The sequence below is a fragment of the Rickettsiella massiliensis 20B genome, assembly GCF_000257395.1.
Classification (GTDB): domain Bacteria; phylum Pseudomonadota; class Gammaproteobacteria; order Diplorickettsiales; family Diplorickettsiaceae; genus Diplorickettsia; species Diplorickettsia massiliensis.
In genome coordinates, this window is record NZ_AJGC01000004.1 from 1 (window position 1) to 45,620 (window position 45,620).

The following is a 45,620-nucleotide window of genomic DNA, read 5'->3' on the forward strand; positions in this document are numbered from 1 at the left end:
CAAAGGTCATTATGCCCCTGAGAAGAAATTTAATCTCAATCTGGATATCGATGATATCCAAGAAGCAAGGGCACGTGAATTGGCTATCAAATACACTCGAGAATATTAGTTAGAAAGTAAAAAGCTATCATGAAAATATTAATTGCTGGTGCCTCTGGTTTTATTGGAAAAAATCTAGTTTCGTCATTTAATGCGCACGAACATGAGATTACAGTATTAGGACGAGATATTAATATACTAAAAAAAAATTTTCCTAGACATCGTATCCTCGATTGGCAAGGACTTAAAGTAGAATATGCAACCGATTATCAACTGGTAATTAATCTTTGTGGTGAAAAATATTAGTAGATGGACAAGCGATCAAAAAATAAAAATTTTACAAAGCCGCTTAGAAACTACTAGCAATTTGTCTAATTGGGCATTAACCTCCAGTACACCACAATCATTACGTTTTCTTAATGCGAGTGCTGTAGGTATTTATGGCTTGAACACAAGACAAAATACAGAAAACACATTAATAAAAAACCAAAAAAATTGTTTTTCACAACAAGTTGTTCGAGAATGGGAAGCTATAGTCAAGAAAAAACTAGAAAATAAAATTAACTACACTTTAATGCGATTTGGCATAGTGCTAAAAAAGAAACAAGGTATGCTTGAAAAATTAGAAATACCTTATAAATTTGGTTTAGCAAGTATTTTGGGTAATGGGGAACAACAAATTAGTTGGGTCCATATAGAAGATTTAGTACGAGCAATAAATTTTATCATTAAAAATCAAGAACTTTCAGGACCTGTTAATATTGTTGCACCCGGTGTCGTAACACAAAAACAATTAGCAAGAAATTTAGCAAAAACATTGAATCGGCCTTGTTTTCTTAAAATGCCAAATGTTTTAATTAAATTATTATTTGGTCAAATGGGTGAGGAATTATTACTCTCAGGCCAAGAGGTTATTTCTAAACGTCTAAAAGAATCAAGATTCCATTTTAAATATCCAAATTTAGAAGAAGCTATTTTCCATGAATATCAAAACTATTAGCCATAACTATTAAAATTAGATATATTTACCTTGCCAATGAGTAGGTCATCACTCATTGTAGGTGTAATTTTTGTCAGTAAATAAGTAGTAATTTGTTTATTGTGCTGACATCAAACTTAATGTGATAGTTACCCATTAAATGTCGAGTTAAATTTAATTCTAAATTGATATATTAAAATTTAAATATCCAATTTTTTATTGGAGCCTATAAACGATTTTGTTTATGGTGGATTTCATGAGAGGTCTTCATTTTCATTCCAATATCGGCTGTTTTCAGCATAGCATCGATTTTTGCCTTTTCGATATTGATTTGATTTTGGTTACTTTTTTGTTCAATCTCTAATAGAGCTTTAAGATGTTTATTTTCAATGGCTTGTTTCTCAAGCGCTAATTTAGCCATTTTTACTTCACTTTCTATTTGTAATTCTTTTTCTCTTTGTTCAATGCGTTTATCTTCCGAAAATGGTCAAAAAGCAATCCCTCCCCAATAACGAAAAAACCCCCAACCCCAACAAAAAAAAATAAGTGGAAGCCCTTTAAATATCGTTTCATTATATTCAATAATTTGCGTCTCAATGAGTCGATAGCGGACTACTTTGATAATAGAGGTTTTTCTTCTATTGGTTCTTTACAGCTAGATGAAATCTATGATCATAATCATCCATCACTTTTTGATGGACAATATAGTTTTGCAAAGCCAAATGTATTGATTAATGGATATACGGGAGGAGATAACTCTGTTAATTATTGGCCAACAACAGGTAACTTTGGTGGTTCAGAATCAAGAGTCAATAACCTATTTTTAAACATGTTTATTAAATATTAGATATTTTTAGATTAATTAATTGTTGTCCATAAATAGCTCAATTTCTTTTATAGTTTTGTTAGTTAAAGGTTTGGTAAAAATTAAATCAATACCCGCTTCATCGCATTCCTTTTTCACCTCATCGACGGAATGTGCGGTCAGTACAAAAATAGGTAAATGAGGCTTATTATTTGTTTTTTTCCACCGGCGATATTCTTTACAGACCTCCGTTCCTTTGAGTTTAGGTAGGCCAATATCGAGGAGTGCCCAACAAAAAGAATGCGTTTTTAATGTCTCTAACGCCGCTTGTCCATCCATTGTGGTCATCACTTCATAGCCCACCCCCTTTAATTTTTTTTTGATTACATGTAGCATAACCAGATTATCTTCAGAAATTAGCACGCAACCGCTTTTTATTTGAGGTTTTTTACTTGGCGCAAATATGGTCTTTACTTTATCTGTCTTTTCCGGTGCTAAAGAAAAGGTGAAAGATAAAGTAAAACAACTTCCTTTTCCTTTTTTACTCGCTACGTTTATTTCACCGCCTAGAAGAGTTAATATTTCCTTAACCAAATATAACCCCAAACCGTAGCCGCTATATTCTGCTAAATAAGAAGGATGTTCACGGTAGAAGCGGTCAAATATCTTATTGATATTTTCTCTCGCAATCCCTATCCCGGTATCCGCTATTTTGGCCTCTACGTTTGCACAACCTTTTTCTACCCTTAATAACTTAACAGTAAAACGTATTTCACCGATCTTGGTAAATTTAACCGCATTCGATAAGATATTGAGAAAGATACGTTTTAACTTAATTCTATCGCTCAAAATAAGTGGTAAATTTTGATCAATCTCTAAAGTTAGTTTTAATCCTTTCGTATAGGCAGCAGGCTCCATTAATGCATAAAGCTCTTTCATTAACCCTGATAAATCTAATGGTTCTATTTTTACAGAATCCGTCATTTGCTCGGTATCAGTCACTTTAATCACGGCATTAAGCAATTCGAGTAATTGATTGCCTGTATCGTAAATCATTTGACCGTACTCTTTTGACTCCTGTAATGACTCTAAACCTCCTGCTTGAAGTTGAGCTAACCCGATCACTCCAGCTAAAGGCGTTCTAATATCATGTGCCATGTTTTGTAGGAATTCTTGTTTCGCAAGATGGGCTTGTTTTTGTTCTGTGATATCAAATGCAGTTCCAAGAATAGCTACTATTTCACCTGTTGTTGAGAAAAGTGGTTTTCGTTTAGTTATGTAATAGTGACCGCTATAGGATTCTTCGCCTAATATTTCTTTGCTTGATTTTAAAATAGCTTGGCAACATTCCCAGCTATAGTCATCCCAATAGCTAATGTGTTTACCAATATACTCGTCAAGACTTTTTAAATTTAATGTATTTAAGATACGTTGATTTCCCCATAGAAGATAACCCTCATTATTAACGACAAAAACATTACCAGGTAATAAATTAATTAAGTCTTCAGTAATATTACTTTCTATAGGTCCTAATGAGCGCAGCACATTATAAATATTTTTCATAAAGAAAGCCGTCTACCTTGATATGATTCTTCTAATTCTAATAATTCAAAGTCTTCTGGTAAATTATCAGAAGGTATCTTAGAAAAAAACTGTGGGAAGTATAAGTTCTCAATACTTTTAGTAGGATCAATCAATTTTTTAGAAACAAGGGAAGGTAAGCTACGTTTTTTTTCAAAAGAATACCTTAACCAAGGCAAAAATTGATTAATTGATTGAGATAGTTTGTCATAGGTATAATTAACTGCTTCATTTTTACAGCCCGGATAGGTAATAAAATCAAATCCTAAATTAAGCAGTGGTCCCCATATAGCTGATTCTTCGAGTAAATAGTTTTTAGCCGCAGCAAAGCAAGCATTCGGACTGGGTGGATTTTTCCAATTTTTTCTTCGATCTGAAAGTTTTTGGGCATAGTCACCAGAAAGTCTATTGACTATCTCTTGAAAGCTTTTGTCTTGTTCATATAACTGTTCTACTTCCCTATATGATTTTTTAAAATCATCGCAGCTTAATAATTTTTTCCAGCGCCATATCTCTATATTTACCTTTGGATCAAGGCAAAAAGATAATGATTTGCTATTTTGTCTAATCCAATCAGTCCCTTTTTTATGGGCTAATCTTTTAATGTTAGTAGGTACTAAATTTGGATTTAAGCCTAAATAGTGCTCTTGTAAACTGTCAGTCAATATGATAACAAGCTTTCTTACTCCGCGCTTTTTATGAAGAAGATTAATGCGCCTAGTAAACGCCTCAAACTTCTCACCCCTTTGTGAAGGCTGATCCATGCTAATGACATTAACAATAGAAAAATCCCGTTTAGTGGGGTGTTGTTTTAGGTGTTTTTCTAGGCCATTTATTTTTGCATGTAGTTCCATAGATTTTATAATTTTTAGAGTGGATTTTTAATTCTAACATAGAAATTATGCTACTGAAATCCTGCTTAAGCGCTATTCGCACGCTAAATCCTTCAATTTGATTCATGCTAGAAGGTTCATTGGTAATTATGTTCTTTAAAAAATATAATCTTTTATTATCGTTTATTATGAATTTTTTATTAGGGTCAATCATATAAATAAAGGGATTTCTAATTTAAAGGTTGAACCTTTACCTAATTCACTTTCTAGGGCTATGGTGCCTTTCAAATCTTTTAATAGCTGTTTAACAAGATATAAACCCATACCAACCCCTGTAAATTCTGAACTTTTAAAGGTTGCCTCAACTATGTTTTTGCAGCCTAGTTTTTTTATACTTCGTTTTCGATGAAATGAACGAGCATCTAATATTTGCTCAATACTCTTTATAGATACTCCTCTGAAAATAAGTTATGAATTTATTATAGGGGTATTAATTAAATTATTCTTATTAATAGATGTCATATCGATAATTAAAATTAATAATCCTCTAAAACCTTTTTCAGAGTAAGGTATTCGTATAATTCCATTTTATTCGTCCTGTCTTAGTGATTGCAATAAGCTCCATTGGTAAAATAAAGTTTATTGCGTTTACAATTTTTTGAATAGTTTTTATAATCATATATTTATTCTTAATGTTTATTTATATAAATAAATAGATTGATTTTATGAAAAATATCTTAAAATAATAAAACTTAAGGCTAGTTCTCATTATGAATCATCTCTTTTTTTAAAAATTATTTTATTATTTAGAAATTTTATTGTAATAAATTATTAACCGTACAAGATAACTTTTCTGTAGAATATGGCTTAATTAAAACCGCATCTGCCCCTAAATTAATATATTTTGGAATATCCTTTTCACTTAATTGTGCGCTACCTAAAATTAAAGGAATTTTTTTATATTTCTCTGACTGACGAACAAATTTAATGATTTCAATCCCTGGCTTATCCGGTAAACATAAATCAGTTAAAATAAGACTATAAACATTTTCTTGAATTGTTTTAAGTGCTGTTATCGCATCATCGGCTGTCTCAACTTCATAGCCGAGATTTAAAAGTTGTTCTTGGATAATACGTTGGCAAATAAAATTATCTTCCACTAACAAAATAGTTTTTATATCTTGATCTTGTTTTTTTCCATTTTAATTCCTGTTTTTATTTGTATAACAAGGAAATAAAGTATGAATAAAAATTAAGCAGAATATAACTACTCAAAAGTGTAGTATGCCTACTTAGGTATTATTTCTATAATGCGTAAAAACTATACTAATTTAGTGTTTTTATGGTTTTTTGTAAATGGCGTAGAGAAAAGAAGAAATTTAGCTGACAGCTGATTTTGAAGGGCTACTCAAAAGAGTAGGGTATTGTATTAAATTTTTTTAGATTGGCGAATAAAGTCATAGCGTAGTCCAACTAAAATAGCTTCTATTATGTTTTTACAGCCTAGTTTTTTAATTATACTTTTACGGTAATATTTTATAGAGTTGATTGATAGTCCAAGAATCTTAGCTGACTGTTTTATACTCTTACCTTGTGCGGCGAGTGAGAGACATTTTTTTCTTGTAATGTTAGTTGACTATTAAAAAGTAAGGTATGTTTAATAAACATACCTTCAAGCAAGGATTTCATTACTTGGAATTGGAAATTGTTTGGTTTTTTATTTCCAAAAAATAGAAGATAGTCATTCGCTTTTTCTGTCAAATATTTTTCTTCTTTTTCCGATATAAAATAAGAAAAGATTTCTAAAAGATTAGGTGCCATTACTTTCTCAAAGCTTAAAAAATATAAGTATGGCTTTTAATTTTATTTAATATAACTACACAGAAGTGTAGTTAGAGCTTGGAGGCGTTATTTCTCCATAACGAATTGCAATAGAAATAGCTTGTTTAATGTTCTTACAAGACAATTTTTTTAAGATAGTGCGAATGTGAAACTTCACTCCATCTATTTCAATTTTCATTAATGTGGAAATTTCTTTGATTGTTTTACCTTGCATTGTATGATATAAAAATTCTTTTTCTCGGCTAGTTAAATGCCGATTCCAAGATAATGGCTGTTGTAACCATACATTAAATAACACGTCTTCCATGATTAAACATTGCTTTTTTGTAGGTTTTCTATTTCCTAATTTTTCCAAATAAACTTTTATAATAGCCTGTCTAAATGCTTTTTCTTCTTTCATTGGATACTGCGTATAACCTTAATAGTAGTGGAATACGCAGTATCTAAGAATCAATTAATAAAAAACTAGTACTTGTTTAAGTAGTTGACAACTCATTTATAGGTTGTTCTAGTAATCCATACGAGATCGCTTTCGTAATAGCTTGGCTCATACTTTTACAATTTAACTTTAAGAAAATATTACGTTTATGCATATTGACCATATGAGGCGTAATTTTCATAAATTTAGCGATTCTAGCTATCTTTTTCCCTTGGGTTGAAAGTAACAAGCATTGCTTTTCGCGGCGCGTTAAACGATTATTTAAATTAAGAGGACGTATGACACAGACATGTGAAATTAATGATTTCATTTCAATTAATTGGGTTTTAGTCGGTTTTTTATTACCAAAAAACTGTAGGTATAATTTGGCTAGAATTTCAAAAAAATGATTTTCTTCTTCTCTTAATTTGCATTCAAAGTCAGATCGATTTATTCTTTGAGCAACCATGATCAAATCTCCGGTTTGATTGTGGCCAGACAGTGATAGGGTGGTCGAACACTCTTTCGCTGTCCCCCTTAAGTGGGGTTTGGCAGTGAATGTTATTTCTTTGGGTTTATATTGCCTGAGTTTGTTTTTTTAATTGTTTTTATCCTCCTAGGCTGTGAAATAAGTGGTAGAGCACGCCTTCTGATGCGACCAAGGTCAAAGCCAAACCAATGGTCCATTTCAAAAGAGAGCGCTTAACTTTATAAAGATTTGCCTCTAAGCGGTCTAATCGCTGAATTAAGCGAAATTCACTGTCTTGATTGAAAGTAGGGTTATACTTCATCGTGTTATCCTCATGATTGATTCGTTTGTTCAGAGCTTTTAATGGAGTGCTCCGTTACGTTTTCTGATCTTGGTCTTGTGAGTGACGCTTTCTTCTCCTTAAACACTTTGCGCATTTCGGCCTTATCCTTTTCCGAATAGTCGCCATGCTTGATAACTTCGGTCAGTTGGTTCAGTTCGTCTTGAGTTTGAGCGGATTGAATCTTTTCACGTATTTTGACAACTGAAGGTTGCTTCGCTTCGATTACAAGTGGTTTAACCTCAGCCTTTAAATGCTGTTGCAATTCCTCAATTAAGGCATGCGACGGATTAATTGAAGTCATTTCTTTTTCGACCGGAAGATCTTCTACTTCTTCACGAATATTTAAACCCTTAAGCACATCCGCAAAGGCATCGCGTAAGGCAAATCCTCTGGCACGCATTTGTAACATTCTGGCCGGGTATTTTTTATAGGTATCTCTACTCCATAAACCCGCTCGTTTAGCATCATCAATACCAAACGATCGGATGACTTTCATCTCCAATCCCTTGCGTTTAATCGTACAGGTTGCAACTCCATTGACTTCCAAATTACCCTCTATCTTTTCTTCGATATATTCCAACTCACCAGAGGCCTGGACAAGGGCTAGGGCAGCATCACCCCAGACACAAGGGCGATCGTTGATTACAGCGATGTTTTGCAAGGCTTGCATGGGTTTTAATCCGACCTCCAAGCCCATTAAAATAGCGACTAAGACATCTTCCGGATGATTTCGATATTTAGAAGGGCAAAAATTACTCCTCGATATCGCATTAGAAAACTTCATGGTTTGTTCTAGTTCTACTGCACTCGGTAATAAACTATAAGTTTGTGTACTGGGTAACATTGTTTTTCTCCTAGTTAAAGGCATAGCGGGGTAGGGATATTTCTTGTGTTTCATAGGCAGGCCAATCATTTTCTTTTAAGCAATATTGGTATCGTGCAAGTAGGTGCTTAAATTCTTCATAGCCTTTTTCTAAAGCGGCGGCATCTAATTTGTATGTCGAAACGACATATGGAGATGATTTCTCTATTACAATGAACCAGAACGATTGGATGTCAATCTGTTTAATAACTCTCAATGCCTCTCGAATCATTGCCACTTGAATATGATAACCGTAGTCGTGCACGGCCTTAGAAAACGACCAGGCGCTTCCATCTTGGGCTGTTTTAAGATCAACTACTAAGCCGTTGTGTAAAATATCTGGGCGGCATTTACATAAAATATCTGTATCCAGATCCTTCCAATAAATCGATTGCTCTATTTCCGCATTTTGAATTAACTGTACAGCCAGAGTGTTTTTCTCAAAACTGGCTTTCATTGCGCATAATTCTTCATATTGTGCTTCAGTGAGAAGGCTTCGATTACCCATCGTTTCCTGTAACTGTTTCCATTTCTCAGCACCGGCCTTGGTTCGTTTATCTACTTTCGGTAAAACAAAAAGCTGCTCTTCAAATTTTTCAGGTTCTAAAATTGTCGTATGTAATGCATATCCCAAAATTTGAGCTGGGGTAGGGGACTCAGGGATGTAATCTGGGTTTTTATACTTATACCAGTAGTGGTACGGCGAGCGTTTAAACTCCCATAAAAGTCCGTTAGGCGAGCTGATATTTGGTAACATTGCGATATATATTCGCTTGCTGGTTGTCGTAGATAGACTAATTGATTTAGACTAAAGTTAGCCATGATTTACTCCAGTTCAGTAGATTGTGGTTAGCATTGCTAGGGTGCTTCGAACCACCTTAGCTATGCGCTTGTAAGTCAACTTAACTTACATAGCAGACTAATAGTATACTTGTTGTCTGTTATATGCAAGCTTTTTATTTTTCATATTTTTTTATGATATGTTCTATTCCTTCTTTGCAAAGCTGATTCATATTACTTTCTTCTTTTACGGCAATTAACTTTAATTTTTCCCACATTTCATAATTTACATATAAAGTTATAACTTTTTTACCTATACGATCTTTACGCTTACTTTCGTTGCTTTCCACCACGATTCGACCCAAATTATAAAAATGAATAATAAATTGATACTAGTTTAATAGTATAGCAGACTTATAGTATAAAGATATTGAATTTATTTAAATAATATGCCAATATTGGCATATAAAGGCTATTTATGAAAAAATTAGAATGGGTGAATAGTAGTAAAAAAGATTTAATGGAATTTCCAGAAGAAGTGATTCAAGAAATAGGGTATGCACTTTATCTCTCTCAGAAAGGAGAACACTATTGTAAGGCGAAACCTTTTAAAGGATGCGGATCTGGAGTGTATGAAATAGCTATAGAATACGATAAAAATGCTTATCGATCCGTCTATATAGTGAATTTAGGAGATACTATTTACGTAGTACATTGCTTCCAAAAAAATCAAAGAGTGGAATAAAAACCCCTAAAGAAGAAATAGAACTCATTAAACAACGGTTAAAACTACTAAGGTCTAAAATCAATTAGAGGTAATAATTATGAATATAAAAAGAGGATAAATTGGAACTTACAAAATCAAGCGGAAATGTATTTTCTGATATTGGCCTGCCAAATTCAGATAAATACTTGGCAAAAGCAGAACTTGCTAGACAGATTAACCATATTATTTCAAAACGTTCTTTAAAACAAATAGATGCTGCTAAAGTTTTAGGTGTAGATCAACCAAAAATTTCTTCACTAAGCTGTGGAAGATTAGACGATTTTTCCATAGAGAGGCTTATTGATTTCTTAAATAAATTAGATCGTGATGTTGAAATTATTGTTAAGAAAAAACCAACCAAAAGGAAAGATCATGGTCATTTGCTAGTAGCATTTGCCTAATAAATTTTTGGTTAATCAAGGACTAATACAAGCTTTCCCGCAAGAGAAAGAGGTTATCATGACATTTGCACAACAACTTGAACAAAAAGGTTTAAAAAAAGGCCTAGAACAAGGCCGTAGGGAAGAAGACTTTGTTATTGCTAAAAGAATGCTAGATATGGGCATCGATCATGAGATTATTAAGAAAGCGACCGGCTTATCAGACCAAGATTTACTTAGTTTAGAGGATTGATATTTTCAAAAGCCGGTGGCCGGTATAGCCTTGAAGAAGGCTTATTCGCTAGAAAAATCAAACGAATCACCAGCTATTCAATGAATAAAAGTTATTTCCCTTCTATCCACCACTGACCGTCTGCAAGCGTTCGATTATTATTTTCTCTTTTCGATTTCGTTCCCCATTCTCCAGTATAAGGATTTATATTGCCTTTCGTCGACCAATTATTATTGAAATTACCATCAGGATTACTGCGATAATGAGGCCTCACGGAAGTTCCATCTTTACGATGATAGCCGTGACAAACACATCGCATAACGCCAATGAGTCGGAAGCGAAGCGTCAAGGAAGTTCAAGCTCAGCGAGCGAGAGATAAAGAAGAGGCGGAAGCTCAGCGAGCGAGAGATAAAGAAGAGGCGAAAGCTCAGCGAGTAAGAGATAAAGAAGAGGCAGAAGCAAAACTCAAAGCGCTTGAAGCAAGATTCTCTCAATTTCTTACTCCTTCAACTCAACCCGCACTGGAATCAAGATCTGCTACGGCTTCCAATGAGGAGAGTCCAGAAAGTAGTCAAAATACTCGTTTCTTTAAACCTTAGTTATCAAGGAGGAGGGAATGCCTAGGAGGACATGTTGAGTCAATTATTGAATCAAATGGATGAATATCTTTCCAATAGACCATTTAAACGTCGTTGGTGGTCGAGAAGCTGGAAATCGTATCTGAAAATTCATCCTCCTTTAAGTGAGGAGGCGCCTTTATGGAAACGTAGTCTAGATGAACTTCATTCATTACGTTTATTTGATTTAAGTCCAGAAGAACTGGGCCGAAAAATAGAACACTATTGGAAAAAGCCGCGTTGGCGCCGTTGGTTTTCTTATTTTGGGATGAATAAGAAGATTGATGTTTGGAACTACTATCAACGTTGTTTAGCCTATCAAGCGGTACGTCCGGATCATTTGGAACAAGCAAGCGTAGTGATGCCGAGCGCGTATACGTCATTTTTTAAAGAATTAGCGTTATGTTTATATCAAGTAAATGCCAAATTTGAAACGTATATAGAAAAACGTAATCCAAGGTGGTTAGAAACGCATTATTCAGAAGAAATTAACGCTTACACACAACGGTTGAAAGAAACCTTTTTAACGAAGCTACGTCAATCTTTAAAAAAGATGAAGATAGAAGGGGAAGAGCACGGATTTATTCTAAAACAACAAGCTGAACAGGAATATCAGCAAGTCGAAGCACTGATGTTGCGTTATTATCATCAAAGATTGAATTACTTTTTTTCACAGTCCCTGCCAGGGAATCTTATCCCAGAGAGAGTCAATGAAGTGATTCAAGACGAGGAATGGGTCGATCTAGAAGATGAAGTGTTAGAGGAGAATTTAGAGCCGGGTCGAGCGTATGTCATGGTGGTTGCTCCGGGTTCTTCGCAAACTGCATCTTCTTCGTCCCCATTACCTGTCCCGAGAGAAGTACATCCAACTGAAATTCACTCATTACATGGGGCTAAAGAATGGATAAAAAATCAAAGGCAATGTTTAAATTCATTGATAGCAGAAGGTTCGCTACAAAAAGTGGATGCACTGTTACAAACTAGCTTCAATGAAATTAAAACCATCACTGATCTTTATTTGGAATACTGCGACGCAGTGCTTTCTGATATTGAAGAGAAACAAGAAGACTATGGAATATTCTTAAAATATTTAAATAACTTACAGTGTCAATTAAAGCCTTTATTACAGGGAGGGATGCTCTTATTTCATCCCGATCATATGATGAGTTTAACACCTTCGCAAGCGATGTGGGAACTGATAGGCCGTTACAGTCAATGTTACATAGATCAATATCGGTACTATTTAGGTAAATTTGAAAATTACCGTTTGCGTATTGAAGACTTATCCCTTCTTGAGCAACAAAAATTGCAAAGACAGCCATTCTCATCAGAATGGTCTGATCTAGGACAACATGTTCAGGAATTAAGTCAATCAATTGAAGAATTGAAACAATCACTTAAAGAATTTACTAAGCAATTGAGAGAAATCGAAGCTAAAAGAGCACAAGATAAGGAAGCATGGGAAGCGAAGCTCAAGGAAGATCAAGCTCAGCGAGCGAGCGATAAAGAAGAGGCGGAAGCGAAGCTCAAGGAAGTTCAAGCTCAACGAGCGAGAGATAAAGAAGAGTCGGAAGCGAAGCTCAAGGAAGTTCAAGCTCAGCGAGCGAGCGATAAAGAAGAGGCGGAAGCTCAGCGAGTAAGAGATAAAGAAGAGGCAGAAGCTCAGCGAGCAAGAGATAAAGAAGAGGCGGAAGCAAAACTCAAAGGGCTTGAAGCAAGATTCTCTCAATTTTTTACGCCTGTAACTCAACCCGCACTGGACTCAAGATCTACGACGGCTTCTAATCAGGAAAGTTCAGAAAATAGCCATAATACAGACTTCTTTAAATTTTAGTTATATTGAGGCGTAAGTTATTGATTTAATACATATCCGATAATCCCAATTATCGGAAGTTATCTTTTGTTTTTTGCGAAAATGTTACCCTTCAGAATGTAAAGTTTAGCCATGATCCTTTTTACCTTTCATATCGTTAATTAAATCTATAATTTCATCATCGTATACATTTGGTAAATCTTTTTCATCGGTATAACCGAGCCTTTTTAAGGTTTCCAACTGATGCTCCTTAGGTAGCTCTGCAATTTTGCTTGCTTCACTTATAGAAACAATATCATGATTTATAGCCGCCCTTAATTTTTTTATCCTATAAATAAATATATTTTTTAAATCTTTATACTCCTCTAACTTAAAACCTACACAGTTAGCTGCAAATTCCTCATTCTCCAAATCTGTTAATTGGTCAAACATGATTTAATATTGGCCTTAAAAGCTATTAAATTAGTTTCAATATAGTATATATATAATTCACTCCAATATTTCCAAAAACACAAAAATTGACTTTCACTGACTTTAATAATATTGTGTACGCATAAGTACTCAATTTTAGGTGATTTATGAAAGCTTCAAATGTTATAAAAGTTGGGATGCGGGAGTTTCGTTCTCATTTAAATCAATATTTATTAACCTCAAAACCTGTTGCTATTACCAGACATGGTGAAACAATGGGTTATTATATTCCTACGCGACAAAATATTGAAAAAACAGAGTTAGATGATTTAAAACAAGCAGCTATTGAACTTAAAAAAATATTAACTAGTCATGGCATAACTGAAGATGAATTGCTCAATGAATTTAAACTGTCTAGAAAGGGAAACAAAAAATAATGTTTCCTCACATACTCGTATTAGACGCAAACATATTAATTCGCGCTGTTTTAGGAAATAAATTAAAAAAAATAGTGAAAATTGCTGATGAAGAAATTTATAAAGAATACATGCCACAAGCAAAAGAAAGAATGAAAAATCGAGATATTGAAGATTAGCCAATTGCAGCTACTTCATTAGCTTTGGAATGCCCAATTTAGACGGAGGATAAAGATTTTTTTTGGCTCAGGATTTTCTATATGGATAACAGATAATATTCATTTATTTTTTGAAAATATATAAAGTGAAATAAATTTATACTAAAAGTAGTTCATGAATTTAAAAAGGTATTAAATGAAAGATAAAATTCTGGAGAAAGCAAGTTTAGTTGTTAGAAATCAAAGTATGGAGATAAATAATGAATTTAGCCAAATAGAATATGATGTTGAAATTGAAATTATTAGCTTAGCAGAAAGCTTAAATAAATCTAAAAGTTTTGTTGGAGATCTTTTAACTATACAAAAGTCTTTACGTGATGATTGGGAATAATAAAGTTAAGTTACATTTAGGTACAATTTATCCATATTGAAAAATGGAAAGGCCATAATAATGGAAGAAAAATTGGATTATCGGCTACTAGAAAAAAAAGTTTATAATTGTGTAGATGAAACTACAGAAATGATGCAAAAATTGTTAGATGGCCATAGCTATACATTTGTAGAGTCGTCTGATTTATAATAATGTTCTTTTTTTAATAACTTAGCGTGTAATTTGGCGATGAAAATCTTTGTGTCGGTGGTTCGATTCCACCCTCGGCCACCAGAAAATCAACGACTTACACTACTTTTAAATCATCCCCAAAATTCCCGTGCTGGACTTTTTACAGCGTGTTTCAAATGCTTGGGTTTACTTGAGTGTAGGGTCCTCCTGTCCCCTACAGCTCCTTGTATGTATTAACACAAATACGAACATTAACAAAAGAAAACAAAAAATTGCGTCATAGCCAATTCTCCCTAATTATTATCTTTACCGAACAAGCTGCTGTCGCTCAATCGATGAAATATTAAGACAGGAATGATTGGCGGTTAAATTATAAGCAGGCTTTGGTTGAAAAAATGACGGGGCCTTTTTTTTAGACACGTGATTTATATTGGTTGATCGCACGGTAGCCGCACGTTTAGCTTGGCACGCCAGCATTTCTTCTTCATAACCTGTTTTATTGATAGCATCATAGTGTTTTAGTGCGTCTGCAACACGTTGTTCCACTAATGCGACTGAATCCACCGAGTCTATACTAACGCTGCTAGGGGTTATATGCTCCAGTTTATTTATTCGCTCAACAAAAGAACGCCAACCTAAACAGCTAAGTATCCATTTTGTTAATAAAAAATTATCCGCTATCGTTTCATTAAAACGCCATGCTGCACTGCGATAGGCTGGCTCTGATTCATTTACTTTCGTTCCCTGTGCTTCCTTCTTTTTTGTTTCAATAAGAGCTATTTTTGAATCATGTTTTGTTAATTTAGCTTCTGCCACCACAGGAATTGATTCTAATAACGGGGCTGCAACAGCGGCAGGCGCAAGAACCGTCAACGCCGCATCGGCCCGAAGACGTTGTCTTATTAACTGGTTACGATACACATAACCCAATCCTGCCCATCCTGCTAATCCAGCAAGCAAAATACCTGCACCGGCTATCATCGGCGATACATAATCATCTTTTAGATCGGCCCATAATGTTCTATTTACCGTGTTGTCTTCTATGTGATCAGGATGAGAACGTACAGAACGAGAATTAGGATTATTTTTTATAGAAATAAGGTATCTCGCTACCGCACTTTGGTTCGCTATTATTTCAATCTCACTGTCACGGAAATGAATAAAGTTCGTCACATTAATATCCGCTTTCGCCTCATCAAGCAGATATCTCCCTACCTCATAACAATTCCTTTTTTCATACCGAGTCCCTGTAAACGGTCTACGCCCTGATTCCTCTAGAATAACAACATCTAGTGCAGTCATCTCGCTTAGAGTATCCGTTTTAAAATTAACATCAACACCTCTTTCTTCAATAAGGTATTTTACTACTGGCACATGATTAAATTTGGCAGCTATATGCAGAGCATAATGACCTGAGGATTTAGCACTATAAAAATCAACTTGTTGTTCCTCAATAAGATACTTAACCAATTCTAAATGACCAAAATGCGCTGCATCAAGCAAAGGCCGAGAAGTATCGTACGTTAGTATATTAGGTCCCATCTGTTTATCTTCAATGAGATATTTGACGATGGATAATCGGTTATGGCGTATCGCTTCATTTAGAAGGGGCGCTAATTCCTTAAGTTTTATACGAATATCACCAAGCTCATGGATACCCAACCCCTTATATTGATACTTCTCCTCAAAAAAATACTTAAATATATCTATGTCGCCCGATTTAGCAGCGTATTTAATGCTGTCAAATTTAGGGTTATTAGAATCGACTGGTAGCTTGTAATTAATCCCTTTAACTTCAACAAAGTACTTAACTTGTTGCAAGGAACCCGATTCAATTGCTAAGCCAAATAGTGCGACACCACGCTCATCCTTGATATCAAAAGCAACGCTTTTCATATCGATTAGATATTTAACGATATTTAAATAGCCTGAGCGAACAAACCAACATAAATCTGATTTACTAACTGCACTCTCAGGGTCAAAATCAATTTTTTTCTCATCGATTAGATATTTTACGACAGCTAACTTGGTTTTTTCTAAATTAGCATAAGGCATATATTCCGTTAGTGAACTAATTTTTTTGCTATTAATAAATTTATCAATTATAAATTTAAAGACATCCCAATGGTTTTTTAACACCGATTCATCTATAGCAGCTATTCCTGCGTCGTTTTTAGTTTCAAGCAGAATGCTATCTTGTTCTGCAAGAAATTTCACCGCTTCTAAATGATTCACACTCGTCGCCAAAATGGTTGCTGTATCACCCTGTTTTGTTTTTGAATTCAAGTTAGCACCCTTTTTAATAAGCAATTCCATTGTCACTACATCACCCTTTAAAGCAGCGAAATCCAGTACGGTGAACCCATTTTCATCGGCGACATTAACATCGACCCTTTTATCTTCAAGCAAAATACCCAGCGTACTTGTTCTTTGGGCAATATAAGCTACATGTAAAGCGGTAAAACCATGGTTATCTCGTGAGTTAATCTCAATTGTATTAAGACTTAATATCTCTTTAACAAGTACGTCATCCCCCCTTTCGGCTGCGATAGACAGCGGTGTCTGACCGGTGTTAGTTTTTAAATTAATATCGGCACCCAGCATTAATAAACCCTGAAAAAAGGCGTTATTGCTTAATTTCGCCGCAATACAAATGGACGTGTAACCATTAGCATCTCGTACATTAATAATATTTCTACCTGCAAATTTAATCACCATAAGCACATTTTCAATCGATGCACTCTTCGCTGCTGCATGAATTGCTTGCCTTCCTTTTTCAAACGTTGCCGTCGGATTGGCACCCTGGGTTATATAAAATTCTCCCATTTTCCGCGCTATGTCCTTATGAGGTTCTAGAGCGGCATTATAGAAATCTTTATCGACATCTCTAAAATAAGTTTTGTTAGGATCCTCAACGACTGCCACTAACTCAGGATTATCCTGATCAAATTTTCTATAAATAAGTCGTGTCATATTTTGTTGCCCCCTACCAATATCAATCCGCGGATTTGCTTTATTGGATAAGCTGTAGGGAGGTGACCAATCAGATATCTGATAATAAATATCCTTACTTTGGTCCTTGTATTGCATGGCGTAGCTTATTTTTTGTTTACTTCGCCATGGATCAAACGACATAATTGATGAAACAGAAAAATCGTAGCTTAATTGTTGTGTAGGTGTATCACGCAATAATTGACCAAAAGCATTGAGCTCATCTCTTGTTCTGACTAAGTAATTCATCTCATTTATTGCAAATTTATGCACAGCTTCTCTTTCTTTTTTAATAAGTTCTGAATCCCTGATAGATTCAAGCACTTTAATCAGTTTATTAATTAATCCTGCCCCACCGGTTAACTTGCCTGTAAATTCTACTAGCGTGCTTGAATACAAATGATAATGACGATTATAAGCCTCAACGTTACTTTTTTGACGGTAGTAACGCATTAGGTAATGTCGGCCTTGCAATAGAAAGTGCATTAGTTTGGTATAAGTATCGATTGCGGTACAGGATAATCCTAAGAGCATAAAAGCCTGCTCATCCGTAGGATTTTTTGCTACAGCCAATTTCTGATTAATAATGTCATTTAACATCCTATCTAGACTATCCAGGGCCGGAGAAGTCATGTCCCTTTTTAACTCGAATAACAAACCATTTTCTTGTTCCAGCGCTCTAATTAATGCATCTTCATTGAGGTTATTGATTAGATATTGCTTCTCTACCAATAAATTAATAAAAATGGTTAAACTTGAACTCATTTGGCGTACTTTATCACCCGAAAGATCATTCAATATTTTTTCTATTAATTTAAAACCAGATTGTATAGCCTCATAATTCCTATTTAAACTCTCCTGTAATTCTTCAAAGGGAATATTGTCACAATCTTTTGATACGCTCAGCAGGTTGAACGTAACCTTTGCTAAATAAGCTGAACCGACTACCGCCATTTTAGCAGGCCCGCCCACTAAACCCACTTTATCAAACCCTAAAACGCTGTTAATCCCTGGAGCGATAGCATCCAACGCAGTCGAAATAAATTTTATACGCTTGCAGCTTTTTTTCCTATCTTCTAGCGCGGAACGCTTAACTCGCGAAAGATTATTCGACCCCTTAAAAATAATCTCATTATTTACGGTTTGATTGCTATTGATTGTATTATTGGTAGGCATGATTCAATATCCTTATTTTTTTTAATGTCAATAAATCCTAAAATTAGGATGGTACCCGGTGCATTAATCACGATCAACGCGCGGCATCGCACTAAAGTAACAAATCAACTAGTACTTGTCATTACCATAGCGACATTAATTTCTTAAGTTATTTATTTAATATAAATAATACAAATAATATAAATTTTTAGATGAAAATGTCTATTGACTCGTTGTAAATTTTTTCACGCTACAGATTCATCATTTGATTTAATTTTTATAATCAATAAATGCTTAAGGTTTTTTTAGACTCTATAACAATTTAATTTATGTATTTTTTTAAATACTAGTTTTTTTTTGTATAAAGATAGTCCTTTTTCTAAACTGGTTAAATATGCATCTAGTTTATTTTTTAAACAAGTTAAATTACTAATTTTTTCCTCTGTTTTTTTTATTTTTAATAAAGTTTTACTTTTCCATCATTGCAATAATGGGTGACATGTTTTCACTGTTCATGTTTTAACCTATTCAAAATAAAAGTTTTAAATTACCTTTAGTAATATCAGTAAAATTCTCACGAATCTTTTTTATTGGCCAATCCCACCATTGTAATTTTAATAATCCATCAATAGTTTCATCATCCAATCGCTTATGGATAAGCTTTACTGGATTCCCACCTATGGATGATGAGATACGCACCCACAAAAATATAGCTGTTTTAGTTTTTGCTCAAAAATATTCAGCTTTGAATCAAGATATTCAAGATTGGATAGATTAATATAATAGGCGAGCTAGAAAAGGGTTATTTATCCAGTGAACAATGCCAAACTTTATTGTATTATACCTTTAGGGAATCAGATACTTTTGATGTTAAACAACTACTAGAAAAGCTAAAAAACATACAAACTTATGGGAAAGATATTATAAGTGTTGCACAGAAACTTGAACAAAAAGGGCTGTAAAAAGGCCTACAGCAAGGCAAAAGAGAAGAAGAATTTGTTATTGCTAAAAAAATGATCGCTAGAGGGGCTGATCGTGAGTTTATTAAGGACATATCTGATAAAGATTTGCTCAGTCTTAAAGATTAACCATAAGGGAGAGAATTTAATAATTAAACAAGAATTTGACTATCGGTTATTAGAAAAATAAAATTAGACTTATTGAAAAGCAAGTATTGAAAATACTTGCTAATGCGAATAAAGCTAATATGAGGCCTGATAGCTTTATTGTAAATGAATAAAATCTAACTAGGCATTAATAAAGTTTTTTCATGATTATAATTTAAAACCTCAAAAAAATACTTTTGTTAAAATCAAACTTTAAGCCAGCTTTTTCAAATAATTTATTTTCTCGTAGTTCTTTTATTTTAGTAACTTTCTTTCCAGACATTTATTATCCTTAGTTTAATATAAATTATTGATTTAATGTATATTTTATTAATTTCGATAAAAAAACTTATCGGAGGTAATTACATGGATTGTGAAGGCAGTGACTTTGAAATTGTTTCTTTTCAAGCGCATCATCAATTTGCTTAGAAAAAAATGATAGTGTCCTTGACCTTTCTGGAAGAATGTAACGTGGTGTAGAATGAGTGGCAGGCCCCGCTGTTTTTATTACAACAGGAGATCCTTCAGGACAACTAATTACTCTAATTCTACTGTATTGTAAGTCCCTTTCAAGGAAATAATTAGCTATTGCTAATAAGGTAGACTTTAGCTTTAAAATAATACACTCTAATTTATTGGAATACATTTCTTCTTTAATAAATGCTTCTAGTGGCTCTAATGCATCGTTGAAATCTGTAATCTTCTTTTTTATTAAACTAATGTTCTTATCATCTAAAGTTAACTCATTTTTAATAGCAAGTAATTGATCCAAACCTTTAAAGCAATCTTTTAGCTTAGTGAGGAGTAATAAATATTCATCCTCTTTATTATTTCTATCATTACAAACTCTATGCTGAAATCTGGAATCTAATTCATTATAAAATTCGTCTAGTTCTTTTTTTAATTTAATGTACCAACCATTAAGCTCATCATCTTTAAAATCATAAAACTCTTGAAAGAAAGAACCAATCATTTCACTATAACTCATAAATACTCCTATTAGTTATCCATATCTATTTTTATAATTCACCTTTTAACACTAGCTTTAAGCCCAAATTACTAAAGTCTATATGCATAAAAAATTATTTAGATAATCTATTATATTCAAATAATAAACTATTAAATAAATTAGCCTCCTTTAATGCATCTATACCGTTCTCAAGGATTTTTTTAAACTTCTATATTGGCTTAAGGTAAACTCTACTCTATTAGCAGCAAATTGTTCTATTTCTTCGTCAGTCATTTGATCGAATTTATTTTTTTCCATTTTTTCCATTTTTTTCCTTAGTTTTATTTTTTTCAGGAATAAAAATATGCCATTACTAAAACATAAATACAAATATTTTTTTAAAGTCCTACCGATTAATATAATAAAAAACCGATTATATTTATATAAGATAATCTTTCTTAACCGTTTCCCAAATATTCTCTTTAAAAAATAAAGCCTTAATTTTGAATTTTTAGGTGTAATATCGTTTAACCCCTTTTTTTGAGTTATATTATTAACTTCATCGGAACTTAAATTTCTACTCCACTCCTCTACTGCTAAATCGAATGCTACTTCTTCAAGTTTCTTGAGACGTTCTTGCTCTGCCCTTTTACGTTCTATCAACTCACGTAGAACAATCTCTTTAGGTGATTTATAGTCTTTTTCATGCCACGCTTCCCCTTTTCTTAAAACACCCATTAACACATTAAGTGGATCTTTGTAGTTACTGAATTTAGGGTTATTTTTTAATCCAAAAGCAAAATGGTTATTGATTCCTGAATAATTTCTGGCGATGTAATGTTTATGACGTAAAGTTGTTTGAGTTGCGTTAAGGAAAATCCATGTTCTTGTAACGGTTCAATATTGATCGCTTTCCACTCCTCAGGTAACAACTGCTCTACTCTAGTAGTAGTATTTATATTATTACTACTACTATATACAAAATCATTGTTACTATATTTGTTTCTATATATGTCCCCATTTTCAATATAATTTTCATCGAGTGATTTAGGGAGACAATGAAAAAGATTTATACACTCTTTTATAATGAAATTAGGCACAATTATTTTTGTTGTTCCTAAACGACCATGTTGCCCATCCCCTTTTAATAAAATAGATTTTTTCTGAAGCCTTTTTATTGAAGTTCTAACAACGTCTTTAGTTCTATTTATCCTAATAGATAGTGTTTCAGGGATATCAATCATATTCTCATTATTAGATATACTTTTTATATATGCTGTAATTTCTTCCATAATTTCTTTTTGAGACCCTGTCGTTTTTCTCAGTATTTTTATTATTTTTTCTTCTTCTTCAGTACTCTTTGAATCTATTTGTACCTGTTTTTTGATACTACTTTCCGTACCTATATTTGTACCTATATTACTTTTATGTTCATTTTCACTTTTTTTATCCTCGTTAGGAGGCGTGGTTTTTTCAGATCTATCAATAGATGCAATATCATCCCAAGCCCTTCTTATAATTGGCTCAAAATTTTTCCTTTTTCTTGTTTTGTGTTTCTTTAAAATATCTTCGGCAGTAGTCATAAATGACTTCCTACTCTAGTACAGGGGATGTTTCAGTAGCTTTTACCGTATCTTTCTGCATCATTTCGATAATTTCTTTTGTTAACGCATCAATGTCTTCTTTAGCTGTTGATTTACGCAAGGAATCAAAAATAGTTTTCTCTTTGCTTTTAATATTAGGAAATTCTTGGCTTGTTCTTATTACACTTTTAAGTAATCTTGAAGATAACTTCTCTTCATTAAGGATCTTGCTTAGATAACTACTAGATAAAACTGTTCTAGAGTCAAATTTGTTAAGTAAAATCTTCCAATTTATTTGTGTATTAAATTATTAGGATATATTATGAAGTTCTTTATCCATAACCTTTAACCCATCGTAAGAGTAAATATCTGGATTTAATGGCGTAATTACTAAGTCAGAACTTAATATTGCCGAGCAAGTTGCAAGATGTAAGTTTGGCGGACAATCAAAAATGATCATATTGTATCTTTTAAAGATATGTTTAGATATATTATTAAATAAAAAATCTAAACTTTTCCTATGTACCATTAAATAACCATCTAATACGACATTATTTAAACGGCTTGGCACTAAGTCTAATCCAGGCATCACAGATAAGATGGATTCTTCTGCTTCTGCATTTTTATCAACTGCTACAATAGTTAGGTTTAAGCGAAGGATTACTTAGCTCTTGAGTAGTTGCTATTCGTTTTTTTAATTCTTCCAAAACTTCTGGGGCAGGAATAATTTCATTTAAACTAAAATATTTACGGGTTATGGGATTGCAACGTTGGCTTGGATCAGATGGATTGCGTTCTCTAATATTTAAAATTTCAACTAAATCATATATTTCATTAGATTTATTATCAGGAAGTAATTCATTGGGAAGCCTAACCGGGATAGTAGGGGCAGTCAGGCCAATAGGCGATCGAAATGTATTGCCTAAAATTTGCGTAGTTAATAAATTATTATATTTCTCTTCTAGATTTTCTTTTAAACAACTTTTAATATGATTATGCATCTCTGAATTAAATCGATCCCAACACAATTGAATTATCGGAGGAATAGTTAAACCATCAACACGCCCAACATCAGGCAATAAGCGATTCAATAAATCTATATTTAAATAATTAATTTTAATACTTTCTACTGAAGTAACTCGAACCAATGGAAATTGACTAATAAAAACAGGGATTGGAGCTTTTTCAAAAGCTATTAAATTTATTTCACTTAATTTCAAAAAATACTTTTGAAATTTGTTTTGTATAGAAGCATTTGGAGGATTAGATATGCGTGGACGAATTCTTATAGAGTCAGCCTCCATTGTAGTTCTAAAATGCATATCACCGACTAAACTTAAAGTTAATTTTATCAAGCTCATTAAGGTTTTTTTCTGTTCTTCTGTTAATTGATTATAATTAGACATAGTTATTTTTTTAAATTCAATTGACTAATATAATGATAACATATTAATGGGGTAAGGCGGGTAGTTTTACAGTTAAAATTGCCTGTTTTAAGCGTTGCACTTAGGATCTGAATCCGCGTCAAAAAAGAAAATATAAATTCCGATAAATTTCTCTTATCGGAATTTAAGTGCTATATTTAATGGATCACTGCCTTATCGCCATTTTCTGAATATCCATAAAGTTCCTTTAATTTTTTAACCATTAAGGACGCTATTTATTTGTTTTCATCTAAAGATAAGCTATTAGGATGGAAATAATTTTTCGCTATATTTTAAAATATTTAAAATTTTAATTAATTGATTCCTTCTTCAGATAATGCATCCTTTACGGACTGACGTTCCAATACTCGATTAAAATAATCACTAATATTTTTATACTTTTCCAAATCAAACTTAAGAACAATAGCCAATCTCAGTATTGCAAAAAGATGAGCATCAGCTATACAAAAATTGTCTCCTTGTAGATATTGTTTACCTTTCAAAACCCCGTCTAAATAAATAAAATTTTTTCCTAAATTATCGCGCACTATTACTTTGTAATCTTCTGGTGTATTGGACTTAAAAAGTGGACTAAACCCTTTATGCAATTCGGTTGAAATATAATTTAACCACTCAATAGTATGGTAGCGTAACAGACTTCCAATCGGTGGAAACAAGCCTGAACTTGGCAACTGATCCGCTAAATACTGTACGATTGCAACTCCTTCAGTCAGCAAGCTTCCATTATCCAATAATAATGCTGGCACCTGACCTTTAGGATTTATTTTCAGATAATCTGTACCTAATTCTGTCTTCTTTTTAACTAAATCTATTTTTTCTAATGTAAAATCTAGACCTATTTCACGTAACACTATATGCGGGGATAATGAGCAAGCTCCTGGAGCATAAAATAGTTTCATTTTAAAATTTTCTCCTATTTAATATCATAATAAATAATCTTTTTTAACTGTTGACCAAATTTTTTCTTTGAAATAAAGGCTAATTTTTACAGATCTTGGAGGTATATTTCCTGCAGGTAATAATTTATTTAACTCTTCTTCACTTTTAGTTTTCTTCCATTCTTCCAAAGCAGTCAAAAAAATTTGTTCTTCAAGTTTTTTTATTCTCTCTTGCTCTGCCCTCTTCTGTTCAATTATCCTTTCCATAGCAATCTCTTTAGGTGATTTATAGTCTTTTTCATGCCACGCTTCCCCTTTTCTTAAAACACCCATTAACACATTAAGTGGATCTTTGTAGTTACTGAATTTAGGGTTATTTTTTAATCCAAAAGCAAAATGGTTTATTGATTCCTGAACAATTTCTGGCGATGTAATGTTTATGACGTAAAGTTGTTTAAGTTGCGTTAAGGAAAATCCATGTTCTTGTAACGGTTCAATATTGATCGCTTTCCACTCCTCAGGTAATAACTGTTCTACTCTAGTAGTAGTATTTATATTATTATTACTACTACTAGTAAATTCGTTGTTACCTATATTGTTACCTATATTGTTACCTATATAATTAAACCTTTGTGCATGTAAAGCGGCTGTTTGAATGTTTTCTGTAATACCTAAAATAATATGCCCTCCTCTCGCGTTTTTCCCTTTTTTTCTTAATAATAAATTTTTTTTAATTAAACGGATTAAAGATGTTTTTACACTACCATTTGAACAATTTGCTGCCTTTGCTAGATCACTTGTTAATATGGGATTAGTTTGCATCTCTCCACGGGATGAACACAAATCAATAATGTAAAAAAATATTTTTTGTTGTAATCCTATTAGTTTTCTAATGCTATCAGTTAGCAAGATAATGCTATCTTTGTTACCTTTATCGTTACCTTTATCGTTACCTTTATCGTTACCTTTATCGTTATCTATATTGTTATCTTTATACCGTACATTTGTTACCTTTATGTTATCTTTATCGTTACCTTTAGTTAAATTTGTTACCTTTATGTTATCTTTATCGTTATCTTTATCGTTATCTTTAATTTTAATGTCTTCTTTATTACATTTGGTATAAGATTGTGAAACTTTAAGAGTAAAATCAGAATTTTTTTCTGATTTTAAGTTATCTACAATAACTTTAGTAAGTTTAGCCTCATCATTGGTGCCATTAAGGTTATAAGACCTATACTCCTTCTTGACAAATTTTTTACCAGCTCTTCTGTTTATAAGATCGGACAGCTGAGGCATTACCGTACTCTCCTCTTTGTTACCTAATTAGCCGTGGCAGCAGCATTCATTTCAAGATTATGTACTTCTTCAGCAACTTTTCGTTGAGGAGAAGGTACAATTTCTAATAATTCTCTTGTTAATCTGTCAAAATCCTCGCGAGGAGATAATTTTTTTAAAGAACTGAATAAATTATGGTTATTATCTGTAATATTTGGTATTTCTTGAGAAAATTGAACAGCAGTCTGAAGAATTCGACCTTCCAATTCAGGATCGGCTAATAAAGAGACAATTGCTTTATCCGATAAAAGAGTTTTATTACTATATTTATTTAAGAAAACTTTATAGGAGATATTGGTTTTAAACTTTTTATTTAATGCTTCGACTTCATTTCTTAGCATTCTTAATCCATTTACACTACTAAACTTTTCTGGATTTAGTGGGGATAAGATTATATCCGCATATAAACTGGCTGCGGTAACTGCTTGCCCCATTGTAGGTGGACAATCGATAAAGATATAATCATAATTATCAACGATAGGTTCAAGCAAATCAGCATAAAATGTATGTAAGGGTAAGGTTTCAGTCACTATAATATTGTCCAATATCCCATTTTCTATCCTTCCAGGGATAAGATCTATTCCTTCAAACAGAGGAATAATTGTCTCTTCTAGCGTTGCTTCACCTTTAATAATATCAATGACTACAGGAAGATTTTCTGGGTCAACGCCGCATGCTGTGGTTAAGTTCCCTTGTGGATCCATATCAATTTTAAGAATTTTAGCTCCATACGTGTTAGCACAACTAGCCACATTATGAACAGTTGTTGTCTTCCCTACCCCACCTTTTATGATATGACCTACTATGATCTTACGTTTGAAAGAAATATTAAAAAGTTGCTTTGCTTGTGTAAACGTCAAATAGCACTTATTCCCAAACTTAGGGCAAATAATATTTTTTTCTTTTAATAGCTTATGTACATATTGAGAAGATACATTAAGAAAAGAAGCCGCATGTGCAATCGACATTTTTGGCTGCATTGAAACCAACAAAGCATCTTTTTCAGATTCGGATAAAGACATACTAAATCTCCTAACGGCTTTAGTTTAAGATTTTAGTATATTTTTACAAGAAATGAAAACTGTAAACTATATTCGAATCTTGATATTCGTTTAGCTAAACGAAAACTATTATATTTATCTTCAACACTTAGTAACCCATTTTTATTTTGTTATCTATATCGTTACCTATATTGTTACTCATATCGTTATCTTATTTTTAATTTTATATTAATAATTAGTTACCTTTATTGTTATCTATAACGTTATCTATATCGTCACCTATACTTATACCCGTTAATATTTTGTTACCTATATCGTTACCTTTTAAAACCATTATATTAAATGTATTATAGAGTTATAATTTAAAGTGTTACCTATATCGTTACCTTTACTCTTTATTTTAGATATTTAATTTGTTACCTTTATCGTTATCTATATTGTTACCTATTATGTTATCTATAATTCATAATTTATAAGATAAATATGTTATCTATATCGTTACCTTTATTGTTATCTATATTGTTATCTTTTATTTAAAATAAATGAAGTAATAAAATCGATGGGTTTTTAACCAGTAAAAGTTGACTATTTTTTAATCTACATGTTAGAGTAGAGGTAGCTTTCTAAATGTTTTAATTTAGAGAAACACTTCACCTATAGTATCTAGTTCATCAGATAATCTAAGCGATACATAAGAAGTCTAATAATCTTCGCTTTAAGGAATATAATAAGCAGGGTATTGGTGACTGAAGTTTGTTATTTGCCTCCTGCATGGCATTATGCAAGGCCTCAGCTTCTAACAGAAGCTATCCAAAGTTGCTCTCATTTGGCCACTTCAAAATTCTTTTTAACGAAAATAGGGAAGGTCAGTGAAAAGCAATTACGGAATATTATTTCAGTCGTTCAAGCCTTTTTACATTACACAGATTTAGCCACATTGCAGTATGGTATGTGGACTAGGGCAAAAAATGTCTTCCAACGATTTGATCTTAAGCTGATCAAAAAGATTACTAAATTATCTGATTATTATATTTTTGGTGCGATTAAGGTACTTAAAAGAGCAGGCTTCCTTTTTGTAGAAAAAGTATGGACAAAGATATTGCCTGGCTATTTTGATAAATCTCATTCTGAGTACAAAAAAGCGTTTAAAGCCAAAACAGCTATTAGAAGGTTAACTACATCTTTCTTTGCTTTATTAGGAATTGATAAAGAGTGCCTTGAAAGAAATCAATCTACTGCGATGAAAAAGCAAGAGGAGAGGGTAAGGCAAGAAACTCATAAAGAAAAATCACAAAAATCTTCTATTTGGTCTAAAATACCATTCTTCAGTGGGTCAACGGTTTCTTCTACGGAAAGAAAGCATCACAGCAAGGCTAAGATAGCTATTCAACATCTTTGTGATATTAAATCCATTCTAAGACGTTCTATTCAAACATTGGGTCCTTAGTTCTTTTATTTTTTTATTCATTTGATTATGAAGGTAATGTATTACCTGTAAAATAAAATCGATCATTTTATAATCAATTACTCGGTTTTAACCTACTGTATTTTGTATTTGTTTTTCACATTTGAACTGTTTTAGACACAATAAGTCGTCATTTTGCTCAAAGTTCTTTAATCATTAATTGTATAGAGTATATACAGCTAAGAATTTTTTATGGTTACTCTTAATACCATTTCATAGTAGTAAGCAGTTTCGACATCTTTCTGAAGACGGTATTACCTTATATTGTATAATTATTGAACAGAAAGAATGCGTAAGCTTCAAGAAATCATTTGTAGTACTTTTACCCATCTTATCCACATGCTTACCCACGCAATCTGTTGATAAATAATTTACAGTTCAATTAGCTTACAGTAAGCTGGCATTAACCAATTTTCCTCTAGAAGGGGAGGGTATGGATACCAAAAAACCAACAATCCAAAAAATGCTTACTGGATTTTATCGAAAACAGACCCTTGGGTTGCTCCATGGTTTATTATCTTTGATCAACGCTAAATTTATTTCAAAAATACAGCGGTACTACTTAAAATGTAGAGGTTTTGATAATAAAGAAATACGGTTTATTCAAATGATTTGGAAAGCTAAGGTAAGAGGGCGTATTCATCTGCATTTAAGAAAGTATCAAAAATAATCAATTTAGAAGACGTATTTCAAACGATAATTAATCCATCTCTTACGGTGCTTATTATCCTTGATATCTAAATGATTCATATTTCTTGTAGTGATAAATCTTAAATTGATGGCGTAAGAGTAAATTAGGTTATGGTATTGAAGTATTGAGAAATGTGATTGAGTTTCTTATTTATAAAATAAATATTAAACAAAAAGATATTGAAACATCATTTTTGATATGTTATATATATCCCGTTAACACAAGGATGTATATCACGGATGACAGTTTTAGCTTCCTCAAAGCGAAAAAAACTTAAAAAGAGTGTTTTTGGCTTACCCTCTAAAAAAAATACCCTATTACTGATAAAGAACATGCGATTAATGCAAAAGCGCGTGCAACTCAAATGGTGAAAAAGGGTAAGTTATCTCTTTCTTCAGCCCAGAAAATAAAATCGAAAGCGAATCGTTTTTTAAAAAATTCTTAATTTTTTTCATAATAAGGAATAGATATGCACTATGAACTGGCTCCTATACACCGCCGTACGTTAGAAAAACACCATAAGTATTTAGAAAAAATGATCCATGAGACCAAAAAACATCTTGGTATTCATGCAGGTGGTGAAGTGATGAAATTGAAAGATCATCATCAATCCCGCGCGACTGAAGACGGTGTACGCAAAAAAAGAAAATACACCAAAAGAAAGTAATTATTTTTAATAGGTGATGTGTTGGCTTTTTTACGATGTGTTCAGTGTCAGGGCAAAAAGAAAATAGCGCCGCTCGGGTTTATTCAAAAAGAGTGTCCAAGCTGCCATGGATTAGGTCATATTTTGCAGTCCTCTGAGGATGACAGCAAAATGAACCCGCGTTCTATTATGGCAGCTCCTATATATGATAAGCCTGTTAAAAGAAGAGGGCGCCCACCCATACAACCTGTTTAATGGTCAATAATGGCCAATGCAACGAAATTACCTAATGGACTGACTCAACGCCAATTCTCTTTCTATAATCATCTGATCAGGCAAATGAAAGAGACGGGTAAAATGGATCCGAAGCAGGCCGCGATTGAAGCTGGATTTTCGGTTAAAAACACATCGGCGAAAGCAACTCGTCTTTTGAAGAAACCAGAAGGCCAAGCGTATTTAACGTCTATCCAAGAACATTCTACTTATTCTGCTACAGCGACCATAGATTGGGTAATGGAAAAGCTGGTACGTGTAGTTTGTGCTGGAGTTGCTGACGATGGGACGATTAAGGCAAAAGCTGTTAAAGATGCTTTACGTGCGTTGACTGAAATCAATAAAATCAAAGGTCATTATGCCCCTGAGAAGAAATTTAATCTCAATCTGGATATCGATGATATCCAAGAAGCAAGGGCACGTGAATTGGCTATCAAATACACTCGAGAATATTAGTTAGAAAGTAAAAAGCTATCATGAAAAAAATAAATGCCGTATTTTTACTTGAGATTTTTTTTACTTTCTTTGATACACCTATTACTGTATTGATATTCCATGATGAGCCCTAATTTTTATTTCTAAATCAGCGGCTTTAAGCATACCCTCTATTTTAGCTTTTTCTAAATTTAAATTAGCCTGATTCTTCTTTTCTTGTACATCTAAGAGAGCTTTAAGATGTTTATTTTCAATGGCTTGTTTCTCAAGCGCTAATTTAGCCATTTTTACTTCACTCTCTATTTGTAATTCTTTTTCTCTTTGTTCAATGCGTTTATTTTCAAGCTTTAATTCTTCCATGATGGGGTTAGGCTGATTTTGCGTGGCTTGAGCTTGCTGCATTTGCATCTGTTGCTGTTGTTCCAGTTGCTGCATAAATGCTTGCGCATCTTGTTTTAATTGATCTATGCCACGAATTTCAAGGTTGTCTAATATAACGGGAAGACCTTTTACGCTCATAAATTGGGCAAAGGCAGGGAGAGATTGATTTAACCCTAATAGTTGGTCTAATGCGCGACTTTTCTGAATCGAGAAGTTCACCCCGGCTTTGACTTCTATTTTCATTAACTCGGTATCAAAATCGATATTAACGCCATGAGACTGATTGATAGGAATGGACTGGATTTCTTTTTCAGGGTTTAAGATAGCAATATTCTTTTGTGTGCTATACACCGTAGGGATGATACTTAATATGCTACATTGATTGGCCGCTTGGGTTAAGGCTTGTAGATGTCCTACGATATAAGGCATCGCTGTCGAATTAGATTGTGTGGCACCCTCAACAATGGCCACGCCGCTTAATTGATTGTTGTTATTAATCCCCAGTGAAGCATCGTAGCTTCCTAATATCGCTTGCGCCGTTTGATCGGCAATACTAAACGCACCGGATATTTCAGGTGGCATCGGAACACGTTGGGCTTCACGTGGCGGCGGTAAAGGAATAGAAGGATCATCATTTTTAAAGGCATTAAACACGATCGCAGCGGCACGCTGCGGGTTATCGTAAGCATCTTGATAACTAGAGGGAATCGCTTCTTTCGCTACAACCCACTTTTGCATAATCATGTTTTCTAATTCATTGGCCCAAGTTTGTGCGGCAAAGTTCTTAAGCTTTTGTATACCGATGACATGCCAACCATAAGGCTTCGTAAATTGTTCAACAGGCATTCCTTCGCCATTACGTAAATACTCGCTATCGCCATCAACAAAAATAAGTGGAAGCCCTTTAAATATCGTTTCATGATATTCAATAATTTGCGTCGTTATAAGCTGAGGCCTTGCAAAATGCAAAAAAGAAGGCAAATAACAAACTTCGGTCACTAATACCTCGCTTATTATATTCCTTAAAGCGAAGATTATTAGACTTCTTATGTATCGCTTAGATTATCTGATGAACTAGATACTACAGATTAAATGCTTTTAGGAATCGACCGTTACTTTCATTTAAAAGTTTCGACCAACTAAAACCTAGTTTCCTAACTGTAGCATTTAGGTTAAAAAATTGTCAATTCAATTGAAATTAATTAGAGTGCTAATTAAATTTCATTGAGGTTCTAACTAAAGTTCAATTAAGGTTTAATTATAAATTATATATAGTTCAAACAATAGTTCAAAATAATATTAAAAGATACTTATTTAGAAAGCCTATATTAGAGTTCATTAGAGCTCAATCTATATTATTTTATTACTTAATTGTAATAAAATAATATATGAAATATAAGAATAGGAATAAAATAATAAATTTCCTCAATAATTTATTAAGGTTCAAATAGGGCCCAATAAACATTAATTAAAGGTTCAAATAGAGTTCTAATATAAAATTCAAATAAAGTTCATATTTATAGCTCTAATAGAGTTCAATTAATAGAAGCAGGAATAATTAAAACTTAACTATATAATGAAAACTGGTTAAGGAAACTTGTTTTTTTTTAGAATAATATAAACTTGTAAAATCTATTATTAACATTTACTGAAATCAGTACAGCCATTGAGGTATATCCATGAGTGATATGAACCCCAAAATGCTAGCATCAGAAGCTAGCGAATTTCTAAAGTTTTCTTTACCTGCTATTCACAAACAGCTTAAATCTAAAAATTTAGAATATACGAAAAGCCAGAACAAAGTTTTTTTTAAACACAACACAGCTAAACAAATATTTAAGCTTAAATTTATACCTACTTGCTTTAGCTGGCAGAACTTAAAGGGTGGGGTAGGCAAAACTCACTTATCTTTCGCTACAGCGGTCAGATTGACGCTCTATGGCGCAAAAGTTGCAGTTATTGACCTTGATCAACAAGGAAATTTTACACAAGCTTGTAGCGTTGATGCAGAAAATAAACCTATATTAATCGACCTAATAAGTGAAAAACTACCAATCGAAAACTGCATGGTACCTGTCATAGATGGGCTAGACATTCTTCCAAGTAGAATTGAAAATGCAGTTCTAGATAATTTATTTGCTGTAAATAGTCTCCCTGTAGATAGAGAAATAAAAAAAAGAGTGAATTCTTTAAAAAAAGAAATATGATTTTATTTTTTATTGATTGTCCCCCTTCTCTAGGCCAAGCAGTAACTGCCGCCTCATTATCAGCAGATTACATAATAGTTCCTGTTGACCCTGAAAGGTTTTCTTTATCGGGGCTAAATGTTACTTTGCAAGAATTAGAAAGAAATGTAGCAGAAAAATTTGAAGTTAATCTTAATGTAAAAATTGTACTAAATAAATTTGATGGCAGAACCTCTTTATCACATAAAGTATTAACAGCTTTATTTAACGATAGTGAGTATCAAAAAAGACTTTTTAAAACGTTTATCAGAACCAATCAAGAATTGCCTAATTCTGTATCAAAAGGGAAAAGTATATTTGACTCAATAAGAGCATCTTCTGCTAAAGAAGATATAGATTTACTTTCACGAGAATTTATTGAACTTACTAAAATTGAAAATACACTAGATGCAGAAAAAAAATCTTCCATGACTATGCATCACGTCTCAGAAGGAGCTTAAAATGCCACGGATAGATAGCTTTGAAGTAAAAAATAAAACTTTTAAAAAAAAAGCATATCGTAGCTGGGACGGTAATTTATTCGAGAAATTAAAATTACCAAAAAATACTGAAGAACAAAATTTTGTTCAAGAGCAAATAGAACCAGCAAATAATTTAAAATCTGGTAATAGTTCACTTAGTGGTCATAAAGAGTTCAATGAAGGTTCAAATAAGGCGCAATTAGCGTCTAATAAGGGTTCAATCAGCGTTCATAAAGAGCTCAATGAAGGTTCAAATAAGGCGCAATTAGCGTCTAATAAGGGTTTAAATTTAAATGAAAAAATATATATCAATAGGGTTCAAATAGAGTTTGAAACAAGCGGAGAGACAATATCAAGACTTATAAGGAAATTAGGCGGTAACGAAAAAAAGCTTTTCTTTTTGATAATTAATCTATGTTCAATTAAAGGATCACTCTCTACAGGGGATTTACTAGGAGATGAATTGAACCAAGCACTTTCAACTACTAGAAACGGGCGAGAAACGGCAATAAAAAGACTCGTAAAAAAAGGATTAATAAAACGCAGGCAAGGTAAGACTGGGTCAAATGGAACATTAAATTTTCATGTTAGTGACTTAATAAAATCTGAAGCTTTAAATTTTTTAAACTTATATTATTCTGAGCATAAATTATTGTCCAACTATAGTTCAAATGAACTTACATCTTTAATTAATAATAAAGTCCATCTAGGGTTCAATAATTATTTATATAATAGTAGTAGTAGTAATAATATAAATACTACTACTAATAGAGCAGGGCAGTTACCTGAGGAATGGAAAGCCATCAATATTGAACCGTTACAAGAACATGGATTTTCCTTAACGCAACTCAAACAACTTTACGTCATAAACATTACATCGCCAGAAATTGTTCAAGAATCAATAAACCATTTTGCTTTTGGATTAAAAAATAACCCTAAATTCAGTAACTACAAAGATCCATTGAATGTGTTAATGGGTGTTTTAAGAAAAGGGGAAGCGTGGCACGAAAAAGACTATAAATCACCTAAAGAACTCACTATGGAAAGGATAATTGAACAGAAGAGGGCAGAGGAAGAGAGAATAAAAAAACTTGAAGAACAAATTTTTTTGACTGCTTTGGAAGAGTGGAAGAAAACTAAAAGTGAAGAAGAGTTAAATAAATTATTACCTGCAGGAAATATACCTCCAAGATCTGTAAAAATTAGCCTTTATTTCAAAGAAAACATTTGGTCAACATTAAAAAATGATTATTCATTATGAATTTATTTTTACGAAGCATGGAAATATACTCTCCTTTTGAATGGGTTGTTTTTCTTAACCACATGAGATATAAAATATAATTTTTATCCAGGATTTATTCTTGGATAAAATCGAGCAGGACCAATTAACAAATTTAGAAAAAGAGGAATTTGCCGTTAACTGTGTAGGTTTTAAGTTAGAGGAGTATAAAGATTTAAAAAATGTTTTTAGTTATGGGATAAGAGAATTAAGGTCGGCTATAAGCCATGATATTGTTTCTATAAGTGAAGCAAGCAAAATTGCAAAGCTACCTAAGGAGCATCAGTTGGAAGCCTTAAAAAGGCTCGGTTATACCAAGGAAAAAGATTTACCAAATGTATACGATGATGAAATTATAGATTTAATTAACGATATGAAAGGTAAAAAGGATCATGACTAAACCTTACATGCTGAAGGGTAACATTTTTTTCAAAAAAGAAAATATAACTTCCGATAAATCCAATTATCGGAAGTTATAAAATATACCTTAAATCAATAACTTACATTAAATTAAGGATAATAAATGCCTGAAAATGAAATCGAAATTACAAATGATGTAAAAAGAACAATTGAATCTGCCCGTGACGAATCAATTATTTTTAAGGATTTAGAGGAGCTTTGTGTTTCAAGAGGGTATGCACACGTTATTGCTTACTTAAGCTTTAAGTATAACTTTGCTAAAACTTGTGAGGATACGGGGAGTATTGATCCACATGAAAACCGACTCGAGCTGCCAATTATACCAACAGAAATCGCAACGCTAATTGGGTTAATGGTTAAACAGAATGTTGATTTAACATTGCCACATCCAGACATCTTTCAAAAAAATTTAGATAAAACAAAATTATTAATCCAAGAGATGTACTATAGTCTCAATAAATATTATTTTATTAAAAAAGAAAATGATCCTAATTTTAAAACAAAAATGGTATGTGAAAAAATTTTTTATGCTGATCAGTCAGCTTGTGATTTTCAATACATTGAATTCGCTAAGCAAAAATACAAAATGGATAATGATTGGCTACGTGAATATAAGGGATTTACCATTGAAGAAGCCAGCGATGTTTGTAACGCTATATTAAATTTACTGAAAGATAAAGTTAAAAATTTTGATGAAGAAAATAGAAAATTTGAAAAAATATTATTAATAGACAAATTTACCTACTTACCTGCCTTTACCTTTAATAAATCTGAATTAAAAAAATTTATAGCTATTGACTCAAAAGTAATAGATCGGGTTTTAGATGTTTTTTCAAAACCAGAACCTAAGTATATTGGAAATAAACAGTTTAATACTTTAGATAGTATTAATTATATAAATTTTTGTCCTTTAATTCCTATAGGAGATGAGCAATACATATTGTTACAGTTTTATAACTTGGCTGAGTCTCTTTACATATCACCTTTTATATGGATGATTCAAAAAGATAACTCCTACTATGAAAAAGAAGGGAGTGAAAATCGAAAAAATTTTTTAGAAAAATTTATAACAGAAAAATTAGAAAAAGTATTTAAAAAAAATATCTTTTCTAATGTCACAGTTAAAAATTCAAAGACACCTAAAAAGAAAAATACTGAATTGGATGTTTTAGCTATAGTTGGAAATTATATTATTATTTTTGAAGCTAAGTCTAAAGGTTTAACCAGTGAATCAAGAAAAGGTAATATTGATAAACTAAATAAAGATTTAGGACAAGGTATTCAAGCTGCATATAATCAAGTTTGTGTAAGAAAAAAATTACTGGCCGATAAAGAAAATATTTTTAAAGACTCAAAAGGGAATGAACTAAATATTAAAAATGCATGTATTAATTCTAAAGTATATGGCATTGTTATGTTGAGTGAATATTATCCAAATTTAAATTTTCAAGTCAGAGATTTTTTGAAATTAGAAGATGATCTAAAAAATCCTTTTGTTATGGATATTTTTACTTTAGATATAATGATTAAATTCTTTGAAACCCCTTTATATTTTTTAACCTATTTAAAATGGCGTTCTGAACAAGTTGAGCAATTTGAACAATTTAATATACGACACGAATTTGAATTACTGAGTCATTTTATCTGTCATGGATTCACTAAATTACAATCATCTTATATCGAAGGATATAAATTTTTAAGTTATACACTTTTAGACGAAATTTTATTAAAAAAAATAAATCACATAGATTACCCTGAGTATTTGTTATTAGAAATTAAGAAAAGCAAGTTAGGTAAATTTTTAGAAAGGCTTGAAAAATATGAGAATAATCAGCAAACAGCTTTAAACGTAGGGTTATTTATTCTTTCGTTAGATGAAAATGAACTACCAGAATTTTTAATTAAATATGACAGTGCATATAAGAGTTCGTTAGAAAAGAGGATGGTATTAAGTTGAATGTATCTATAAAAAGAAAAGAAAAAGGGCTAACAATCCATTTCAAGAAAAAAGGAGATTTAGACGTACCTAAAGAATTAGAAAAAGATACCAGAATAATCAAATACCATAAAAAATTTAAAACATGGTATGGCCTTTGTTACAATCCAGAAAGTGATGAAATTAAGCATATAATTGATTGCAGTTATCCATGGATGCAAAGTAATCAAATGGACAAATTGACTGAAATGAATCCTGTTTCGTTGGTATTAACTGATGATCATTAACCAATAAAAAAAGTTTATAACCTACTCTCTAATGCCTCTTTAGATTTTGTTCATTTACAACAAAGCTATCAGGCCTCATACTAGCCCTATTCGCATTAGCAAGTATTTTCAATAAGTCTGATTTTAGTTATTAACATTTTTTTCTAATAACCGATAGTCAAATTCTTGTTTAATTATTAAATTCTCTCCCTTATGGTTAATCTTCAAGACTGAGGAAATCTTTATCAGATAAACCTGTAACGTCCTTAATAAACTCACGATCAGCCCCTCTAGCGAGCATTTTCTTTGCAATAACAAAGTCTTCTTCCCTACGGCCTTGTTCTAGGCCTTTTTTTAAACCTTTTTGTTCAAGTTGTTGTGCAAATGTCATAATAACCTCTTTGTCCTCTGGTAAGTCTGCGGTAAGAATTTGGACAAGTTCATCAACCGCCTCGGGCTGAGTCTCATCCTGGGTTTCATTTATTACAAATTTTACCATATATCTGCGTAATTCTTTGTTTAATTGCCTCAGTAGCTCTCCGATAAAGACCCGACGTGCTTTAAGGACCGTTAAAAAGTTTTTAGCCCGAGCATGCTTAAGGAGCATCTCCATCAGGAAAGCAGGACCTTCTGCAAGCTCATCGTCAGACAGAACGGTTAAATCTATTAAGGTAAAAGGCTTAAACACAATTTTTTTAGCCAGACCAGGGTTCTCGAAGCATTGATAAACATCAATAGAATGCGGGTAAGGTGACTCCATACCGTGATATAAGCAAATCGGCAAAACAATTGGCAATTTTTTGTGTCCTTGTCGAATATGTTGATCCATTGCCGAGATACTATATTGTAGTTGTCGAAAAGCCATGAAAAAAAGATTTTACCATTATACGAATACCTTACTCTGAAAAAGGTTTTAGAGGATTATTAATTTTAATTATCTATATGACATCTATTAATAAGAATAGGTTAATTAATAACCCTCATTGAAAACGAAGTATAAAAAACTAGGCGATAAAAATATGGCTGAGGCGGCTTTTAAAAATTCAGAATCATAAATAGATCTTCAAAATCATTTGTGTGAAAAGTTATTTGATGAATATGCTCAAAATATAAAGCTCCCATAAAAAAATAACAACAATTGATTAGGAGTTCCCCATGATTGAGTAGGTTATGGATCGTTCTGACATAAAAATGAACTTATCCTTTAAAATAACTGATTATTTTGATTAACATTTCCTGATTTTAGAGTCTATTAAAAAAGCAATTGCCCAAGCTCACCTTACCTTATCAGATGACTTTTTAGATTATTCACCAGAAACAATAGCAAGAGTTAAGGCTTGATAGGCATCGATAGTATGAGAAACTCATTTTTATATAGGCACAACCATGATCACACGAGTTTTTTATCATGTATGAGTTCCGTACTTAACTTAATTTATATTTAAGCAGCGATAGCCAAGAAAATATAATTCCTCTGCGCCAAACCTAAGTAGATTTAGCAACGTTAATTAATAAATAATTCATTTGTTTTTTTATAAAAAATGTATTTTAAAATTACTCAATAGAAAATTTATAGATAGTTTGGTTAGGAAAATAAGGCCCTATATCATAAATTTTCTCAGATAGAATATTTTTAGAAATTCCATTAATAATTGATCTATAATCCTTTGTTTTTAGGTAACGAAAAAAGAAATGAGGTCCTTTAGGTTCTGTTTCTGTAAAATAACTTGGCCTTATTCCAATGTTAGCAATAATATCAAAAGTAGCATTTAACAGAGCATAAAAATTTTCTTTAATTAGAGGTGTTTTTTTTGTAATACACCATGTTCAATAAACAGAATGGTAGCGTTAGAATCACATCGGTTAGGGTATCACCCACTTATAAACTGCAATTTACGTATCCTGCAGTGGGCTACGATAGAAATGGACACAGCAATGCCATCACTGTGTGCGATCCCACCCAAATCAATTGGAAATATAGTTTTACGGGTAGTAAAAGCTTAGCGCCGTATGAAGCCTTTGATTGTAACGGTCAATTTACTTATTTTCGTTTCAACGCTAATCGCTTACCAGCGATTTTTATTGTTGATAAAAATTGTCAAGAAACTCTTGTTAATTATCACATGAAAGGAAACGATGTCATCGTGAATACCGTGGCACGACAATTCACCTTACGTAATGGACACTATGTCACCAGTGTTTATAACGATGCACTGATCGGTGATTGGCAAACTATAAAATAAAGAGGATTACATCATGAGAAAACAAAACGCTTCCCCACCTGAAGGACTGCCAGAGATTGCTGAAGTTTCTTATAAAAAACCCGTTTTTCTGATTGTTTTAGGTGGGGTATTACTGCTACTGCATACACTGCTATTTTAGCCATAGAAAACAGCAGATACTTTTAAGTAGATAATAAAATTTAATATCTAACCGTAAAAAGTATATGAGCACATCTACCTGATCAGACAAAATAAAATTTTGTTGAAATTTACATTATATAGTAATTTATTTTCAATTTAGTTAAAAAATGATTCAATAGAAAAAGGAAATAATTAGAGGTTTTCAATGAAAGAAATAATTACTTTACAATTAAGTCAAAGTATTGATTTATTTAATTTCTTAAGCGCTATAGAAAACGCATTAGAGCGCGAAAAATTGATTAATAATTTAGAATTAGTAGTTCGTAGTAATATTATCGATACATTTTTAAATTCAGCTAATGCAGATTTTAAAATTGAGGCCGTAGCTACTAATCAGAATCAAGTCGAAAATAAACAGGTTATCTATTTACTGAATATTACACTTCCAAGTGATATAAATGGTTCAATAGATAAAATTAGTTTATTTTATAATAATAATGAAATTAATGAGCCCATATTATTAGCTAGTTATACTAAGCGATTATATGAAGAAAAAAAATTGATTCAATTACAACTGACTTTGTATCCAGTAAAGTTATTATCAGCGCCAAGTTGGATGAAAGAAGAAAAAATAACAAATAAATATTTAGTTGATTGGTCTTGCGAGCATATAGAAAGGTTTTCAGCGAACGACAGGTTTAACCATAAATTTACACCAACCTATAATTTGATTGCCGGTTATGGAAAAAATGAGCTATATTTAATTTATATTTTAAAAAATAAAGATTTTATGTCTGGGTATGTTTATTTAAGCATTTATGAAATGTTTGAAAGAAAACATTGGCAGCCGAAAGCTATTTCATTTAATAGCCCTTTAAGTGGAATTTTAAACTCAAGTAACGGTTTTTTTTCAAATATAGGTGCCTCTGAAGTTAAATTTTACTTAACTCATTCAAAGGGTGTTTATTGTATAAACACCCTTATGGATAGAAATCTTACAAGTTCTTTTCATGAAGTGTTTTCCAATAAAAATTATGTACCACACACAGTAACTTTAGCTAAAGTCGCTGATTCAGCTTGTATAATAGGTGGAAGTTTAGGTAATAATATTGGAGGCCTCTTAGCTGCAGGTACTTCAAATATAGAAGAAAAAAAACATGGAATGAATTTTATTCCATGGCTTAGGCACGGGCGATATAATCCAATAGTTGAATATATAGATGATAAGTTATATTTTATTGGCGGAAATATTCAAGAGGATACACCTTTAATTGAGCTGAAAAAAATACTGAAATCGAATATTTCTACTAGATTGCCGATAATACATAACGAGATACCAACCCCAGAAAATCAGCACTATTTAAAAAATATTAATTCTACCACCTATCGTTATTGCCACCTTGGCCAAGAGATTTATCTATTTCCTGTAGAACTATTTAGGGATGAGTCTAGTCAATATCTTATTTATGATACCTTGGAGAAAAAAGTTTATGCTGAAAGTATTGATAAGCATATATATCAAAAAGTAAACGAAGAAGGTATGGCTAATTACAATAGTTTTCAGGTAGTATCGGTATTAGATAAATGTATTTATTTTGTTTTAACGAATTCAAACTATTCACAATTTAATTCCCTATTCTTATACGCTAATAGAAAAACAAATGACTAAAAAAATTAATTTTAATTTAACCTAATAAGGAAATATAAAAATGTTAAACATAGATCAATCAGGAAAATTTGATGACATCTTTAATGATGATTTAGAAGCATGTCATGATAAGAATTCTCATCTTGAAATTGAAAATAGCAGACTTAAAAGAAACATATATGATTGTTCTAAAGAAAAAAATCTTTTAATAATAAAACAAAATAATTTAGAAGCTAAGTTGCTGCAAATCAATGAACTGGAGAAAAAACTTGATATTGCTAATCAAAAAAACAATGATTATGAAAAGCAAAGGCAAAAGCTTGAAAATGATCTGAATAATATCCAATATAAAATTCAGGGAGAGATTGATAAAAATCTCATGTTAAATAAGCTAGTTAATGAGCTTACTGAAAAAAATAATAAATTTATAAAGGACAGAAAAAGCTTAGAAAAAGATTTAGTAAATTTTGAAAAAAAATTCAATATTATATTGACAAAAAAAATGATTTGATTGCTAGAATAAAAAGTTTAAAGGATCAGACTAGCGAGGAGGCCATTGAGCTTAATCGTCAACTTAAAGAATATAATGAAAAAATTATAGTCTACGAGAATGAAAAAGAAGAAACTAAAGAAAAACTCAAAGTTTCCAATCAAGAAATTGAGGAATTAACCAAATCAAAAAATTTATTGGAAGAGGAACGCGATGCTTCGCGCCAAACCAATATTCAATTTGAAAAGCGAGTTGCGGCTTTAGAAGATGATTTAAATAAAACCGAACATGAGCTTAACCTGCAAAATAAAAATCTAATTTCTATAAAAAATCAATTGCAAATTTCTAGAAATGAGCTGGAGATATCTAAAAATGAGCAGGAGCGATTAATTGCAAATCAAAAAAACCTAGAATCTAGATTGCAGCAATTTAAAGATTTAGAGGGACAACTTGAAACTGCTAATCAGAAAAACCATGAATTTGAAAAACAAAAAATAGATTTGGATAATAAAATCACCAAAATTGAAAACAAATTGCAAGATGAGCAAGATAAAAACAGTGATCTTATAAGATCTATTAATGATCTTAACGAAAAGAATAATAATTTTATTAAGTATAAAGAAATCCTAGAAAAAGATATAGTAATTCTTACAGAAAAAATAGCAGCGTATATTGCCAAAAAAAATGATCTAATTTCTAAAATAAAAGAAATGAAGGATCAAACTAGTGATGAAGTCAAGGAACTTAATCGGGAACTTAAGGAATGCAATGATAAAATTATATTTTACGAGAAAGAAAAAGAAGAAATGAAAGAAAAACTTTTAGTCCCCAATGAAAAAATTGAAGAACTAACTAACGCTAAAATAACGCTACAGAAAGATCTAGATTCCTCACGCCACACCAATACGCAACTTGAGAAGCAAATTGAAGCTTTAAAAGAACATCTAAATAAAACCAAAAGGGAACTTAATCAGCAAGCTAAAACCATTTTCTCTATAAAAAATCAATTAGAAAACTCTCTAAATCAGTTGGAAGCAGCGAAGGGCGAGCAAGAGCAATGGATAAAAAATTATAAAGATTTAGAATATAAATTGCAGCAGTTTAAGGTTTTAGATGAACAACTTGATACTGCACATCAAAAAATCATTGAATATGAAAATAAAAAAATTTCATTAGATAATATAATTATTCAACTTGAAGATAAAATTAAAACTGAACTTGATAAAAATAATATTTTATCAAAAACTATTAACGAACTTACTTTAAAAAATAATATGTTTCTTAAGGATAAAAAAACTTTAGAAAATGAACTAGTTAACCTTGAGGAATCGATAAAATTAGAAATTTCTATAAAAATGGATCTAGTTAATGAATTAAAAAATATAAAAGATCAAACTAGTCAAGAATTTATTGAACTAAATCGTAAGCTTGATAAATGTAATGAAAAAATTATTGCGTATGAGAATGAAAAGGATAAAATCAAAGAAAGACTACAAATTTCCAATAGAGAAATTAATGAATTAACTAAGGATAAAATAACTTTACAGGAGCAGCTTGATTTAGAACGTCAAACCAATAGCCAATTTAATAAGCAGCTTAAAGTTTTAGAAGATAATTTATCTAAAACGCAAAACGATCTTAATTTGGAAAGTAAAAAACTAGTCGTTATAAGAAATGAATTGCAAGTTTCTAAAAATGAGTCAGAAGCCTCTAAAAATGAGCAGGAGCGATTAATAAAAGAGATTTCTGCGCTCAATGATACTATTGAATTACAAAAAAAAGAAATAGATGTAAATAAAAATTGTAACAAGGATAATTTAATTATTAATATGAAACTTAAAATTTTACAAAAAAAACATGACACTTTTAAGAATCAAGTCGATTGCACTAACAAAAAAATTGAAGAGTTACTACAAAGAATTAGCCCAGAAGAGATTTTACGTTCCAAGTTAACTGATTTAATAGGAGATATAGCTGGTTTGATTATTTGAAAAAGTATAAATTATCATATAAAATGTATATCCTATATCCCCAACTCAGTAGTGAAAAACTACTGAGTTGGGGTAGATTTTTCTTTTCCCAGCTTTAATTAGTAAGTATATCTTCAATTCACATAAATTGGGTGAGTAACTGTAACACTGCATTTAGTTTGAGTCATCGCAGCCTAGTTATTAACAAATATGAATTTGTCAGAACAAGTTGAATATCAATTCTTTTTTAATGACTTCCAAGTGATGTGCTCAACTGGATATCGGCGTCTTGAAGTGGCCTTTAAATGCGTTATTCACTAAATCAGCCCTAATTTAAGGAAAAGTATAAACTGCTCTAGATTAATGGTATGGATACACCACTCTACGCTAATCTACAGAATGCTGAGTCTTCAGTCGATTTCAGCTAGTGTATATTAAAAATTTTCTATTTTCCTCGAAAACATCACAGTTCACATACACACCAGAAAATCGTTGCACTGATACTCCCCAGACAATTTTTTCTATAGGTATATTTATCGCTACTATTTCAGTAACGTAGGCAATTTCTTTATATTTTGGTGATGTTGAAAATATTTTTACGTTACTCATTCAAGTATTTTTAGACAATAAATAGATTTTTCATGTGTTAAACTTGATTCAATATTTACATATTTATAATTAAATAAAAAAGAACTAATTATTCCATAGTGGCTCTAAACAATCTCTTCTAACAATCTGCGAGCAGCTTGCGGATAAGTTATGCAATACAAGGCTGCATCATTACTAAATAATCTAGTTAGCTCACTAGATTTTTTATTATTTTTTTAAGCTGATGTATATTTTTTTCTTAAAAAAAATTTTTAGTTTTGCTTTGTCTGTTCCTAACTTTTCTAATGCTTTGAAAACATCTCCTTGGTCATAGTCATGAACCCCATAAATATAAATAAAGTTATTTTTTGGGGTCGCAAGGTCTTTTTTAAGTGAATTGGTTCAGGGTAATCAACCGTAAAGTTGATAGATAGAATAACTAAAGGAAATTTTTTATCTTCATCCTCATAAAAATCAATTGCAAAATCTTCTTTATATGCATGTTAAATCGCATTTAATAACTTGAATACTATTGAAATAAATAATTTCACTTTCTGCACGATAAAACTGTCAAGGAGTGATAGTTTTTTCACAAAACACTTAGCCTTCTGTGGCGATTCGGACTCTATCGATAGAAATATACATGGAATATTTCTGACCATACAAATCGATTGTATTTAATTTAATCTGATCTAGTTCTAATTTTTTCAGTTCTTGTATTTAATATTTTTTAACCGTCTTTGGAATTGCTTATTAATTTCAAGTTCATAGCTGAATTTCATAATATTTCCTTATAAAAAAATGCTTTATTATTTATTTCTTTATTATTAATAATTAGGGCGTGTTGACAATTCATAGAGGTAACCACAAATAGCCACAAGCCAAAGCAAGCATCGATTTATAATTTCTTTTCAACTTATCGTATCGGGTAGCAATGGCTCGAAAATATTTAAGTCGGACAAAAACATTTTCGATAAGATAGCTGGTCTTATAATACGTCAAAAGAAGAAGTGATCTTAGTCTGTGATTATTATGAAAAAATTAGTAAAAAAGAAAAAATAGTAGAGTTATCAGACGGAAGCGTCATGACCGATAATGAGTATGAACAATTTACTCAAAAATGGGAAGAATTAGGCACCATTGCGCAACTACCTGTCGTCATTAACAGAAGAAAAACCTCTATTATCAAAGTAATCCGCTATCGACTCATTGAGACGCAAATTATTGAATATCATGAAACGATATTTAAAGGGCTTCCACTTATTTTTGTTGATGGCGATAGCGAGTATTTACGTAATGGCGACAGAATG

At 32.0% G+C, this 45,620-nt stretch carries 53 protein-coding genes and 2 pseudogenes; 27 read left to right on the top strand and 28 right to left on the bottom strand.

The window, feature by feature from the left end; genetic code table 11:
* Window positions 1–129: 129 nt before the first annotated feature.
* Window positions 130–345, top strand: a complete 216-nt coding sequence (locus S3O_RS19945) for an NAD-dependent epimerase/dehydratase family protein (RefSeq protein WP_202798045.1) — start codon at window positions 130–132, stop codon at window positions 343–345.
* Window positions 329–1,039, top strand: a complete 711-nt coding sequence (locus tag S3O_RS14850) for a TIGR01777 family oxidoreductase (RefSeq protein WP_202798046.1) — start codon at window positions 329–331, stop codon at window positions 1,037–1,039. Before S3O_RS19945 ends, S3O_RS14850 begins: the two co-directional genes overlap by 17 nt.
* A 205-nt stretch (window positions 1,040–1,244) precedes the next feature.
* On the opposite strand, the gene S3O_RS0109785 is transcribed toward S3O_RS14850, so the two are convergent.
* Window positions 1,245–1,439: a hypothetical protein gene (locus tag S3O_RS0109785; protein ID WP_010598942.1), complete on the bottom strand. Its 195-nt coding sequence runs from the start codon at window positions 1,437–1,439 to the stop codon at window positions 1,245–1,247.
* Between the two features lie 165 nt (window positions 1,440–1,604).
* Here S3O_RS0109785 and S3O_RS12805 point away from each other — a divergent pair, with 165 nt between their 5' ends.
* Window positions 1,605–1,865: a hypothetical protein gene (locus tag S3O_RS12805; RefSeq protein WP_156792883.1), complete on the top strand. Its 261-nt coding sequence runs from the start codon at window positions 1,605–1,607 to the stop codon at window positions 1,863–1,865.
* Between the two features lie 15 nt (window positions 1,866–1,880).
* On the opposite strand, the gene S3O_RS0109795 is transcribed toward S3O_RS12805, so the two are convergent.
* The 12 genes from S3O_RS0109795 to S3O_RS17595 all read right to left on the bottom strand — a co-directional run bounded on the left by S3O_RS0109795 (window position 1,881) and on the right by S3O_RS17595 (window position 9,304).
* Window positions 1,881–3,386 carry an ATP-binding protein gene (locus tag S3O_RS0109795; protein ID WP_010598944.1) on the bottom strand — a complete coding sequence of 502 codons (1,506 nt, stop codon included), beginning with the start codon at window positions 3,384–3,386 and terminating at the stop codon, window positions 1,881–1,883.
* Window positions 3,383–4,258 carry a hypothetical protein gene (locus S3O_RS0109800; RefSeq protein WP_156792884.1) on the bottom strand — a complete coding sequence of 292 codons (876 nt, stop codon included), beginning with the start codon at window positions 4,256–4,258 and terminating at the stop codon, window positions 3,383–3,385. The genes S3O_RS0109795 and S3O_RS0109800 overlap by 4 nt, the downstream gene beginning before the upstream one ends.
* Before the next feature lie 189 nt (window positions 4,259–4,447).
* Window positions 4,448–4,702 carry a sensor histidine kinase gene (locus S3O_RS20210; protein ID WP_328264378.1) on the bottom strand — a complete coding sequence of 85 codons (255 nt, stop codon included), beginning with the start codon at window positions 4,700–4,702 and terminating at the stop codon, window positions 4,448–4,450.
* A 350-nt stretch (window positions 4,703–5,052) separates the two neighbouring features.
* Window positions 5,053–5,397 carry a response regulator gene (locus tag S3O_RS12810; RefSeq protein ID WP_192805945.1) on the bottom strand — a complete coding sequence of 115 codons (345 nt, stop codon included), beginning with the start codon at window positions 5,395–5,397 and terminating at the stop codon, window positions 5,053–5,055.
* A gap of 269 nt (window positions 5,398–5,666) precedes the next feature.
* Window positions 5,667–5,864 carry a helix-turn-helix transcriptional regulator gene (locus S3O_RS20600; RefSeq protein WP_083827771.1) on the bottom strand — a complete coding sequence of 66 codons (198 nt, stop codon included), beginning with the start codon at window positions 5,862–5,864 and terminating at the stop codon, window positions 5,667–5,669.
* Window positions 5,816–6,058, bottom strand: coding sequence for a hypothetical protein (locus tag S3O_RS0109820; RefSeq protein WP_010598949.1), 243 nt, complete (start codon window positions 6,056–6,058; stop codon window positions 5,816–5,818). Before S3O_RS0109820 ends, S3O_RS20600 begins: the two co-directional genes overlap by 49 nt.
* Before the next feature lie 55 nt (window positions 6,059–6,113).
* Window positions 6,114–6,479: a helix-turn-helix transcriptional regulator gene (locus S3O_RS12815; protein ID WP_010598950.1), complete on the bottom strand. Its 366-nt coding sequence runs from the start codon at window positions 6,477–6,479 to the stop codon at window positions 6,114–6,116.
* A gap of 76 nt (window positions 6,480–6,555) precedes the next feature.
* Window positions 6,556–6,966 (bottom strand): helix-turn-helix transcriptional regulator, encoded by a 411-nt coding sequence (locus S3O_RS16100; RefSeq protein WP_010598951.1) that lies wholly within the window; start codon window positions 6,964–6,966, stop codon window positions 6,556–6,558.
* 139 nt (window positions 6,967–7,105) lie between these two features.
* The gene (locus tag S3O_RS0109835; RefSeq protein ID WP_010598952.1) at window positions 7,106–7,288 is read right to left on the bottom strand and encodes a hypothetical protein; all 183 of its coding nucleotides are present in this window, start codon (window positions 7,286–7,288) and stop codon (window positions 7,106–7,108) included.
* Window positions 7,289–7,298: 10 nt separating this feature from the next.
* Window positions 7,299–8,153: a hypothetical protein gene (locus S3O_RS16105; RefSeq protein ID WP_010598953.1), complete on the bottom strand. Its 855-nt coding sequence runs from the start codon at window positions 8,151–8,153 to the stop codon at window positions 7,299–7,301.
* A 10-nt stretch (window positions 8,154–8,163) separates the two neighbouring features.
* Window positions 8,164–8,928, bottom strand: coding sequence for a PD-(D/E)XK nuclease-like domain-containing protein (locus S3O_RS0109845; RefSeq protein ID WP_010598954.1), 765 nt, complete (start codon window positions 8,926–8,928; stop codon window positions 8,164–8,166).
* 199 nt (window positions 8,929–9,127) lie between these two features.
* The gene (locus S3O_RS17595; RefSeq protein ID WP_192805946.1) at window positions 9,128–9,304 is read right to left on the bottom strand and encodes a ribbon-helix-helix domain-containing protein; all 177 of its coding nucleotides are present in this window, start codon (window positions 9,302–9,304) and stop codon (window positions 9,128–9,130) included.
* A gap of 125 nt (window positions 9,305–9,429) precedes the next feature.
* Between S3O_RS17595 and S3O_RS14855 the strand changes: the two genes are divergently transcribed.
* From S3O_RS14855 to S3O_RS12830, 3 genes are all read left to right on the top strand, one after another.
* Entirely contained in the window at window positions 9,430–9,696 is a 267-nt protein-coding gene (locus S3O_RS14855) for a type II toxin-antitoxin system RelE/ParE family toxin (RefSeq protein ID WP_010598955.1), read from the top strand.
* Between the two features lie 101 nt (window positions 9,697–9,797).
* On the top strand, window positions 9,798–10,118 hold the full coding sequence (locus S3O_RS0109860; protein ID WP_010598956.1) for a helix-turn-helix domain-containing protein: 321 nt from the start codon (window positions 9,798–9,800) through the stop codon (window positions 10,116–10,118).
* A 58-nt stretch (window positions 10,119–10,176) separates the two neighbouring features.
* Complete coding sequence (locus S3O_RS12830) at window positions 10,177–10,350, top strand: transposase (RefSeq protein WP_083827772.1); 174 nt, start codon at window positions 10,177–10,179, stop codon at window positions 10,348–10,350.
* Between the two features lie 91 nt (window positions 10,351–10,441).
* On the opposite strand, the gene S3O_RS18325 is transcribed toward S3O_RS12830, so the two are convergent.
* A complete protein-coding gene (locus S3O_RS18325; protein ID WP_010598958.1) occupies window positions 10,442–10,603 on the bottom strand; it encodes a hypothetical protein in 162 nt (53 codons plus the stop codon).
* Window positions 10,604–10,655: 52 nt separating this feature from the next.
* Here S3O_RS18325 and S3O_RS17605 point away from each other — a divergent pair, with 52 nt between their 5' ends.
* Together S3O_RS17605 and S3O_RS0109875 are read left to right on the top strand one after the other, a co-directional pair.
* On the top strand, window positions 10,656–10,928 hold the full coding sequence (locus tag S3O_RS17605) for a hypothetical protein (protein ID WP_010598959.1): 273 nt from the start codon (window positions 10,656–10,658) through the stop codon (window positions 10,926–10,928).
* Window positions 10,929–10,959: 31 nt separating this feature from the next.
* Window positions 10,960–12,780, top strand: a complete 1,821-nt coding sequence (locus S3O_RS0109875) for a hypothetical protein (protein WP_010598960.1) — start codon at window positions 10,960–10,962, stop codon at window positions 12,778–12,780.
* A gap of 105 nt (window positions 12,781–12,885) precedes the next feature.
* Here the strand turns inward: S3O_RS0109875 and S3O_RS0109880 are convergent, their stop codons facing one another.
* On the bottom strand, window positions 12,886–13,191 hold the full coding sequence (locus S3O_RS0109880; protein WP_010598961.1) for a hypothetical protein: 306 nt from the start codon (window positions 13,189–13,191) through the stop codon (window positions 12,886–12,888).
* A 146-nt stretch (window positions 13,192–13,337) separates the two neighbouring features.
* Between S3O_RS0109880 and S3O_RS0109885 the strand changes: the two genes are divergently transcribed.
* From S3O_RS0109885 to S3O_RS0109895, 3 genes are all read left to right on the top strand, one after another.
* Window positions 13,338–13,607: a prevent-host-death protein gene (locus S3O_RS0109885; RefSeq protein WP_010598962.1), complete on the top strand. Its 270-nt coding sequence runs from the start codon at window positions 13,338–13,340 to the stop codon at window positions 13,605–13,607.
* Window positions 13,607–13,765, top strand: coding sequence for a hypothetical protein (locus S3O_RS17610; protein ID WP_010598963.1), 159 nt, complete (start codon window positions 13,607–13,609; stop codon window positions 13,763–13,765). Before S3O_RS0109885 ends, S3O_RS17610 begins: the two co-directional genes overlap by 1 nt.
* A gap of 175 nt (window positions 13,766–13,940) precedes the next feature.
* Window positions 13,941–14,135 (top strand): hypothetical protein, encoded by a 195-nt coding sequence (locus S3O_RS0109895; RefSeq protein WP_010598964.1) that lies wholly within the window; start codon window positions 13,941–13,943, stop codon window positions 14,133–14,135.
* Between the two features lie 477 nt (window positions 14,136–14,612).
* On the opposite strand, the gene S3O_RS0109905 is transcribed toward S3O_RS0109895, so the two are convergent.
* The 10 genes from S3O_RS0109905 to S3O_RS0109960 form a co-directional block, all read right to left on the bottom strand.
* A complete protein-coding gene (locus S3O_RS0109905) occupies window positions 14,613–18,473 on the bottom strand; it encodes an ankyrin repeat domain-containing protein (protein ID WP_010598965.1) in 3,861 nt (1,286 codons plus the stop codon).
* A 507-nt stretch (window positions 18,474–18,980) separates the two neighbouring features.
* Window positions 18,981–19,151: a hypothetical protein gene (locus S3O_RS17615; RefSeq protein ID WP_192805947.1), complete on the bottom strand. Its 171-nt coding sequence runs from the start codon at window positions 19,149–19,151 to the stop codon at window positions 18,981–18,983.
* A 756-nt stretch (window positions 19,152–19,907) separates the two neighbouring features.
* Complete coding sequence (locus S3O_RS0109920; RefSeq protein ID WP_010598967.1) at window positions 19,908–20,546, bottom strand: hypothetical protein; 639 nt, start codon at window positions 20,544–20,546, stop codon at window positions 19,908–19,910.
* A 159-nt stretch (window positions 20,547–20,705) separates the two neighbouring features.
* Window positions 20,706–21,251 carry a hypothetical protein gene (locus tag S3O_RS0109925; protein WP_029463779.1) on the bottom strand — a complete coding sequence of 182 codons (546 nt, stop codon included), beginning with the start codon at window positions 21,249–21,251 and terminating at the stop codon, window positions 20,706–20,708.
* Between the two features lie 41 nt (window positions 21,252–21,292).
* Window positions 21,293–22,090, bottom strand: a complete 798-nt coding sequence (locus S3O_RS0109930; protein WP_010598969.1) for a hypothetical protein — start codon at window positions 22,088–22,090, stop codon at window positions 21,293–21,295.
* A gap of 310 nt (window positions 22,091–22,400) precedes the next feature.
* Complete coding sequence (locus S3O_RS0109940) at window positions 22,401–22,679, bottom strand: ParA family protein (RefSeq protein ID WP_010598970.1); 279 nt, start codon at window positions 22,677–22,679, stop codon at window positions 22,401–22,403.
* Between the two features lie 37 nt (window positions 22,680–22,716).
* Entirely contained in the window at window positions 22,717–23,496 is a 780-nt protein-coding gene (locus tag S3O_RS0109945) for a hypothetical protein (protein ID WP_010598971.1), read from the bottom strand.
* Between the two features lie 332 nt (window positions 23,497–23,828).
* On the bottom strand, window positions 23,829–24,434 hold the full coding sequence (gene gstA / locus S3O_RS0109950) for a glutathione transferase GstA (protein ID WP_010598972.1): 606 nt from the start codon (window positions 24,432–24,434) through the stop codon (window positions 23,829–23,831).
* A gap of 24 nt (window positions 24,435–24,458) precedes the next feature.
* Complete coding sequence (locus tag S3O_RS0109955) at window positions 24,459–25,712, bottom strand: hypothetical protein (RefSeq protein ID WP_010598973.1); 1,254 nt, start codon at window positions 25,710–25,712, stop codon at window positions 24,459–24,461.
* Window positions 25,713–25,735: 23 nt separating this feature from the next.
* Window positions 25,736–26,773, bottom strand: a complete 1,038-nt coding sequence (locus S3O_RS0109960) for a ParA family protein (RefSeq protein WP_010598974.1) — start codon at window positions 26,771–26,773, stop codon at window positions 25,736–25,738.
* A 721-nt stretch (window positions 26,774–27,494) separates the two neighbouring features.
* Here S3O_RS0109960 and S3O_RS0109965 point away from each other — a divergent pair.
* The 4 genes from S3O_RS0109965 (at window position 27,495) to S3O_RS0109980 (ending at window position 30,283) form a co-directional block, all read left to right on the top strand.
* Window positions 27,495–28,199 (top strand): hypothetical protein, encoded by a 705-nt coding sequence (locus tag S3O_RS0109965; protein ID WP_010598975.1) that lies wholly within the window; start codon window positions 27,495–27,497, stop codon window positions 28,197–28,199.
* Between the two features lie 451 nt (window positions 28,200–28,650).
* Window positions 28,651–28,887, top strand: coding sequence for a hypothetical protein (locus S3O_RS0109970; RefSeq protein WP_010598976.1), 237 nt, complete (start codon window positions 28,651–28,653; stop codon window positions 28,885–28,887).
* A gap of 490 nt (window positions 28,888–29,377) precedes the next feature.
* Window positions 29,378–29,575, top strand: a complete 198-nt coding sequence (locus S3O_RS0109975) for a hypothetical protein (protein WP_010598977.1) — start codon at window positions 29,378–29,380, stop codon at window positions 29,573–29,575.
* 243 nt (window positions 29,576–29,818) lie between these two features.
* Window positions 29,819–30,283 carry a terminase small subunit gene (locus tag S3O_RS0109980; protein ID WP_010598978.1) on the top strand — a complete coding sequence of 155 codons (465 nt, stop codon included), beginning with the start codon at window positions 29,819–29,821 and terminating at the stop codon, window positions 30,281–30,283.
* Between the two features lie 81 nt (window positions 30,284–30,364).
* Here the strand turns inward: S3O_RS0109980 and S3O_RS0109985 are convergent, their stop codons facing one another.
* Window positions 30,365–31,642, bottom strand: coding sequence for a portal protein (locus S3O_RS0109985; RefSeq protein WP_010598979.1), 1,278 nt, complete (start codon window positions 31,640–31,642; stop codon window positions 30,365–30,367).
* A gap of 680 nt (window positions 31,643–32,322) precedes the next feature.
* Between S3O_RS0109985 and S3O_RS19950 the strand changes: the two genes are divergently transcribed.
* The 6 genes from S3O_RS19950 (at window position 32,323) to S3O_RS0110015 (ending at window position 37,272) form a co-directional block, all read left to right on the top strand.
* Window positions 32,323–32,850 (top strand): ParA family protein, encoded by a 528-nt coding sequence (locus tag S3O_RS19950; protein ID WP_029463780.1) that lies wholly within the window; start codon window positions 32,323–32,325, stop codon window positions 32,848–32,850.
* A complete protein-coding gene (locus S3O_RS19955; RefSeq protein WP_029463781.1) occupies window positions 32,847–33,329 on the top strand; it encodes a ParA family protein in 483 nt (160 codons plus the stop codon). The genes S3O_RS19950 and S3O_RS19955 overlap by 4 nt, the downstream gene beginning before the upstream one ends.
* 1 nt (window position 33,330) lies before the next feature.
* Entirely contained in the window at window positions 33,331–34,611 is a 1,281-nt protein-coding gene (locus tag S3O_RS0110000) for a hypothetical protein (RefSeq protein WP_010598980.1), read from the top strand.
* A 100-nt stretch (window positions 34,612–34,711) separates the two neighbouring features.
* Window positions 34,712–35,029, top strand: coding sequence for a hypothetical protein (locus tag S3O_RS0110005; protein ID WP_010598981.1), 318 nt, complete (start codon window positions 34,712–34,714; stop codon window positions 35,027–35,029).
* 123 nt (window positions 35,030–35,152) lie between these two features.
* A complete protein-coding gene (locus S3O_RS0110010) occupies window positions 35,153–37,006 on the top strand; it encodes a nuclease-related domain-containing protein (protein ID WP_010598982.1) in 1,854 nt (617 codons plus the stop codon).
* The gene (locus S3O_RS0110015) at window positions 37,003–37,272 is read left to right on the top strand and encodes a hypothetical protein (protein ID WP_010598983.1); all 270 of its coding nucleotides are present in this window, start codon (window positions 37,003–37,005) and stop codon (window positions 37,270–37,272) included. The genes S3O_RS0110010 and S3O_RS0110015 overlap by 4 nt, the downstream gene beginning before the upstream one ends.
* Window positions 37,273–37,468: 196 nt before the next feature.
* Here S3O_RS0110015 and S3O_RS0110020 read toward each other — a convergent pair whose 3' ends face one another.
* On the bottom strand, window positions 37,469–38,116 hold the full coding sequence (locus S3O_RS0110020) for an Rpn family recombination-promoting nuclease/putative transposase (RefSeq protein WP_010598984.1): 648 nt from the start codon (window positions 38,114–38,116) through the stop codon (window positions 37,469–37,471).
* Between the two features lie 958 nt (window positions 38,117–39,074).
* Between S3O_RS0110020 and S3O_RS0110025 the strand changes: the two genes are divergently transcribed.
* The 5 genes from S3O_RS0110025 (at window position 39,075) to S3O_RS12840 (ending at window position 43,743) form a co-directional block, all read left to right on the top strand.
* Window positions 39,075–39,494, top strand: coding sequence for a TrbG/VirB9 family P-type conjugative transfer protein (locus tag S3O_RS0110025; RefSeq protein ID WP_083827770.1), 420 nt, complete (start codon window positions 39,075–39,077; stop codon window positions 39,492–39,494).
* 13 nt (window positions 39,495–39,507) lie between these two features.
* Window positions 39,508–39,633 carry a hypothetical protein gene (locus S3O_RS19960; RefSeq protein ID WP_268869480.1) on the top strand — a complete coding sequence of 42 codons (126 nt, stop codon included), beginning with the start codon at window positions 39,508–39,510 and terminating at the stop codon, window positions 39,631–39,633.
* 186 nt (window positions 39,634–39,819) lie between these two features.
* The gene (locus tag S3O_RS0110035; RefSeq protein ID WP_010598986.1) at window positions 39,820–41,283 is read left to right on the top strand and encodes a hypothetical protein; all 1,464 of its coding nucleotides are present in this window, start codon (window positions 39,820–39,822) and stop codon (window positions 41,281–41,283) included.
* Window positions 41,284–41,323: 40 nt separating this feature from the next.
* Window positions 41,324–41,773: a hypothetical protein gene (locus tag S3O_RS0110040; RefSeq protein WP_010598987.1), complete on the top strand. Its 450-nt coding sequence runs from the start codon at window positions 41,324–41,326 to the stop codon at window positions 41,771–41,773.
* The gene (locus tag S3O_RS12840) at window positions 41,770–43,743 is read left to right on the top strand and encodes a coiled-coil domain-containing protein (protein ID WP_010598988.1); all 1,974 of its coding nucleotides are present in this window, start codon (window positions 41,770–41,772) and stop codon (window positions 43,741–43,743) included. The genes S3O_RS0110040 and S3O_RS12840 overlap by 4 nt, the downstream gene beginning before the upstream one ends.
* Before the next feature lie 1,419 nt (window positions 43,744–45,162).
* Here the strand turns inward: S3O_RS12840 and S3O_RS16855 are convergent.
* Window positions 45,163–45,303: pseudogene (locus S3O_RS16855) on the bottom strand (IS5/IS1182 family transposase); the annotation flags it as partial.
* 14 nt (window positions 45,304–45,317) lie between these two features.
* Here S3O_RS16855 and S3O_RS0110055 point away from each other — a divergent pair.
* Window positions 45,318–45,620: pseudogene (locus tag S3O_RS0110055) on the top strand (portal protein); the annotation flags it as partial.

Bases quoted from the DNA above. Each gene is read 5' to 3' on its own strand.
- S3O_RS19945 (WP_202798045.1), top strand. From the start codon at position 130: ATGAAAATATTAATTGCTGGTGCCTCTGGTTTTATTGGAAAAAATCTA.
- S3O_RS0109785 (WP_010598942.1), bottom strand. From the start codon at position 1,439: ATGGCTAAATTAGCGCTTGAGAAACAAGCCATTGAAAATAAACATCTT.
- S3O_RS0109795 (WP_010598944.1), bottom strand. From the start codon at position 3,386: ATGAAAAATATTTATAATGTGCTGCGCTCATTAGGACCTATAGAAAGT.
- S3O_RS0109800 (WP_156792884.1), bottom strand. From the start codon at position 4,258: ATGGAACTACATGCAAAAATAAATGGCCTAGAAAAACACCTAAAACAA.
- S3O_RS0109820 (WP_010598949.1), bottom strand. From the start codon at position 6,058: ATGGCACCTAATCTTTTAGAAATCTTTTCTTATTTTATATCGGAAAAA.
- S3O_RS12815 (WP_010598950.1), bottom strand. From the start codon at position 6,479: ATGAAAGAAGAAAAAGCATTTAGACAGGCTATTATAAAAGTTTATTTG.
- S3O_RS16100 (WP_010598951.1), bottom strand. From the start codon at position 6,966: ATGGTTGCTCAAAGAATAAATCGATCTGACTTTGAATGCAAATTAAGA.
- S3O_RS0109835 (WP_010598952.1), bottom strand. From the start codon at position 7,288: ATGAAGTATAACCCTACTTTCAATCAAGACAGTGAATTTCGCTTAATT.
- S3O_RS16105 (WP_010598953.1), bottom strand. From the start codon at position 8,153: ATGTTACCCAGTACACAAACTTATAGTTTATTACCGAGTGCAGTAGAA.
- S3O_RS0109845 (WP_010598954.1), bottom strand. From the start codon at position 8,928: ATGTTACCAAATATCAGCTCGCCTAACGGACTTTTATGGGAGTTTAAA.
- S3O_RS14855 (WP_010598955.1), top strand. From the start codon at position 9,430: ATGAAAAAATTAGAATGGGTGAATAGTAGTAAAAAAGATTTAATGGAA.
- S3O_RS12830 (WP_083827772.1), top strand. From the start codon at position 10,177: ATGACATTTGCACAACAACTTGAACAAAAAGGTTTAAAAAAAGGCCTA.
- S3O_RS17605 (WP_010598959.1), top strand. From the start codon at position 10,656: ATGAGTCGGAAGCGAAGCGTCAAGGAAGTTCAAGCTCAGCGAGCGAGA.
- S3O_RS0109875 (WP_010598960.1), top strand. From the start codon at position 10,960: ATGTTGAGTCAATTATTGAATCAAATGGATGAATATCTTTCCAATAGA.
- S3O_RS0109880 (WP_010598961.1), bottom strand. From the start codon at position 13,191: ATGTTTGACCAATTAACAGATTTGGAGAATGAGGAATTTGCAGCTAAC.
- S3O_RS0109885 (WP_010598962.1), top strand. From the start codon at position 13,338: ATGAAAGCTTCAAATGTTATAAAAGTTGGGATGCGGGAGTTTCGTTCT.
- S3O_RS17610 (WP_010598963.1), top strand. From the start codon at position 13,607: ATGTTTCCTCACATACTCGTATTAGACGCAAACATATTAATTCGCGCT.
- S3O_RS0109895 (WP_010598964.1), top strand. From the start codon at position 13,941: ATGAAAGATAAAATTCTGGAGAAAGCAAGTTTAGTTGTTAGAAATCAA.
- S3O_RS0109905 (WP_010598965.1), bottom strand. From the start codon at position 18,473: ATGCCTACCAATAATACAATCAATAGCAATCAAACCGTAAATAATGAG.
- S3O_RS0109920 (WP_010598967.1), bottom strand. From the start codon at position 20,546: ATGAGTTATAGTGAAATGATTGGTTCTTTCTTTCAAGAGTTTTATGAT.
- S3O_RS0109930 (WP_010598969.1), bottom strand. From the start codon at position 22,090: ATGACTACTGCCGAAGATATTTTAAAGAAACACAAAACAAGAAAAAGG.
- S3O_RS0109940 (WP_010598970.1), bottom strand. From the start codon at position 22,679: ATGCCTGGATTAGACTTAGTGCCAAGCCGTTTAAATAATGTCGTATTA.
- S3O_RS0109945 (WP_010598971.1), bottom strand. From the start codon at position 23,496: ATGTCTAATTATAATCAATTAACAGAAGAACAGAAAAAAACCTTAATG.
- gstA (WP_010598972.1), bottom strand. From the start codon at position 24,434: ATGAAACTATTTTATGCTCCAGGAGCTTGCTCATTATCCCCGCATATA.
- S3O_RS0109955 (WP_010598973.1), bottom strand. From the start codon at position 25,712: ATGCCTCAGCTGTCCGATCTTATAAACAGAAGAGCTGGTAAAAAATTT.
- S3O_RS0109960 (WP_010598974.1), bottom strand. From the start codon at position 26,773: ATGTCTTTATCCGAATCTGAAAAAGATGCTTTGTTGGTTTCAATGCAG.
- S3O_RS0109970 (WP_010598976.1), top strand. From the start codon at position 28,651: ATGGATACCAAAAAACCAACAATCCAAAAAATGCTTACTGGATTTTAT.
- S3O_RS0109975 (WP_010598977.1), top strand. From the start codon at position 29,378: ATGCACTATGAACTGGCTCCTATACACCGCCGTACGTTAGAAAAACAC.
- S3O_RS0109980 (WP_010598978.1), top strand. From the start codon at position 29,819: ATGGCCAATGCAACGAAATTACCTAATGGACTGACTCAACGCCAATTC.
- S3O_RS19950 (WP_029463780.1), top strand. From the start codon at position 32,323: ATGAGTGATATGAACCCCAAAATGCTAGCATCAGAAGCTAGCGAATTT.
- S3O_RS19955 (WP_029463781.1), top strand. From the start codon at position 32,847: ATGATTTTATTTTTTATTGATTGTCCCCCTTCTCTAGGCCAAGCAGTA.
- S3O_RS0110000 (WP_010598980.1), top strand. From the start codon at position 33,331: ATGCCACGGATAGATAGCTTTGAAGTAAAAAATAAAACTTTTAAAAAA.
- S3O_RS0110010 (WP_010598982.1), top strand. From the start codon at position 35,153: ATGCCTGAAAATGAAATCGAAATTACAAATGATGTAAAAAGAACAATT.
- S3O_RS0110020 (WP_010598984.1), bottom strand. From the start codon at position 38,116: ATGGCTTTTCGACAACTACAATATAGTATCTCGGCAATGGATCAACAT.
- S3O_RS0110025 (WP_083827770.1), top strand. From the start codon at position 39,075: ATGTTCAATAAACAGAATGGTAGCGTTAGAATCACATCGGTTAGGGTA.
- S3O_RS19960 (WP_268869480.1), top strand. From the start codon at position 39,508: ATGAGAAAACAAAACGCTTCCCCACCTGAAGGACTGCCAGAGATTGCT.
- S3O_RS0110035 (WP_010598986.1), top strand. From the start codon at position 39,820: ATGAAAGAAATAATTACTTTACAATTAAGTCAAAGTATTGATTTATTT.
- S3O_RS0110040 (WP_010598987.1), top strand. From the start codon at position 41,324: ATGTTAAACATAGATCAATCAGGAAAATTTGATGACATCTTTAATGAT.